The 56730-nt window shown below is 58.9% G+C and carries 54 protein-coding genes and 1 riboswitch (1 of these 55 only partly in view); of the genes, 34 read left to right on the top strand and 20 right to left on the bottom strand.

Annotation, left to right across the window (positions count from 1 at the left end):
* The 7 genes in view from cobJ to LC334_RS07215 are tightly spaced (at most 6 nt apart) and all read right to left on the bottom strand, a layout consistent with a single transcriptional unit that may run on beyond the window.
* A protein-coding gene (cobJ, locus tag LC334_RS07245) for a precorrin-3B C(17)-methyltransferase (RefSeq protein ID WP_085800001.1) crosses the window boundary here: on the bottom strand, positions 1-653 show its 5' portion. Its footprint begins 100 nt before the window's first position; 653 of the gene's 753 nt are visible here — the first part of the coding sequence; the start codon lies at positions 651-653; its stop codon lies off the left edge, out of view.
* The gene (gene cobI / locus LC334_RS07240) at positions 650-1375 is read right to left on the bottom strand and encodes a precorrin-2 C(20)-methyltransferase (protein ID WP_085800002.1); all 726 of its coding nucleotides are present in this window, start codon (positions 1373-1375) and stop codon (positions 650-652) included. The genes cobJ and cobI overlap by 4 nt, the downstream gene beginning before the upstream one ends.
* Positions 1372-2001 (bottom strand): precorrin-8X methylmutase, encoded by a 630-nt coding sequence (locus tag LC334_RS07235; protein ID WP_085800003.1) that lies wholly within the window; start codon positions 1999-2001, stop codon positions 1372-1374. The genes cobI and LC334_RS07235 overlap by 4 nt, the downstream gene beginning before the upstream one ends.
* Positions 2001-3140 (bottom strand): hypothetical protein, encoded by a 1140-nt coding sequence (locus tag LC334_RS07230; protein WP_085800004.1) that lies wholly within the window; start codon positions 3138-3140, stop codon positions 2001-2003. The genes LC334_RS07235 and LC334_RS07230 overlap by 1 nt, the downstream gene beginning before the upstream one ends.
* The gene (cobN, locus tag LC334_RS07225) at positions 3137-6418 is read right to left on the bottom strand and encodes a cobaltochelatase subunit CobN (RefSeq protein ID WP_085800005.1); all 3282 of its coding nucleotides are present in this window, start codon (positions 6416-6418) and stop codon (positions 3137-3139) included. Before cobN ends, LC334_RS07230 begins: the two co-directional genes overlap by 4 nt.
* A gap of 6 nt (positions 6419-6424) precedes the next feature.
* Entirely contained in the window at positions 6425-7480 is a 1056-nt protein-coding gene (gene cobW, locus LC334_RS07220; protein WP_085800006.1) for a cobalamin biosynthesis protein CobW, read from the bottom strand.
* The gene (locus LC334_RS07215; RefSeq protein ID WP_085800064.1) at positions 7473-7862 is read right to left on the bottom strand and encodes a DUF1636 family protein; all 390 of its coding nucleotides are present in this window, start codon (positions 7860-7862) and stop codon (positions 7473-7475) included. Before LC334_RS07215 ends, cobW begins: the two co-directional genes overlap by 8 nt.
* A 114-nt stretch (positions 7863-7976) precedes the next feature.
* Positions 7977-8182, bottom strand: a riboswitch (cobalamin riboswitch).
* 107 nt (positions 8183-8289) lie between these two features.
* Between LC334_RS07215 and cobO the strand changes: the two genes are divergently transcribed.
* The 5 genes from cobO to LC334_RS07190 all read left to right on the top strand — a co-directional run bounded on the left by cobO (position 8290) and on the right by LC334_RS07190 (position 14780).
* A complete protein-coding gene (cobO, locus tag LC334_RS07210) occupies positions 8290-8898 on the top strand; it encodes a cob(I)yrinic acid a,c-diamide adenosyltransferase (protein WP_085800007.1) in 609 nt (202 codons plus the stop codon).
* Positions 8899-9153: 255 nt separating this feature from the next.
* Positions 9154-9327 carry a hypothetical protein gene (locus tag LC334_RS07205; protein WP_223412909.1) on the top strand — a complete coding sequence of 58 codons (174 nt, stop codon included), beginning with the start codon at positions 9154-9156 and terminating at the stop codon, positions 9325-9327.
* An 89-nt stretch (positions 9328-9416) separates the two neighbouring features.
* Positions 9417-9998 (top strand): ImuA family protein, encoded by a 582-nt coding sequence (locus LC334_RS07200; RefSeq protein WP_085800065.1) that lies wholly within the window; start codon positions 9417-9419, stop codon positions 9996-9998.
* Positions 9913-11394 (top strand): Y-family DNA polymerase, encoded by a 1482-nt coding sequence (locus tag LC334_RS07195; RefSeq protein WP_085800008.1) that lies wholly within the window; start codon positions 9913-9915, stop codon positions 11392-11394. Before LC334_RS07200 ends, LC334_RS07195 begins: the two co-directional genes overlap by 86 nt.
* Complete coding sequence (locus tag LC334_RS07190) at positions 11391-14780, top strand: error-prone DNA polymerase (protein WP_085800009.1); 3390 nt, start codon at positions 11391-11393, stop codon at positions 14778-14780. Before LC334_RS07195 ends, LC334_RS07190 begins: the two co-directional genes overlap by 4 nt.
* A gap of 8 nt (positions 14781-14788) precedes the next feature.
* Here LC334_RS07190 and LC334_RS07185 read toward each other — a convergent pair whose 3' ends face one another.
* The 3 genes from LC334_RS07185 to LC334_RS07175 are packed head-to-tail and all read right to left on the bottom strand — an operon-like array spanning position 14789 to position 18364.
* Complete coding sequence (locus tag LC334_RS07185; RefSeq protein ID WP_085800010.1) at positions 14789-16273, bottom strand: heme biosynthesis protein HemY; 1485 nt, start codon at positions 16271-16273, stop codon at positions 14789-14791.
* A gap of 19 nt (positions 16274-16292) precedes the next feature.
* Positions 16293-17582 (bottom strand): COG4223 family protein, encoded by a 1290-nt coding sequence (locus LC334_RS07180; RefSeq protein WP_085800011.1) that lies wholly within the window; start codon positions 17580-17582, stop codon positions 16293-16295.
* A 50-nt stretch (positions 17583-17632) separates the two neighbouring features.
* On the bottom strand, positions 17633-18364 hold the full coding sequence (locus LC334_RS07175; RefSeq protein ID WP_176237665.1) for a uroporphyrinogen-III synthase: 732 nt from the start codon (positions 18362-18364) through the stop codon (positions 17633-17635).
* A gap of 72 nt (positions 18365-18436) precedes the next feature.
* On the opposite strand from LC334_RS07175, the gene tsaD reads away from it, so the two are divergent.
* The 5 genes from tsaD (at position 18437) to LC334_RS07150 (ending at position 21637) form a co-directional block, all read left to right on the top strand.
* A complete protein-coding gene (gene tsaD / locus LC334_RS07170; RefSeq protein ID WP_085800013.1) occupies positions 18437-19534 on the top strand; it encodes a tRNA (adenosine(37)-N6)-threonylcarbamoyltransferase complex transferase subunit TsaD in 1098 nt (365 codons plus the stop codon).
* Positions 19531-20490 carry an NAD(P)H-dependent glycerol-3-phosphate dehydrogenase gene (locus tag LC334_RS07165; protein WP_085800014.1) on the top strand — a complete coding sequence of 320 codons (960 nt, stop codon included), beginning with the start codon at positions 19531-19533 and terminating at the stop codon, positions 20488-20490. The genes tsaD and LC334_RS07165 overlap by 4 nt, the downstream gene beginning before the upstream one ends.
* The gene (locus tag LC334_RS07160) at positions 20490-20759 is read left to right on the top strand and encodes a YciI family protein (RefSeq protein WP_085800066.1); all 270 of its coding nucleotides are present in this window, start codon (positions 20490-20492) and stop codon (positions 20757-20759) included. Before LC334_RS07165 ends, LC334_RS07160 begins: the two co-directional genes overlap by 1 nt.
* Positions 20760-20762: 3 nt before the next feature.
* On the top strand, positions 20763-21182 hold the full coding sequence (locus LC334_RS07155; protein ID WP_085800015.1) for an EVE domain-containing protein: 420 nt from the start codon (positions 20763-20765) through the stop codon (positions 21180-21182).
* 62 nt (positions 21183-21244) lie between these two features.
* Positions 21245-21637, top strand: coding sequence for a DUF1761 domain-containing protein (locus LC334_RS07150; protein WP_085800016.1), 393 nt, complete (start codon positions 21245-21247; stop codon positions 21635-21637).
* Between the two features lie 241 nt (positions 21638-21878).
* On the opposite strand, the gene LC334_RS07145 is transcribed toward LC334_RS07150, so the two are convergent.
* From LC334_RS07145 to LC334_RS07130, 4 genes are all read right to left on the bottom strand, one after another.
* Positions 21879-22220, bottom strand: coding sequence for a DUF2853 family protein (locus tag LC334_RS07145; RefSeq protein WP_085800017.1), 342 nt, complete (start codon positions 22218-22220; stop codon positions 21879-21881).
* Between the two features lie 313 nt (positions 22221-22533).
* Positions 22534-23928, bottom strand: a complete 1395-nt coding sequence (ahcY, locus tag LC334_RS07140) for an adenosylhomocysteinase (RefSeq protein WP_085800018.1) — start codon at positions 23926-23928, stop codon at positions 22534-22536.
* Between the two features lie 69 nt (positions 23929-23997).
* Positions 23998-24306 carry a hypothetical protein gene (locus LC334_RS07135; RefSeq protein WP_085800019.1) on the bottom strand — a complete coding sequence of 103 codons (309 nt, stop codon included), beginning with the start codon at positions 24304-24306 and terminating at the stop codon, positions 23998-24000.
* A 175-nt stretch (positions 24307-24481) separates the two neighbouring features.
* Positions 24482-24796: a hypothetical protein gene (locus LC334_RS07130; protein WP_085800067.1), complete on the bottom strand. Its 315-nt coding sequence runs from the start codon at positions 24794-24796 to the stop codon at positions 24482-24484.
* A gap of 272 nt (positions 24797-25068) precedes the next feature.
* Here LC334_RS07130 and LC334_RS07125 point away from each other — a divergent pair, with 272 nt between their 5' ends.
* The 3 genes from LC334_RS07125 to LC334_RS07115 are packed head-to-tail and all read left to right on the top strand — an operon-like array spanning position 25069 to position 27085.
* Complete coding sequence (locus LC334_RS07125) at positions 25069-25977, top strand: FkbM family methyltransferase (RefSeq protein WP_085800020.1); 909 nt, start codon at positions 25069-25071, stop codon at positions 25975-25977.
* A gap of 56 nt (positions 25978-26033) precedes the next feature.
* Positions 26034-26600 carry an HD domain-containing protein gene (locus LC334_RS07120; protein WP_085800021.1) on the top strand — a complete coding sequence of 189 codons (567 nt, stop codon included), beginning with the start codon at positions 26034-26036 and terminating at the stop codon, positions 26598-26600.
* Complete coding sequence (locus tag LC334_RS07115; RefSeq protein ID WP_085800022.1) at positions 26597-27085, top strand: GNAT family N-acetyltransferase; 489 nt, start codon at positions 26597-26599, stop codon at positions 27083-27085. Before LC334_RS07120 ends, LC334_RS07115 begins: the two co-directional genes overlap by 4 nt.
* 32 nt (positions 27086-27117) lie before the next feature.
* Here the strand turns inward: LC334_RS07115 and LC334_RS07110 are convergent, their stop codons facing one another.
* Positions 27118-27669, bottom strand: coding sequence for an ActR/PrrA/RegA family redox response regulator transcription factor (locus LC334_RS07110; RefSeq protein ID WP_085800023.1), 552 nt, complete (start codon positions 27667-27669; stop codon positions 27118-27120).
* Between the two features lie 90 nt (positions 27670-27759).
* On the bottom strand, positions 27760-28389 hold the full coding sequence (locus tag LC334_RS07105; RefSeq protein ID WP_085800024.1) for an SCO family protein: 630 nt from the start codon (positions 28387-28389) through the stop codon (positions 27760-27762).
* Between the two features lie 85 nt (positions 28390-28474).
* Here LC334_RS07105 and regB point away from each other — a divergent pair, with 85 nt between their 5' ends.
* From regB to trxA, 8 genes are all read left to right on the top strand, one after another.
* Positions 28475-29866, top strand: coding sequence for a sensor histidine kinase RegB (gene regB, locus LC334_RS07100; RefSeq protein ID WP_085800025.1), 1392 nt, complete (start codon positions 28475-28477; stop codon positions 29864-29866).
* Positions 29867-29991: 125 nt separating this feature from the next.
* Positions 29992-31479 (top strand): PAS-domain containing protein, encoded by a 1488-nt coding sequence (locus tag LC334_RS07095; protein WP_223412908.1) that lies wholly within the window; start codon positions 29992-29994, stop codon positions 31477-31479.
* A gap of 40 nt (positions 31480-31519) precedes the next feature.
* A complete protein-coding gene (tsaE, locus tag LC334_RS07090) occupies positions 31520-31996 on the top strand; it encodes a tRNA (adenosine(37)-N6)-threonylcarbamoyltransferase complex ATPase subunit type 1 TsaE (protein WP_085800027.1) in 477 nt (158 codons plus the stop codon).
* Positions 31989-33014 (top strand): aminoglycoside phosphotransferase family protein, encoded by a 1026-nt coding sequence (locus tag LC334_RS07085; RefSeq protein ID WP_085800028.1) that lies wholly within the window; start codon positions 31989-31991, stop codon positions 33012-33014. Before tsaE ends, LC334_RS07085 begins: the two co-directional genes overlap by 8 nt.
* Positions 32990-33682, top strand: a complete 693-nt coding sequence (locus tag LC334_RS07080) for a nucleotidyltransferase family protein (protein ID WP_085800029.1) — start codon at positions 32990-32992, stop codon at positions 33680-33682. Before LC334_RS07085 ends, LC334_RS07080 begins: the two co-directional genes overlap by 25 nt.
* Positions 33675-36608, top strand: coding sequence for a double-strand break repair protein AddB (gene addB, locus LC334_RS07075; RefSeq protein ID WP_085800030.1), 2934 nt, complete (start codon positions 33675-33677; stop codon positions 36606-36608). Before LC334_RS07080 ends, addB begins: the two co-directional genes overlap by 8 nt.
* Positions 36608-39988: a double-strand break repair helicase AddA gene (addA, locus tag LC334_RS07070; protein WP_085800031.1), complete on the top strand. Its 3381-nt coding sequence runs from the start codon at positions 36608-36610 to the stop codon at positions 39986-39988. Before addB ends, addA begins: the two co-directional genes overlap by 1 nt.
* Positions 39989-40049: 61 nt before the next feature.
* Entirely contained in the window at positions 40050-40370 is a 321-nt protein-coding gene (gene trxA / locus LC334_RS07065; RefSeq protein WP_085800032.1) for a thioredoxin, read from the top strand.
* A gap of 60 nt (positions 40371-40430) precedes the next feature.
* On the opposite strand, the gene LC334_RS07060 is transcribed toward trxA, so the two are convergent.
* A complete protein-coding gene (locus LC334_RS07060; RefSeq protein WP_139836350.1) occupies positions 40431-41150 on the bottom strand; it encodes a metallophosphoesterase in 720 nt (239 codons plus the stop codon).
* 328 nt (positions 41151-41478) lie between these two features.
* On the opposite strand from LC334_RS07060, the gene LC334_RS07055 reads away from it, so the two are divergent.
* On the top strand, positions 41479-42861 hold the full coding sequence (locus tag LC334_RS07055) for an efflux transporter outer membrane subunit (protein ID WP_085800033.1): 1383 nt from the start codon (positions 41479-41481) through the stop codon (positions 42859-42861).
* Positions 42862-42891: 30 nt separating this feature from the next.
* On the opposite strand, the gene LC334_RS07050 is transcribed toward LC334_RS07055, so the two are convergent.
* Both LC334_RS07050 and LC334_RS07045 read right to left on the bottom strand, forming a co-directional pair.
* The gene (locus LC334_RS07050; protein WP_085800034.1) at positions 42892-43101 is read right to left on the bottom strand and encodes a hypothetical protein; all 210 of its coding nucleotides are present in this window, start codon (positions 43099-43101) and stop codon (positions 42892-42894) included.
* Between the two features lie 243 nt (positions 43102-43344).
* Entirely contained in the window at positions 43345-44037 is a 693-nt protein-coding gene (locus tag LC334_RS07045; RefSeq protein ID WP_085800035.1) for a sugar transferase, read from the bottom strand.
* 315 nt (positions 44038-44352) lie between these two features.
* Here LC334_RS07045 and LC334_RS23020 point away from each other — a divergent pair, with 315 nt between their 5' ends.
* The 4 genes from LC334_RS23020 to hslV all read left to right on the top strand — a co-directional run bounded on the left by LC334_RS23020 (position 44353) and on the right by hslV (position 48928).
* Complete coding sequence (locus tag LC334_RS23020; protein WP_263286379.1) at positions 44353-45744, top strand: ExeA family protein; 1392 nt, start codon at positions 44353-44355, stop codon at positions 45742-45744.
* A gap of 166 nt (positions 45745-45910) precedes the next feature.
* Positions 45911-46051, top strand: coding sequence for a hypothetical protein (locus LC334_RS07030; protein WP_223412907.1), 141 nt, complete (start codon positions 45911-45913; stop codon positions 46049-46051).
* A gap of 1118 nt (positions 46052-47169) precedes the next feature.
* Positions 47170-48318, top strand: coding sequence for an amidohydrolase (locus tag LC334_RS07025; protein ID WP_085800037.1), 1149 nt, complete (start codon positions 47170-47172; stop codon positions 48316-48318).
* 61 nt (positions 48319-48379) lie between these two features.
* The gene (hslV, locus tag LC334_RS07020; protein WP_085800038.1) at positions 48380-48928 is read left to right on the top strand and encodes an ATP-dependent protease subunit HslV; all 549 of its coding nucleotides are present in this window, start codon (positions 48380-48382) and stop codon (positions 48926-48928) included.
* Here the strand turns inward: hslV and LC334_RS07015 are convergent, their stop codons facing one another.
* The gene (locus LC334_RS07015; protein ID WP_085800039.1) at positions 48929-49828 is read right to left on the bottom strand and encodes a LysR family transcriptional regulator; all 900 of its coding nucleotides are present in this window, start codon (positions 49826-49828) and stop codon (positions 48929-48931) included.
* A 91-nt stretch (positions 49829-49919) separates the two neighbouring features.
* Here LC334_RS07015 and LC334_RS07010 point away from each other — a divergent pair, with 91 nt between their 5' ends.
* The 8 genes from LC334_RS07010 to LC334_RS06975 all read left to right on the top strand — a co-directional run bounded on the left by LC334_RS07010 (position 49920) and on the right by LC334_RS06975 (position 56489).
* Entirely contained in the window at positions 49920-50438 is a 519-nt protein-coding gene (locus LC334_RS07010; protein ID WP_176237668.1) for a flavin reductase family protein, read from the top strand.
* Positions 50439-50456: 18 nt separating this feature from the next.
* Entirely contained in the window at positions 50457-51917 is a 1461-nt protein-coding gene (locus LC334_RS07005) for a 4-hydroxyphenylacetate 3-hydroxylase family protein (protein WP_085800041.1), read from the top strand.
* An 80-nt stretch (positions 51918-51997) separates the two neighbouring features.
* Positions 51998-53140 (top strand): aromatic ring-hydroxylating oxygenase subunit alpha, encoded by a 1143-nt coding sequence (locus tag LC334_RS07000; RefSeq protein ID WP_085800070.1) that lies wholly within the window; start codon positions 51998-52000, stop codon positions 53138-53140.
* Positions 53141-53150: 10 nt separating this feature from the next.
* Positions 53151-53564: a RidA family protein gene (locus LC334_RS06995; protein WP_085800042.1), complete on the top strand. Its 414-nt coding sequence runs from the start codon at positions 53151-53153 to the stop codon at positions 53562-53564.
* Between the two features lie 11 nt (positions 53565-53575).
* Positions 53576-54733 carry an aromatic ring-hydroxylating oxygenase subunit alpha gene (locus LC334_RS06990; RefSeq protein WP_085800043.1) on the top strand — a complete coding sequence of 386 codons (1158 nt, stop codon included), beginning with the start codon at positions 53576-53578 and terminating at the stop codon, positions 54731-54733.
* Complete coding sequence (locus tag LC334_RS06985) at positions 54730-55407, top strand: DUF1028 domain-containing protein (RefSeq protein WP_085800044.1); 678 nt, start codon at positions 54730-54732, stop codon at positions 55405-55407. Before LC334_RS06990 ends, LC334_RS06985 begins: the two co-directional genes overlap by 4 nt.
* Before the next feature lie 82 nt (positions 55408-55489).
* Positions 55490-55987 carry a L,D-transpeptidase family protein gene (locus tag LC334_RS06980; protein WP_085800071.1) on the top strand — a complete coding sequence of 166 codons (498 nt, stop codon included), beginning with the start codon at positions 55490-55492 and terminating at the stop codon, positions 55985-55987.
* Positions 55988-56153: 166 nt separating this feature from the next.
* A complete protein-coding gene (locus tag LC334_RS06975) occupies positions 56154-56489 on the top strand; it encodes a hypothetical protein (RefSeq protein ID WP_085800045.1) in 336 nt (111 codons plus the stop codon).
* The last annotated feature ends 241 nt before the right edge of the window (positions 56490-56730 follow it).

Genomic DNA, 56730 nt, shown 5'->3' with positions numbered 1-56730 from the left:
GCCATCTCGGGCGTTGCCTCGGCCAATGGTACAACTCGCAGCGCCTCATCTGCTGTGGAAACGGCGCGGGCAAAGATGATCAGGCGACCGGGCTCGCATACCTCTTTCAGCACATCAAGGGCGCGGCCAAACCCCTCGGGTCGCGACTTTGAGCGGGGATTGTAAAACGCCATAGCGAAATCGGCCTCGGCGGCCAGTCGCAGGCGTTTTTCGATCAGCGCCCAGGGCTTGAGATTGTCGCTTAGGTTGATGGCGCAGAAATCATGGCCCAGGGGTGCACCCGCGCGGGCCGCGGCGGCCAGCATCGCGGTGATGCCCGGTAGCACGCGGATATCGAGGTTGCGCCACTCCGCCGGTCCCGCCTCAAGCGCTTCGAACACAGCTGCAGCCATGGCAAAAACGCCCGGATCGCCCGAGCTGACAACCACCACGCGGTGACCGTTCCGGGCCATTTCAAGCGCATGATTGGCGCGGTCAATCTCAACCCGGTTATCGCTTTCATGAAGGGTCAGCCCGTCGCGCGGGGCGATGCGGCGCACGTAAGGAATATAGCCGACGATATCGGTGGCGGCGTCGATGGCCGTGCGCGCCTCGGGCGTGACCAGTGCGTCATCGCCCGGCCCAAGGCCTGCAATCACAACCCAGCCGCTCATGGCCGCCGCCCCTGCCCGTGCACCACGATGATCGAGAAATAGGGCAGCGTTTCGCCATTCACCTCAGCCAGAGGCCGGATGGTCTGATCGCTCATGCTGGCATATTCCACCAGCACGGCGCGGTCTGCCTTGCCCGAGGCTGCGAGCGCACGGCGCACCTTGGGCAGGTTGCGGCCTATTTTCATCACAATGAGGGCATCGGCGGCTTTCATGGCGCTGGTCAGCGCCTCTTCTTCCAACGTGCCCATGACCGTTGACAGGATATCGTCGCCCCAGGTAATCGGCGCGCCTGTTGCCGTCCACGCCGCCGACATGCCGGTGATTGCGGGAATGACCGTCACCGGGACAACGCCGTGCAACCGAGAATAGAGATGCATGAACGAGCCGTAAAAGAATGGATCGCCCTCGCAGAGCACCACGATATCTTCGCCGGTACCAGCCAGGTCGCGCAGCTGTGTGGTGCAATCGGCATAGAAACCCGACAAGGCTTCGTTATAGCGCGGGTCCGAGACGGGGATTTCGGTGGTGACCGGGTATTCCATCGCGAACTCGGTCGCGGTTTCATGCAGCATCCCGTCGACAATCTTGCGCGCCCGGCCCGCCCGACCTTCCTTGCGGAAGAACGCCACATGGCGGGCGTTGCGCACAAGCCGGTCGGCCCGCACGCTCATCAGGTCCGGGTCACCCGGGCCAAGGCCCACGCCATAGATCGTGCCGCTCATTCCGCGCGGCTCGCGATGGCGTTGATGGCGGCGACGGTGATGGCGCTGCCGCCTAACCTGCCGTCGACGACCAGCGAGGGCACCGGCGCGGCCTGCCACAGCGCCTCTTTGCTTTCACGTGCGCCGACAAAGCCCACCGGGCAGCCGATGATGGCCGCAGGTCGCGGGCAATCGGGATCTTCAAGCATTTCAAGCAGGTGAAAAAGCGCGGTGGGCGCGTTGCCGATGGCGATCAGCGCGCCACCCAGCCGGTCACGCCACAGCTCAAGCGCGGCGGCGGAACGGGTAGTACCCAGCTTTGACGCCAGGTCTGGCACGCTCGGGTCGCGCAGGGTGCAGATCACATCATTGTCGGCGGGCAGGCGTTTACGCGTCACGCCTTCGCTGACCATATAGGCATCGCAAAAGATCGGCGCGCCGTTTTCCAACGCAGTGCGGGCGGCTGCAACCATGTCCGGTGCGACCTGCACATGGCGCTCCAGCCCTACCATCCCGGCGGCGTGGATCATCCGCACCACGACCTGGCTGTCGTCCGCGTCGAACCGGCCAAGATCGGCCTCGGCGCGGATCGTGGCGAAGGATTCCTTGTAGATGGCAGCGCCGTCTTTTTCATATTCGTAAGGCATTACAAGCGCTCGATTTGCTGGTGAATCATTTCCGGGGTCAGTCCCGATTGGCTGGGCTCATCCCACGGTGTGCCTTCGCTGACAAGGTTGAACCGGCCATTTGCGCCGACAAGTGTCAGATCAGCGGTGCGTGGCAAGGCGCACCCTTTGGCGCAGCCGGAAACATGCAGGCTGGTGCCGTCGGGCAACTTGCTGGCCAGCGCGCGCGCGATATCACGGGTCGGGGCCTCGGCCTGCGGGCAAAAGGGCGCCCCGGGGCAGGCATGCACGCTCAGTGTCGGGTCATCTGGCCGGGTCACAAAATCGGGCGAGGACGCGTCATTTCCGTCAAGCAACAGGAATAGCCGGTCTGGCATCGGACGCATGGCGGTGGCGTTGCTGTCATTCATAAGCTTTGACAAAGCACGGGGGTTCAACTGCCCGAAAGGTGCCCCGAACACAGGGCCCAGTGGCGTTGTGCCGGGTGTGGGTTTTGGTCCAGCGACGCGCGGTGCACAGCTCTGCCATTCCTGCGGCAACGCTGTATGCCGGATGTGGCGGGACATACGCCCGTTTAATTTCCCACCGCTCTCGACAAACCACGACATGAGTTTGGACAGCTCTTCCATCGCACTCTCGGAAGAGATGACCTTTCCGCATGGCGCACCGTCTGCGCGCAGGATCAGTGCGCCGTCGGCAGACAGCTCAAAGCGAAAATCGGCAGAGCATCCGGACAGCTGGCTGTGCAGGCCGGTGTCAATCGCAAAGCCCATTTTGGCGGGTAATTCAGGCAGATCCTTAAGGGTATTAAGTAGCGCTAACCCCAGCTGATGTGTCAGATCACCACCCTGCCTGTCCGAGGTGAGGATGATGTTGCGCCGGGCCTCAAGTTCCGGATCGGCTTCTAGCAGGTTCAGCCCCTGCAATGCGTCGATGAGTGCGGGGTGATCCGTTTCGCTCACTCCCCGGATTTGCAGATTGGCGCGAGAGGTCAGATCGATTGTGCCATTGCCAAACTGGTCTGAAAGTTCACACAGGCCGATGACCTGATCAGCGTTGAGCTGCCCCAGCCATGGCCGCACCCGCACCACCAGACCGTCACCCGACATCATCGGGCGGTAGGCGCCGGGGCACCAGCCTTTGACCAGCGGCGCGCTCATTCTGCGGCCTCGAGATCGGCGAGGATGGAATTACGCCTTGATTGCCACAGCCCCGCCGCATGCAGCGCCGCAAACCGGTCGCGCATCGCGGCCAGCGCTTGCGGATTGGCGTCCCCCAGAAAGGCAAGAGTTTCCGCATCACCCAGCGTGGCATCGTAATAAAGATCAAACAGATGCGCCGGCACGACCTGAGCCAGTTGCGCGAAAGCCGCCATATTTTCCAGCGTGGTGGCAATCTCGGCGGCGCCGCGGAACCCGTGGCGCTTCATACCTGCAATCCAGCCCGGATGCGCGGCACGGGCCTGCACGACGCGGGCGATCTCTTCGGTCAGGCCACGGGCCCGGGGGGTGGCCGGGTTGGTGGAATCCAGATGATAGAGCGCCGCCTGCCCGCCGGTCACGGATTGCGCGGCGGCAAACCCGGCCTCGTGGCTTGCGTAATCTTCGGCCAGCAACAGATCGGTTTCCGGCAGATCCTGAAGGTGCACGAAAGCATCCGCATTGGCCACGCGGGCGCGCAGCCCGTCAGCATCCCGGCGCGGGGCCTCGCCATCAAGTGCCCAGCTTGAGGCCGTCAGCCATGCCTCGCCCGCCGCGCGGCGGGCCTCGTCCGAGTAATCTCCGATATGCGATGCGATCCCGACACCGAAACTGCCCGGTGCGGGGCCGTAGACGCGCGCCGCTGCCTGACCAACATAGGGGTTCCAGTCCGCCGCTTCGTCCCGCTGCGCCAAGGCCCGGACCGCCTGTGAAAAAAGCGTTGAGAGCGAGGGAAATACGTCGCGGAAAAGCCCCGAAACCCTCAGGGTGACGTCAATGCGCGGGCGGTCGAGTTCAGCGATGGGCAGCACCTCGATGCCCGAGACCCGTTCGGACCCGGCGTCCCAGACCGGACGCACCCCCAACAGCGCCAGCGCCATGGCAAATTCCTCGCCCGCTGTGCGCATGGTGGCCGACCCCCAAAGATCGACGATCAGCCCCTTGGGCCAGTCGCCTTCATCCTGCAAGTGCCGCCGGATCAACTCTTCAGCCAGCTTTTCGCCCTGCGCATAAGCGGCCCGTGTCGGGACGGATCGCGGATCAGTGGTGTAGAGGTTCCGCCCGGTCGGCAGCACATCGCTGCGCCCGCGATAGGGCGATCCGGAAGGCCCAGCCGCGATGCGTTTGCCATTGAGCGCGTCGATCAGGGAGGCGCGCTCCGCCTCGGCAGAGGTTTTTAGGTCAAAGGCCCCCTGATCCTCTGTCATACGGCCCCAGATGTGCAACCCGTCACCAAATTGGCTGTCCTTTACGTCACAGACAAACCGGTCAATGCGGGTGATCGCCTCGGCTGAACAGATCGCGGTGCTGAGGCCCAGATCATCCTCGACCCCCAGCGCCTGCGCCTCAAGGCGGATATCGTCCTGAAGGCGGTCACGGCGGCGCGGGTCAAGGCCATCGGCGTTGGAAAACTCATCAAGCAACGCCTCAAGCCGTGACAGGCGGTCCGGTGTTTCCGAGCGTTTCAGCGGTGGCGGCACGTGGCCCAGGGTGATCGCGCCAATGCGCCGTTTGGCCTGTGCGGCTTCGCCGGGGTCGTTGACGATGAACGGATAGATCACCGGCAAGTCGCCGATCAGCGCCTCGGGCCAGCAGGTATCGGAAAGCGCCACGGCCTTGCCCGGCAGCCATTCCAGCGTGCCATGCGCACCGATATGAATGAGTGCATCGGCGTGTTGGCGCATCCACAGGTAAAACGCCACATAGCCGTGCCGGGGAACCCGCGACAGATCGTGATATTCCGCATCGCGCAACGCGGGCGTACCCCGCTCGGGCTGGAGTGCGACCAGTGTGTTGCCCCGTTGCAGAATCGGCAGGGTGATCCCGTCAGAGGTAGCGTCCGGATCGGCCTCGGGCGCGTCCCACGCGGCGGTCAGATCGTCTTGCAAATCCTGTGGTAGCGTTGCGAGCGCGGCTTTGTACTCGGCCATCGGCCAGATTAGCCGGGCCTGTCGCAGATCGTCGCCGGTTACGCCCATATTCGCGTCATGCCCCGCCGCTTGCAAGTCTTCCAGAATCGCCGAGGCTGACGCGATCGCGTCCAGCCCGACCGCATGGGCCAGGTTCCATTCGCGACCCGGATAGGTGGACAGCACCAAAGCCAGCCGCCGCTTGGATGCGGCCATTTGCGCCAGCCGATGCCACGCGGCGACCCGCGCCGCCACAGCCCCGATACGGGCCGGGTTCGGGGTGTGGACATGTCGGGCAAATTGCAGATGCGGATCGCGCGGTTGGGGTTCCTTGAAGGAAACAACACCGGCAAAGAGCCGTCCATCGACCTCGGGCAGAACCACATGCATCGCCAGATCAGCGGGCGACAACCCGCGTTCAACCTCGGCCCAGGTGTCGTGGTTTGATGTCGCAAGGGCCACCTGAAACACCGGCACATCGCCGAAATCTAGCGGCGATGTGCCATTGCTTCCGCGCCCCGAGAACGAGGTCGCATTCACAATCGCGGCGGGTTGTAGATACGCCACCTGCCGTCCAAGCCATTCTGCCGCATCCGGGGCCTTGAGCGACGGGGCAAAGAGGCCCATCACCGCAAAGCCTTGATCGCGCAGCGCCTTGAACAGCGCTTCGACCGGGGCAAGATCGGCGGCCACCAGAAAGGATCGGTAGAAAACCACCAGCACCAAGGGTTTTTCGTCACTGTTGGCAAGAACCGGGCAGGCCACGCCATCCTCGGGCGTCCAGCCGCCGACCATTGGCAGGGCTTTGTTGCCTCTGACGGGGCCTGCATACAAACCCGACGCCAAGGCCATCTGTGCCAAAGCTGCCTGCGCCGCCACCGCGCCGCCCGTGTCGCAGAGATGCTGTAACCGCCGCAGGGTGGAAACCGGCAGCGTCGACATTTCATCCAGTCGCGGATCGGGCCGCCCATCGGCTGGCAGCACGGCCAAAGCGATGCCTTTGTCGCGCGCCAGCGCTTCGATCTGCTGCACGCCATAGGGCCAGTAGGGTACGCCGCCGATCAGCCGGATCAGGATGCCTTTGGCGCCCGCAAGTGTCTGCTCGATATACGTATCGACCGAAAGCGGATGTTTCAGCGCCGCGATATTGGCCAGCCGCAGCGTCGGCATCCGCCCGTCAGGCCCGCCGCCGCGATGCCATCCTGCCGCGAAGGCGCCAAGATCGGAATCCGAGAGGCTGAGCACCACCAGATCTGCGGGCGCCTGCCCCAGATCCGTCGGTGTCTCGGTCTCCTCGAGCCCGTGGCTTTCGCGGAAGATGATATGCATCGGCGTTTACTCGGCGACAGCCGGCTCTGGGGTCAGAACGGCGCGGATCGCGTCGGCGCTGATATCGTCATGCTCGGCGATCACCACCAGCCTGCCCTTGCGCGGCTCATCGGCTTTCCAGGCGCGGTCATATTGGTGACGCACCCGCGCGCCCACCGCCTGAACCAGCAGGCGCATCGGCTTGCCGGTCACATTGGCGTAGCCTTTGACGCGCAGAATGTTCTGGCTGTTGGCAAGCTCCTCGATCCGGGCGACCAGCTCTTCCGGGTTAGCAACATCGGGTAGGTCGATCACCACGCTTTCGAAATCGTCATGATCGTGGTCATGCGGTGCGTCGTGATGCGACGGGCGTGCGTCCATATCATCCTCGGCGGCGGCTTCGAGGCCAAGGATCACCCGTGGATCGACCACACCTTCGGCAACCTCGACCACAGGCAGCGGGCGTGGCGCTTCGGCGGCGATGATTTCCTTGGCGGCGGCCACACCGTCCGGACCGGCCAGATCAGGCTTGGTCAGCAGAATGATGTCGGCGCAGGAGATCTGATCCTCGAACACTTCCGACAGCGGCGTTTCGTGGTCAATGCTGTCATCTGCCAGACGCTGCGCATCAACGGCTGCCACGTTCGGGGCAAACCGGCCAGCGGCCACAGCCTCGGCATCGGCCAGCGCGATCACCCCATCCACGGTGATTTTCGACCGGATATCCGGCCAGTCAAACGCCTTGAGCAAAGGCTTGGGCAGCGCCAGTCCGGAGGTTTCGATCAGGATATGCTCGGGGCGCGGATCAAGCGCCATCAGGGCTTCGATCGTGGGGATGAAATCATCGGCAACGGTGCAGCAGATGCAGCCATTGGCCAGTTCCATGATGTTTTCTGCCGGGCAGTCGGGAATAGCGCAGCCTTTCAGGATCTCACCATCGACGCCCACGTCACCGAATTCATTCACCACCACGGCCAGTCGCTTGCCGCCGGGGTTTTGCATCAGATGCGAAATCAAGGTTGTTTTCCCAGATCCCAGGAAACCGGTGACAACGGTCACGGGAAGTTTTTCAAGATCAGCCATTTTTGTCCTCCAGCGGCGGAATGCGCGCGATACAATTGCGTTTGAAATGTTCCGGGCGGGTGCGCCACGGGATCAGACCGTCTGCGGTGTCATGATAGAGCGCGGCCCCCTCCAGAAGAATGTCCGGATGCGACGCCTCATGCAGATTTCCGTATACATACGTCCAGCGATTGGGTCCGCCGCGCAGCGCGACCGAACAGCCCTGATCGCAGTTTTGCAGGCATTCGACGGCGCGCAGCGTCACACCTTCGGGCAAGGGGCGCGCTGACAGTTCCTCGAACAGGCGTTGCCCGGGACGTTCCCCATCCTCGGTGGCCTCGCTGCCACGCAGGCACTTTACGCAGACCAGAAGTTCGGTCGCGTGGCCAGGTTCTTGGGGCATGTCATTGGCCCCGGAACTATCGGCATCAGATGTGGGCGTCTGCCCGTCAGGCGCTGTGGCCGTGGTCATTTCTGACGTCATATCTTTCTCCTCCGGGGCACCCCGCCCGGGCTGGTGTTACGGTTTGGGATGGCAGGTCTCCTGGCTTGCGGGTCGGGGCGATCCCGCGCCTTCCCGACCAAAGGGCCAGTGGCGTGGGGCAGGATCGCTCGCCGCTTACAGTTGCGGGGGCAGCCACGGAATTGGTACTTTTGCACCTCACCGCGTTCCCTTTTTCAGCCCGGATTTGACCCCGGACAACCATCGAAGGCGACATTGCTCAGACGGGATCACACTTGTCAATTGTTCAGATCATGGCTTGCCCGCATTGACGCGGCCCTCTGCGGGTGCAAATCCTAGTCCAGACCCCAAGCCCAAAGGACACCCCATGGACGACACAACCGCCCGTCACAACGAAAAGATGCGCAAAATCAAGGCCGCGCGCGACAAGATGATGGAAACCAAGACAGAAGAGAAAGGTCTGATTCTCGTCCATACCGGGACCGGCAAGGGCAAATCCTCGTCCGCTTTTGGGATGATCATGCGATGCATTTCGCACGGGATGCCCTGCGCGGTGGTGCAATTCATCAAGGGAAATTGGGATACGGGCGAAAAAACGTTCCTGCGCGAACGATTCGCCGATGAATGCCGATTTTTTGTGTCGGGCGAAGGGTTCACCTGGGAAACCCAGGACCGCGAGCGCGACATTGCCGCGGCGGAAAATGGCTGGCGGATCGCCAAAGAGCAGATCCTTGACCCGGAAATCCAGTTTGTCCTTCTGGATGAGATAAATATCGCATTGCGCTATGATTATCTGGACATCGACGAGGTGGTTGATTTCCTGCTGACGCAGAAGCCGCAAATGACCCATGTGTGCCTGACCGGTCGTAATGCCAAGCCAGAATTGATTGAAGCGGCTGATCTGGTCACGGAAATGAACCTGATAAAGCACCCCTTCCGCGATGGCGTGAAAGCCCAGCAAGGCGTTGAATTCTAAAGACTCTATCTGATTATAGCCACTTGCCCTGAAGGTTTCCCCGGATTGGGATTCGGGGGCAGGGCTAGTAAATCTTCATTATCCTGTTTTTAGGATCGACATTGCCTAAATATGGTCGCAATTCACTTTTATAAGTATTCCTGTGTTAGGCGGTGTACCCCGTCATGTATGAGTAAAGTTTCTTAGTTAGTTGTGTGTGTTGTAATGAGTATCGCCTGTAACCATCTTGTCCCGTCTCCGAATCCCCTTCGGAACATGCCCGGTGAGCTGCCTCTCACCGGGCATGAGACGCTGGACCATTTCGTCCATATTATCAAAATGCAGGATGTAAGAATGGCCAAGCGCGAACGCTTGCCTGAACTTGCCCCTTGCGAAACTGACAAGCCATTATTGCCGCGTTTGAAACGGGTGGTGAAAGCGCTGTTCTGACAGGGCCGGTCACCTTGGGTTTCAAAACGGTGCAGACCGCGCATCCTGCCCCCTCGTCACAGGACCCTTTTTGGCGTAATGAACGGGGTGTGACAGACCGAGTATTCCCATATTTCCCCTTACGTGAAGGCCGGGCGCATGAAGTGTGTGGCGCGGGCAGTCTGGTCTTTGCCTGTGCAGTGGGCGCCTCTGTGAACGGACCGGTTCTGTGGGTCAATGAAAGCTGGGTGTCGCATCGGATAAATCCCGATGGGCTGCGCGAGTTTTTTGACCCTGGCAGGGTGCTTATGGCTCAGGCAAAGGATCAGGCCGAGGTGTTGGCGACGGCAGAAGAAGCGCTGCGGTCGGGCGCGGTTGCGCTGGTGGTGATGGAACTGACTAAACCGCTGGGCCTGACCGCCGGGCGACGCCTGCAATTGGCCGCCGAGGCTGGAAAAACGCTGGCTTTGTCCATTTTGCCCGAGGGCATGGGCAGCAATACGGCAGAAACCCGGTGGCAGTGCGTGCCGGTCTATGACGTGGATGACTCGACTCTGCAGCGTTGGGAAATTATAAAGAACAAATCAAGAACATACGGAGCCTGGCATGTTCGATGGGATGCAGCGTCGCGTCGTGTCATTATGGTTTCCCCGGCTCGCCAGCGACCGGGTTCTGCGGGCACGACCCGCTGATGCGCCTTTTGCCCTGACGTTGAAGCAGAATAATGCCAACCGGCTTTATTGTCTGAACATGGCAGCCGAAGAACAGGGGCTTTATCGCGGCATGTCCTATTCCGATGCGCGCGCCTTTTGTCCCGATCTGAAAAGCGTCCCGGCGGATTTACCGGCGGATGAACGCTTTCAGCAGATGCTGGCCCGCTGGGCTGGCCGCTATTGCCCCTGGGTGGGCCTTGAAGGGGCGGATGGTCTGGTGCTGGATGTCACCGGCTCAACCCATCTCTGGGGCGGCGAGGCGGCGATGATCGACGACATGCGTCTGAGGCTGGGGCGCGCCGGGCTGACAGTACGGCTAGGGCTGGCCGATACACGGGGGGCGGCCTGGGCGCTGGCGCATTTCGACGAGGGGATTGCCGGAGCCGGAGAGGCGCAGGACAGGATTGCCAATCTGCCCGTGGCGGCCCTGCGCCTACCCGAAAAAACCTGCATCACGCTTCAGCGTCTTGGTCTGCGTCGGATTGCCGATCTTGCCGAATTGCCTCGCGCCACGATCCCCCGTCGTTTCGGACGAGAGGTTTTGCTGCGGTTGGATCAGGCACTTGGCGCACAGCCTGAAGAGATTTCGCCCCTGCGTGATCCACCCCGCTACAGTGCCCGGATGACACTGCCCGACCCGATCGGACTGGCCACCGATGTGATGGCTGGAACCGCGCGGTTGCTGGAGCAGCTTTGTACAAAGCTCAAACATCACGAGATGGGCGCGCGAGTCATCTGTCTGACCTTGCGGCGGGTGGATCAGGCCAATCAGCAGGTCGAATTGCGGCTGGCCCGCCCGCTGCGCAGTCCGGCCCGCATACTGCCCCTGTTCGAGCGCGGCGTAAACAAGGTGGATGCGGGTTTCGGCATTGATCAGCTGCGGCTGGAAGCGGTTCAGATAGAGGCCCTCCCCGCCACGCAGATCAGCCATGCCGGAGCGAAATCACAGGACAAGCTGGATGACATGATCACCCGGCTGGGCAACCGGATCGGGCTGGACAACATCATCCGCTTTCTGCCCGCCGACAGCCATATTCCCGAGCGTAGCTATATCATCGCACCTGCGGCCTATTCCGACCCTGCTGGATCGTCATGGCCGGTTACACGGCCCCGGCCTCTCCGCCTGTTTCCGCCGGAACCTATAGCGGGCATGGGTCCCCGTCCGCCGCAACACTTCCGCTGGCGCCGAATGTCACTGACTGCTGCACGTGTAACCGGGCCGGAGCGTATCGCGCCTGAATGGTGGCTTGTGGATGAAAGCTGGCGCTCTGGCCTGCGTGATTACTGGAAGGTGAACACACGGCAGGGCCGGCGGCTTTGGCTTTATTATACGCCGCAAAACCCCGGCTGGTTCGTGCAGGGGGAATTCGCATGATCGAAATCAATCGCGACTATCGCCCGGTCGATGCCTTTGAATACGACCTGCGTCATATCCGAGAGTCTGAGGGTGGATATGCCGAGCTTTGTGTCACCTCGAACTTCACCTTTCTCACCGGCGCATCGCATCCGGAAGAGTTGATCACCCGGGCCGCAGAGCTTGGGATGAAAGCCATCGCGATCACCGACCGCAACTCGCTTGCCGGGGTCGTGCGGGCCTATTCGGCGTTGAAAGAATTGCGGCGCGAGGCGGAGGAGGCGATTAAAATCCGGTCGCAACACCGGACGGACAGCTGTTCGCGGCAGGAAATCGGTCACCCCGCCCCGATCGCACGCCCGGAAACTCCACGATTGCCGCAACTGATCATCGGTTGCCGGTTGGTGTTGCGTGACAGCCCGGTCGACTGGCTGGCCTTGCCTAAAAACCGCACCGCCTATGCAAGGCTGACACGACTTCTGACGCTGGGCAAAACCCGGGCTGAGAAAGGCCAGTGTCATCTGGATTTGTGTGACCTTGTGTCGGGGTGCGAGGGGATGATTCTGATTGCCCTGCCGCCAGCCAAACTGAATGCGCGTCCGGTCGTCGCGCATATCAGCAAGATGGCGCGGCGTTTTCCCGGTCATGTCTATCTGGGCGCGGCCCCGCAGTATGACGGCAGCGATCAGATCCGGCTGAGGGCCTGCGCAATCCTTGCCCAGAAAACCGCCGCGCCGATGGTGGCCGTGGGCGATGTGCTGATGCATCGGGGCAGCCGCCGCCAGCTAGCCGATGTGCTGACCTGTATGCGTGAACGCATCACCATTGACCAGATCGGCACCCGGGCGCTTCCGAATGCGGAGCGTCGGTTGAAGGGAACGGCGGACATGAAACGCATGTTCCGCGATCATCCGGCGGCGATCCGGCGAACACTGGATATTGCCGCGCGCTGCAGTTTCTGTCTGAGCGAATTGTCGTATGAATACCCCGACGAGATTGCCGATGGTGAAGCGCCGCAGGCAAGGTTGTCCCGACTGGCGCATGAGGGGTTGCAACAACGCTGCCCCGGCGGCGTGCCCAAGCGCTACAGGGAAATGGCTGCCAAGGAACTCGCGCTGGTCGAGCATATGGGCTATGCCGCCTATTTTCTGACCGTCCATGACATCATGCAATTTGCCCGCAGCAAGGGCATTCTGTGCCAGGGCCGCGGGTCGGCGGCCAATTCGATCCTGTGTTATGCGCTGGGCGTCACCGATGTGACCCCTGAACAGATCACCATGGTTTTTGAACGTTTCGTGTCAAAATATCGGGGCGAGCCGCCGGATATCGACGTGGATTTCGAGCACGAGCGGCGTGAGGAGGTCATCCAGCATATCTATAAGAAATATAAACGACACCGTGCCGGCCTCTGCGCCACCGTCATTCATTTCCGGTCCCGCGCCGCGATTCGCGAAGTGGGCAAGGTGATGGGCCTGTCTCAGGACGTCACCGCCAGCCTGTCGGGCCAGATCTGGGGCATGTCGAACGGCGGCGCGGACCCTGAGCGCATTCGCGAGTTGGGCCTTGATCCGACAGACCGGCGGCTGGCTCAGACCATCCGCCTGATCGGCGAAATCATCGGCTTTCCCCGGCATCTTTCCCAGCATGTAGGCGGATTCGTCATCACAAAGGGACGGCTGGACGAGCTCTGCCCGATTGAAAACGCCGCGATGGAAGATCGCACCGTCATCGAATGGGATAAGGACGATATCGACGCGCTGAACATTCTCAAGGTCGATGTGCTGGGGCTGGGCATGCTGAGCTGTATTCGGAAAGCTTTCGATCTGATGCGGCAACACGAAGGTAAAACACTCAGCATTGCCACGGTCGAACAGGAAGACAGGCCAACCTATAAGATGCTCCGCAACGCCGATGCGATTGGCGTCTTTCAGGTGGAAAGCCGGGCGCAGATGAATTTCCTGCCCCGGATGAAGCCGAAAACGTTTTATGATCTGGTGATCGAAGTTGCCATCGTACGGCCCGGTCCGATCCAGGGCGGCATGGTGCAACCCTATATCAAACGACGGCAGGGGCTTGAGCAAGTCTCGTACCCCTCGAAAGCGCTGAAAGAGGTTTTAAGCAAAACCCTGGGCGTGCCCCTGTTTCAGGAACAAGCCATGCAAATCGCCGTGGTGGCGGCGGGGTTCACCGCGGAAGAAGCGGACCATCTGCGCCGGTCGCTCGCCTCGTTCCGGCGCATGGGGACCATCGGTGGATTTCGTGAACGCTTTATCAACGGCATGCTTGAAAACGGGTACGATCCGGCATTTGCCGATAGCTGCTTTTCCCAGATCGAGGGGTTTGCCGATTACGGTTTCCCCGAAAGCCACGCGGCGGCGTTTGCCATGCTGGCCTATATCTCGGCCTGGCTGAAATGCCATCACCCGGCCGTTTTCGCCTGCGCCCTGCTGAATTCGCAGCCGATGGGGTTTTATGCCCCGGCACAAATCGTCCGCGATGCCCGTGAACATCAGGTCGAGGTCCGGCCCATTTGTGTCAATAACAGTGATTGGGACAATACGCTTGAACGCCGGGCCGACGGGGCGCTGGCCCTGCGCCTGGGGTTTCGTCAGATCAAGGGGTTTAAGGAGGAGGATGCCGGATGGATCACCGCCGCGCGCGGTAATGGCTATCGTGACGCCGAAAGCCTGTGGTTGCGCGCCGGTGTCGGACCGGCGGTGTTAGAACGCCTCGCCGAAGCCGACGCCTTTACCGATATGGGTCTGACCCGGCGCAACGCCTTGTGGCAGGTCAAGGCCATTCGCGGGCAGATGCCGCTGCCGCTTTTCAGCGACCAGATCGAGGGCGAAGGCATTCGTGAACCGGAAGTGCAGTTGCCCACCATGCATCTGGGCGAGGAAGTGGTTGAGGATTACGTCGCGATGCGGCTGTCGATGCGCGCCCATCCGATGGAGTTGCTGCGCCCCTCCCTGCCCGGCCTGACGCCCCATGCCGAGCTGATCACCGCGCCCTTGCAAAGAACCGGCGTCTGCGGCCTTGTGATCACCCGCCAGCGGCCCGGTACGGCCTCGGGCGTGATTTTCCTGACGCTGGAGGATGAAACCGGCGTTTCGAACGTGGTGGTCTGGCCCAAGATCTATGAACGGTTTCGACGTGAGGTCATGGGCGCACGCCTGCTGCGCGTGACCGGGTATTTACAGCGCGAAGGGATCGTGGTGCATCTGATCGCGCAGGATATTCAGGACATGTCGCATCATCTGACCGAACTGGGACATCCGATGGAGGGCGCCATCGGCATTACCCAGCCACAGGCGGATGATGCGCCACGACGCACACCTGTCAAAACAACAGCGCGCCATCCACGCGAGCAGGCCAAAAAACTGTTCCCCAGTCGGGATTTTCACTGATCGGCAGGCTACCTGCTGGCGGCTTCCGCTTCGGTATCATCGACGATTTCGGCATCCGGAATGTCTTCACCTGACGGATCCTCGACAGGCACCCCATCGCCGCCCGACTGGTCTTCGATGGCGCCGACAATCAATGGCAACATCTCGACCCCGGTCGAGCTGCTGACCGACGCGGCGGGCGGGGTCGTCCAGCTGAGCGTATCGAACGACTGGCAGTTTTCACAGGCGGGCACCCATTCGGCATGAATGTTGTGACAGTTGTCGCAGACCCATTGCGGACCACGCGGCGCCGAAAGGGCACGCGCCAGCCAACCTTTGACCACCGCGTCCGACGCGCCTTCGCCCCGTTCGACCGCCGCCATGATTGTCAGGGCGCGGGCATCCGGGTCGGCCTCGGCCAGATCGCCAAGGGCACGCCGCGCCGCCGGGAAATTTTCGGCAGCAATATGCAGCTCCGCCTCAAGCAATTTTGTCTCACGGTTCTCAGGATGCACCTTGAGCAGTTTGGCAAAGCGCTTCAGCCGGGCCTCAGGTGTCTCGTCAGGCTCGATCTCGGCAAAAACGGCGGCAAGATCAGGATGGGGCCGGGCATCCCAGGCCTTTTTCACAACACGCGCTGCGTAGCGATTAGAGCCTTTTTTGATATACCCTCGCGCGGCCAGTACCGCTGCAGGCACAAGGTCGGGCGACAGGCGGTTAGCCTCGATCGCGGCTTCGCGGGCTTCGATATCCTTGCCCTCATCCAGGATATCGCGCGCCTCGGACAAGGCCAGAACGGCGTCTCGGCGCTTGTGCACATCACGTGGTAACGTACCGTGTTTCAGCTTGGCATTCAGCGTCTGGCGCGCGCCCTTCCAGTCTTCGTTCTGGGCCTGCAATTTCAGCAGCGTATCCTGAATTTCGGAATGCTTGGGTTTGAGCGCAAAGGCGGTTTCCGCCAGTTTGAGCGCCGTATCGGTGTCACCTTCAGCCAGTTTCTGCTTCAGGATGCCGCGCACGCCGACAAACCGGGTCTTTTCATTCTTCAACAGACGCTTGTAGACCTCTTCCGCCTTGCCCCGGTTGCCCGACATTTCTGCGGCCTGCGCGGTGATCAGATTGGTCAGTTCAGGTTTGCGCAGATACCGTTCGGCGCGGCTTGCCTTGGCCATTGCCAACTCGCCTTCGCCCGAGGCCAGTGCCATCATCCCTTCGGACAGTGCCTGATACCCTTTTTGCTGGCGGCTGCGGTCAAAATAGCGCGAGATCGCGGTTTCATCGCCATTGATAAATTTAAGCACGGCGATCAACAGCGACAAAAGCTTGAGGAACACCCAGATCGCGACCACCAGCACCAAAAGCGCCACCACCGCCTTGAACGGCGTCAGGTTAAGCTCTTGCCCGGCCATGACAATCCGCACGCCGCCGTCCAGTTCCATCAGATACCCGGCGCCAATGGCGGCGGCCGCGACAAGGGCGATGAAAACAACAATCTTAGTAATTGACCACAGCATTACGCTTGCCCTTTCGGTATCAGTTCAGCTTCTCACCCAGCTCTTGTGCGGCGGCAACAGCATCCAGCCGCCGAGCCGCCTGGCCCGACCAGTCGGACAGTTCGGCGCGGCCTGCTTCGGGTAAGAGTTCAATCTCAGCCAGCGCGTCATTCAAGCGACCTTGCCGGGCCGCAGCCTCGGCGCGCGAAAGTATCGCGTCCGGGTCATTTCCCTCGCGCGGCTGCAAGGATCGGGCCCCAAGCTGCGAACGCAGAAATGAGGTCAGACCGCCCTGATCCTCGACTTCCGTTTCGGCACGCGACACCGCGAGCGCAGATCGTGCGGCATCGGGAAACCCTGCCTGAAGATCGCTTAGCGAAGCAACGCCACTCGCCGCTGACTGTTTCAGCGGTGACGGAATATCAGCGCCAAGGTTTTCCAGATCGGCCAGGGCCGTTTCAAACCCGACGCCTGCATCAAGTGCCGTCTGAATCCGGGTTAGGGCGGCCCGCTGCAAGGTTGCCTTTGCCGCGACCTGTGCGTTTTCTTCCATCTGCTGGGCATTGTCCGACATCGCGCTAACGGCGGCCTGCAATTCTTTCAACTGCCGCTCGTAAGCTACCAGCGCGGCCCCCTGATCGCCATCGTCCACCGGTTGGCTTGCGATATCCGTTAGCTGCGATTCGACAGCGAACAGCCGATCGGCCAACCCGGAGATTGCCGCCAGATTGTCTGACAGGGTGGATTCGATATCGCCCAGATCACCACCACTACCAGCAGTTTCAGCCACTTCGATGCGTTCGGTAAGCTCTGTTATCGTGGTAGCTTGTGTCGCCAGCTTGCGCTCAAACTCGGTCAGCACTACCGCGTCCACACCGGATTGCGGCATCAATAGCTGTGAGGCGCCGAACCCGATCACCGCCGCAACGATACCGCCCAGAACCATCGGCACAAAACCACCTTTTCGGATGATGACCGGTTCGGGCGGTGCGATGGGCGGGTGGTCGGGAACATCTGTCTGGTCAACAGTCTCAGCTTCGACCGTCTCTTCGTCAATGGCCAGCGTGTCGCTGGCGGTCTCTGCATCGCTTTGTTCCGTGACATCGGGTGCGGCGGGATCGTCTGACGGGCTCTCCGTCTCCGATGTCTCTGTGGTTTCAGAAAGCTCTTCGGCTGACGCTTCCACAGCCTCTTCTTCCACGGTCTCTTTAGATGTCGCTGTGTCGGTTTCAGCGTCGGTCAGGTCAGTCGCGACACTCTCATCGCTATCTGCCGATTTCTGATCAATGTCGGTTTCCGTATCCTTCGAAGATTTCTTCTTTCTGGCCAACGTCCACCACCCTTTTTCGAATCTTACTTATCAAAGCGCACCCGACGACCTTACTGCGCCAAATTTCCTCTCTCAAGCGCGTTCGCCGCCGCCACTCGTCTTTCGACCGCATCGAGCATGGCGGAAACCGTGGGTTTTTCAGCGATCTGAACCGTGCGAGGATCACCATCAGGCAGCTCGGCGGCGACATTTTCGCTTATGGCAACAACGTCGTAAGGGGCGGAAATTTCGCACGATGCGAACAAAAGTTGCGCCGTCCGGGGCGAGAACAATGGCAGGATCACGGGCTCGCTGCCTGCCAACAGTGCCAGCGCCTCGTCACTGAGGGGCTGTGACATCTGTTGGTAAAGAACGGTCTCATCTGTTGTGATCCCCCCGGCGCGCAGGCGTTCTGCCACATTGCCGGCCGCGTGTTTGCCTCTGACATGCAGACAGGGGCCGAGATCTTCCTCGGCCAGTATCAGAGTCACCAGATCATCTGAGGTGCCATCGCACGATGTGGTGGTCATCCCCTCGTCCCTAGCCGCCTGCGCGGTTGCGTCGCCCACGCAGTAACACGGGATATCCCGGCGGTCGGTCTTTGCGGCGAAGGCGGCAACGCCGTTGCGCGAGGTGAATATAAGCGTTTTCACGGCCGCAAGATCGGGCAACTGTCCAACTTTCTCGATCCTGATCAGAGGCGAGAGAACGACCCGAGGGCCACATCCCAGCCGCGACCGAAGTTTATCCGCGAATTCCGCATCAAACGGGCCGGGCCGGGTTATCAGGATTGTTGGTGACATCGCGGCTCTGCAGTTGTTTACACCTTGCTCCGGTGTTACCTGCCACAGAGGCAACACGCAACGGGCGGCCATATGGCGAAGGCGCTGACAATTCTAGGCTTGGAAAGCAGCTGCGACGATACTGCGGCGGCGATTGTGCAGGTCGAGCCGGGACAGCCCGCGCGGATATTATCCTCGGTCGTGCACGGGCAGGACATGTTGCACAGCAACTATGGCGGCGTTGTGCCCGAAATCGCAGCGCGCGCCCATGCCGAAAAACTCGATATTTGCGTGAAACAGAGCCTTTCTGAAGCGGAAAAAGACCTGTCACAGCTCGACGTGATTGCGGTGACCGCCGGGCCGGGTCTGATCGGCGGGGTCATGTCAGGGGTGATGTGTGCCAAGGGGATCGCCGCAGGGGCCGGTTTGCCGCTTGTAGGCGTGAACCATCTGGCCGGTCATGCCCTGACCCCAAGGCTGACTGACGCGGTGGATTATCCCTATCTTATGCTGCTGGTCTCGGGCGGTCACTGCCAGCTACTGGTCGTGCGCTCCTGCACGGATTTCACCCGGCTAGGTGGTACGATTGACGACGCCCCGGGCGAGGCGTTCGATAAGACCGCGCGTTTGCTGGGCTTGCCACAACCGGGCGGTCCCGCCGTCGAACAAGAGGCTGCGCAGGGCGATCCCGGTATTTTCAACTTCCCCCGACCTTTGCTGGATCGGGCCGGTTGCGATATGTCCTTTTCCGGTTTGAAGACCGCATTGCTGCGGGCCCGCGATCAGGTTGTCGCCGAAAAAGGTGGACTGTCGCGCGCCGACCGGTCGCATCTGTGCACCGGGTTTCAGGCAGCGGTCAGCGACGTTCTGACCGAAAAGACACGGCGCGCATTGGCGATCTACGCGGATGAGGGCGCGCAACACCCAACACTCGCCGTAGCAGGGGGCGTCGCGGCAAATGCGACCATTCGAGCCGGATTAGAGTCTCTTTGTGCCCAGACTGGTACTTCGTTCGTTGCACCGCCTCTATCGCTTTGCACCGATAATGCGGCCATGATCGCCTATGCCGGGGCCGAACTGTTCGCGGCAGGCCATCGGGATGATATGGGTCTGGCTGCAAGGTCGCGCTGGCCGCTTGACCAAACCAGCCCGGCGCTGTTGGGCAGCGGCAAGAAGGGAGCGAAAGCATGATCACGGTTCTGGGATCCGGGGCGTTTGGCACCGCTTTGGCCATCTCATTGGCGAGCAATGGCCCGGTAACCCTGTGGTCGCGCGACAAGGCGCAGGTTCAGCGCATGCAGGCCGAGGGCGCAAACACCCGCCGTCTGCCGGGTGTGTCGCTACCCGCGCAACTGAATGTCACCGCTGATCTGCCACCGATGTCACCGGGAAGCATCTGTCTGCTCTCTGTGCCGACGCAGAAATTGCGTGATCTGCTGATCGAACACGGTCGCGCGCTGGCGCATTGCCATCTGGTTGCCTGCTGCAAAGGTGTAGAGCGTGTTACCGGATACGGCCCCACCCGCATTATCGCCGAGCTGGTGCCAACGGCCACCGCAGCGATTCTGACCGGCCCCAGCTTTGCCCATGACATCGCGCGCGGACTGCCCACCGCGCTGACGCTGGCATGCAAAGACGCGGTGGTGGCTCAGTCGTTGCAGACGGCGCTGACGACGCCCAACCTTCGCATTTACCGCACCACCGACGCGACCGGCGCTGAACTGGGCGGCGCGCTGAAAAATGTTGTCGCCGTGGCCTGTGGCGTCGTGATCGGGGCGGGGCTGGGTGAAAGTGCCCGCGCCGCGCTGATGACCCGCGGATTTGCGGAACTGTCGCGCATGGCCGTGGCCCTGGGCGCCGAGCAGGAGACGCTTGCGGGCCTGTCAGGCTTTGGTGATCTGGTGCTGACCTGCACCTCTGAACAGTCGAGAAACTACGCCTTTGGCATGAGTTTGGGTCGAAACAAGTGCTTCGATACCTCGATCACCGTGGAAGGTGCTGCAACCGCACAGGCGGTAAGCGAGAAGGCCAGAAAAATGCAGATCGAGATGCCAATCACCGATGTCGTCGTCGCACTTATCGATGGTAAATTGCGCGTCTCCCAGGCTATGGATATGCTGTTGTCACGACCATTAAAGGAAGAATGATGCTGATTGCCCTGATTGCCCGCGACAAACCCGGCGCCCTGCAGACGCGCCTTGACAACCGGGACGCGCATGTCGCCTACCTCAAGGAAACCGGCGTTGTCAGCCAGGCCGGGCCGCTTCTAGACGCGGACGGGCAGATGTGCGGCTCGCTTGTTGTGCTTGATGTGCCAAATATGGCCACGGCGGAATCCTGGGCCAAGAATGATCCTTATGCCCATGCGGACCTGTTTGCCGACGTGCAACTGATCCAATGGAACAAGGTGATCTGACCGATGCAATACTGGCTTTTCAAATCCGAACCCGTGACCTGGAGCTGGGATGATCAGATGGCCAAGGGCGAAGCGGGCGAGGAATGGGATGGGGTGCGTAACTATCAGGCGCGTAACTTCATGCGGCAGATGGAAATTGGCGATCGCGGGTTTTTTTATCACAGCCAGACCGAGAAGGCAGTTGTCGGCATTGTCGAAGTGATGGCATTGGCACATCCCGACAGCACCACCGATGATGACCGTTGGGAATGCGTGGACATCAAGGCCGTTGGTCCGGTTGGCACGCCCGTCACGCTTGAGATGATAAAGAACGATCCGCGCCTGGCCGAAATGGTGCTGGTCAAGAACTCGCGCCTGTCGGTGCAACCCGTCAAGGAAGTAGAATGGCGGATTGTCTGCGAGATGGCGGGTGTTTCACCCTAGGCCCGCTTGCGGTGATCGGATAGCCTTGGCAATGCACAACGACTGAAAAAGGGAGGGGTAGAATGGAACTTCTCAACGTATTGGTTGCCGCTGTGGCGTCCTATGCCTTTGGGGCCGCCTGGTACATGACGCTGGCGAAACCCTGGATGGAAGCCGCCGGGGTGAAGGCTGGTCCTGATGGCAAGCCCGAGGGCAACAGCCCGACACCCTATATCATCGCCTTCATATCAGCCCTCGTTGTTGCAGGTATGATGCGCCATGTCTTTGCACTAAGCGGTATCGATACTATTGCAAAAGGTCTTGTGGCCGGTCTGGGGATCGGCCTCTTTCTGGCAAGCCCGTGGCTGGCGACCTGCTACAGTTTCGGTGGCCGCCCTTTCAGGCTAACGATGATCGACGCCGGATACGCGACTTTCGGCAGCGCCATCATGGGCACTGTCTTGATGCTGTTCTAGAGTGTCTGAAACGAACGGAGGGTGCTGGCACATATGCCGACACCCTCCGTTACCCCACGTGCTCCCTACACACCACACGCGTATTTCGAATAAGTATCGGCCATACTGGCCTGTCGATTTAACCTATCGCAATAAGCCCTGTTTCACAAACAGCAAGTATCTAGAATTTGCCTAAAATGCTGGATCACAAAAAAACGCCCGGCGTATCTGGCCGGGCGTTTTCTTTTCCGCGATGGAATGGTTAGCCGTAAATCGACTCTTTTCCGAAATGCTTGGTCAGCATGTAATAAACCACTGCGCGATATTTGTTCCGTTCGGAACGGCCGTAGGTCTCGATCACCTGATTGATTGCATCCATCAGTTGCGGCCCATCGGAGAGCCCCAGTTTCTTCACCAGAAAATTGTCTTTTACCGTTTCCAGTTCCTGATCCTGACCGGCGGCCACAGTCGACGCGTCGGCATTATAAATCGCCGGACCGCATCCGATGGTCACCTTCGTCAGTAAATCCATATCCGGTGTCATGCCGCACTTGTTGCGCAGGTCATCCGCATATTGTGCAATCAAATCATCACGTTTTCCCATAAATAGTCTCCCTCTCGCCCGGCAGTTCGCCGGCACATTTCATTGCTTTAGCCCCCCAAGCGGTGCTGGCGTCACGATAACCAGAGTTCTTGTGTGCTCAAAGGGAAAACTTAATGGGTTCTCCCCCCAAGGCATGACAGGGTGCGAAACCCGGCCAACACACTAAATCGATGGTTGCACAGTGGCTCATGCACTGGCGATTTGCCGATAGGTGGTGTCACATGAACAGCCAGATATCATCACCGCGCGACCGAAATGCAAAACCGCCCGGCACAGGACCGGGCGGAGTTCTTTTCAGCGTTAGCGTGTTGGCTCAGTAGCGATAATGTTCGGGCTTGAAGGGGCCTTCGGGCTTGACGCCGATATAAGACGCCTGTTCGCTGCTCAACTCGGTCAGTTTGACGCCGATCCGGTCCAGATGCAGGCGCGCAACCTTCTCATCCAGGTGTTTGGGCAGGATATAAACGTTGTTGTCATAGTCGCTCCCCTTGGTCCACAGCTCGATCTGAGCAAGCACCTGATTTGTAAAGCTCGCCGACATCACGAAACTGGGATGGCCCGTCGCATTGCCAAGGTTCAGCAGGCGGCCTTCGGATAGCAGGATCAAACGATTGCCATTCGGCATCTCGATCATGTCCACCTGTTCCTTGATGTTGGTCCATTTGTGGTTCTTCAGGTTCGCCACCTGAATCTCATTGTCGAAATGGCCGATATTGCCGACGATCGCCATGTCCTTCATCTCGCGCATATGCTCGATGCGGATCACGTCCTTGTTGCCGGTGGTGGTGATGAAGATGTCGGCATCGCTGACCACGTCTTCAAGCCGCACAACCTCGAACCCGTCCATCGCCGCCTGAAGCGCGCAAATCGGGTCTACTTCGGTGACTTTCACACGGGCACCGGCACCCCGCAGGGACGCGGCCGAGCCTTTGCCGACATCGCCATACCCCATCACAACGGCAACCTTTCCGGCCATCATCGTGTCGGTCGCGCGGCGAATACCGTCTACCAGTGATTCCTTGCAGCCATACTTGTTGTCGAATTTCGACTTAGTAACGCTGTCATTCACGTTGATCGCCGGGAAGGGCAACTGACCCTCCTCCACCATCTTGTAGAGGCGATGCACACCGGTGGTGGTCTCCTCGGACACGCCCTTGATCATGTCGCGCTGCTTGGTGAACCAGCCGGGGCTTTCCGCCAGGCGTTTCCTGATCTGCGCAAACAGGGCGACTTCTTCTTCTGATCCGGGCGTTTCGATCAGGCCGGTTTCGCCTGCCTCGACCCGCGCGCCGATCAAGATGTAGAGCGTCGCATCGCCGCCATCATCCAGGATCATGTTTGCGCCGCCTTCGGGAAATTGGAAAATCCGGTCGGCATAATCCCAGTATTCTTCCAGTGTCTCGCCCTTTACGGCAAATACCGGCGTCCCGCTTTCGGCGATTGCAGCCGCAGCGTGGTCCTGGGTCGAGAAGATATTGCATGACGCCCACCGGACATCTGCGCCCAAAGCCACCAGCGTTTCAATCAGCACGGCGGTCTGGATCGTCATGTGTAGGCTGCCCGCGATCCGTGCGCCTTTCAGGGGTTTAGCCTCGCCATATTCTGCGCGCAGGGCCATCAGGCCCGGCATTTCGGTTTCGGCGATGTCGAGTTCCTTCCGGCCAAAGGCGGCCAGAGTGATGTCTTTTACCAGAAAATCTTTGGCCATACGCATGGCTCCTTGCAAGCTTAATTTGCAAGGCAGATATCACTCGACCCGTCGATCGGCAATGATGGATTAACTGGCTATGCCGTCTTTGGTTGCGCTCACGATGCCCATCCAGTTCTGTCCCGTGGCTACCACGCAGCTTTGGCCGTTGGGACGTGTGATGAATACGGTAAAGCTGCCGGTGCGGTCCGAGCTCCAGACTTCAAGCAATTGCTGAGCGTTCTGCAACCCGCCGCCTTGCGGTTCTTCGTCAAACTTGTTCATGAGTTTCTGCACCAATGCATCGCGGGGCATGCAATTGGCTGACTGTGCAAACGCGGGCGGGGCCATTGCTGCCGCGCCAAAGATAAGTGCCACAGAGAATAGACGTTTAAACATGGTGTGTCTCCTGATGGGGGCACACGACGTAAGCGGGCGCCGTAGCCCGGTTTCTAGATACTATTAATATGGGGATTGCTGCGAGGGTTGCGATGCAAGACAGGACACAAACCCGTGTCTGCGCCGACAGCACGCCTGCATGACAGGTATCGCTGCTTCCGCTACAATCGGCGCTTCAGCTTTCGGTACCCTCAGGTTCATTCAGCAAATGCGCCTGATACCAATCTGTGCCCGTCGCCACAATGCAGGCCAGTCCTTCGGGGGTGGTCAGGATTACCGTGAATGTCCCGGTTTTTTCCGATGCCCACACCTCGACCACCGATTGTTTTGATCGCGAGACCTGCAGGCCACCGCCCGCAAAGCTCTCGGAATAATGGGATTTCAGCCGCTCGACGACCAAATCGCGCTTGGCGCAATTCGAGGCATGGGCCGGTAGCGAACCTGCGGCCATGCCAATGCTCAAACCAAACCCCAACAGACGCTTGTACATCGCAAGCTCCTTCTCGTTTTTGTAAACAAGGGGGATCACGCAAAGGGAGAATTACGCGCCCCCCCTGCAATAGTTACCGCGTGGTCGAGGTGCCTGGTTCACCCTCGATCACAAAATGGCAGCAGATCGTGAGGCGAGAGTGCGTCCGAATTGTGGCAGAAATGTGGCGGAGTGCTTATGTGCCACGTTCCGGTCTGGCAGTGAGACCTATTTGCACCTGCCATCAACACGGTCTAGGCAGGCATGCCGGAAGGGTTCGGAGTTCTAGCATTATGGCGCAGCGCAGCAGCATCAGTTTTTCAACACTGGCCTCCCGGCTTCAATACCTGTTGCTGATGGGCCTGTTTCGGGTGGCGGTCACCCGGGGACTCTATGGCGCCTTCGCCCGCGGTCTGGGAAGGCTGTTTAATGCGCGAAATGCCGTATATCTCAGCCGTGAAGGCGAGCCCCCGTTCAAGATTTATCTCAATGATGGCTATTGGACCCGGTTTGCGCTTTATCACCGGGATTACGAACCCGAGGTCGCGCGGGTTCTCAAGGCGGCTGCCGGGCATACGGAGGTGTTTTGTGATCTGGGTGCGAATAAGGGGTTCTGGTCGGTGCGCGCAGCGCCGAAATTTTCCCAGGTGATCGCGGTGGAAGCATCCGCGCAAACTTCCGAGGCGCTGCTTGAGAACACCAAGGATTTGCCAAACGTGACCCGGCATAGGCGGGCAATTCACGCGGAATCGGGTCTGAAACTGCAATTTCTTAACGTGCCGCTCAGCCACGCGTCGGCGCGGATTGCAGATGCGGCAGAAGGTGCGGATGAGAGCGTTGAGACCATTGCAATTGACGATTTGCTTGCCGACGACACCGCTGCTTTGATTAAGCTTGATGTTGAAGGGGCCGAGATCGCCGCATTCGAAGGTGGCAAGCGCGCTCTGAGCGACGGATCAGTGATGGTCTATGAGGATCACGGCAATGATCCCGAATGCCTGCCCAGTGAATATCTGCTGCGGGATCCCGATATCAGTATCTATGCCACTTTCGGTGAGCCAAAGAAACTGCGCACGGTGGCCGAAATCCGCGCCCTGAAAACCGATCCGTTCAAAGGGTACAATTTCATGGCGGCGCGGGATGATTCACCGCTTCTTCGTGACATCCTCGAAGGTTTTGCAACTTCTGGCGCTTCGAACTAGGAATAGTCCACACAGTGAACGGAGGCCCCGTGCCTAAACCACGCGCCTGGCAAAAAATGCTATCCGGCCGACGGCTTGACCTTCTGGACCCGACGCCGGTCGATATTGAAATCGAAGACATCGCGCATGGTCTTTCTTTCGTGGCGCGTTGGAACGGGCAGACACTTGGCGATTACGCCTATTCCGTCGCCGAACATTCGCTGCTGGTGGAAAATCTTTACTCACGGCTCAATCCGAAAGCGCCTGCTAAATGGCAACTCGCGGCCCTGCTGCATGACGCGCCGGAATACGTGATTGGCGATATGATCTCCCCTGTGAAAAGTGCTGTCGGCCCGGGTTATGATGAGCTTGATCAACGTTTGACAGCAGCGATTCACATCCGCTTTGGCCTGCCAGCCGCTATTCCGGCCACGGTTAAGAAACAGATCAAGAAGGCCGACAAGATCAGCGCCTGGATGGAGGCGACCCGGATCGCCGGCTTCAGCGAAAGCGAAGCAAACCGGTTCTTTGGCAAACCCGACCCCTCCCTGATCGATGGCCTAGACCTGCGTCTGCGCCCGCCGATGGAGGCACGCAACGACTATACCGCGCGGCACCATGCGTTGCTGGCAGCGATGACATGATCCATGTCCACCGCGCAGGTGCGCTGGACACAGGCGCGATGGCGCATCTTTTGAACGCGATCATCGCCGCAGGCGGAACTACCGCGAAAGTCAGGCCCGTGACCCGGGACATACTGATCAACTGGATGGGGTTTCACCCGAAAAAATCCGCATGGTACGTGGCTGAAGGTGAAGAAGGCGAGTTGCTGGGGTTTCAATATATCGAGCCGCATGCAGATTTGCCGCCCGACGCCTGTGACATCGCCACGTTTGTCCGCATTGGGCAGACGGGATTGGGGATCGGTTCCAGCCTTTTTGATGCGACAAGGGTTGCCGCTCAGAAACTTGGTTATCGCTGGATCAACGCCACCATACGCGCCGACAACGAGGGCGGGTTAGCGTATTATCAAAGCCGGGGTTTCGAGGATTACGCATACCAGCGTGGTGTCGCACTCGAAGACCGAACACTGACCGATAAGGTCAACAAACGCTTTGATCTGTCTTAGTCGCTGGACGGAAAATCCGCGAAAGAGACGATCTATCTGGGCGAGCGCTTTGCGAGGATTCGTTGCAATGTCCGGCGGTGCATATTCAGCCGTCGCGCGGTTTCACTGACATTCCGGTCACAAAGCTCGTAGACCCGTTGAATATGTTCCCATTTGACCCGGTCTGCGCTCATCGGGTTTTCCGGCGGTGGTGGCATCTCGTCACCGCTGGCCAGCAATGCGTTGGTGATATCCTTCGCATCGGCAGGTTTTGACAAATAGTCGGTGGCACCGATCTTGACAGCGGCAACCGCGGTGGCAATTGCGCCGTAACCCGTCAGAACCACCACGCGGCTATCGGGGCGGCGGTCACGGATCACTTCGACAACATCCAGCCCGTTGCCATCTTCAAGCCGCAGATCACAGACAGCATAGGCCGGCGGACGCGCCGTTGCGATGGCCTTTCCTGCGGCAACGGATTCAGCCGTTTCAACTGCAAACCCACGCTTTTCCATTGCTTTCGCGAGACGTCTCAGAAACGGCTCATCATCATCTACCAGCAGAAGGGACTTATCCTCGCCAATATCGTGCAGATCTTCTGCCATAAATCCCTCCTGTTCGGCGCATGTCCAAAAAATGTTAGCCTGCGGTGCGGGTTAGGTCAAACCAGTGGTGCATGATCGAGGGGGCGGAAGCTAACTGGCCTCAACAAAACACTGGATCCGATCGGCTATCTTCTCGGCGGTGTCACCCCGGTTGAAAAACTCCACAAAGCCAAGATCGGGAAACATCAGGTAGGTTTGGGTCGAGTGATCGACCAAATAGAAGTCTTCTGCGCCCTCCGCCGGCTTGTGACGCTTGAAATAGGCCCGATATGTCTTGACGGCTGCCCCGACCTGGTCTTCCGACCCGGTCAGCCCGACCATCCGGGGGTGCATATAGTCGGTAAACTCGGCGAGGACCTCGGCCGTGTCGCGCTTGGGGTCGACCGTGATAAAGACTGGTTTGACCATTGTGCCGCGCTCCTCAAGCAAGGCGACAGCTTCGGCATTTCTTGCGGCGTCAATCGGGCAGACATCGGGGCAAAAAGTATAGCCGAAATAGACCAGCGACGGCTTATCAATGATATCTTTTTCGGTGACGGTCTCGCCGGTTTCACTGATCAGGGTGAAAGGGCCACCAATTTCACCCGGACCTCCGGCAATGACCGAAGCCCGGCATTGTGCGAACTGGTCGTCAGGCGCAAAAAACCTTATGGCGGCATATAAACCACCCAACAGTGCCAACAGGAAAAAGCCGGATAGTATCGCGATGTTGCGTGTCATGACGTAATCCTTACTCTGAGGTGGTGCCGCTCTCAGGCATATCTAGCATCGGAATTTCAAACCTCAACGGGACGAAGGCGCGCAGATGACAGATACGACTACCGGGCCCCTCAAATCGCGTGATAGCGGCCACTGGATCAGGCTGCGTACCCTGGTGCTATTACGCTGGTGGGCGATCGCCGGGCAGGTGTCGGCGCTGATCATCGCCCAACGCGTCTATAATCTGAACCTTGAAACCGGTCTGTGCTACATGGTTGTCGGCGTGTCGGTGCTGAGCAATCTGGTTGCCTTTTTCGTCTATCCTGAAAACAAGCGGCTGCGCGAAACCGAAACCATGCTGTTCGTGCTGTTTGATATGTTGCAATTGGGCCTGATGCTGCATCTGACCGGCGGGTTGAACAATCCGTTTTCGATCCTGATCGTTGGACCCGTCACCGTGGCCGCCTCGGCGTTGTCGTCACGTTCGACACTCTTTCTTGGCCTCGCGGCCATCGCCATCGTGTCGCTGTTGATAGAAATTCATCTGCCGTTGCGAACCGAACAGGGTTTCATTCTGAAAGTGCCCGATATCTTCCGCTTTGGGAACTGGGTGGCAATTGTCATCGCGGTGATATTTCTGGGTGTCTATTCCCGTTGGATTGTCACCGAGATGCACGCCATGTCCGATGCGCTTGAGGCCACGCAAATGGCGCTGGCGCGGGAACAGAAACTGACCGATCTGGGCGGGGTCGTGGCGGCGGCGGCGCATGAGATGGGCACACCGCTCGCGACGATAAAGCTGACAAGTTCGGAATTGGCGGACGAACTCGAAAATGTGCCCGAACTTCAGGAAGATGCGCTGTTGATCCGGGAACAAGCCGACCGCTGCCGGGATATTCTCAGATCAATGGGGCGCGCTGGCAAGGACGATCTGCATCTGCGCAAGGCGCCCCTGATGTCGGTTGTCGAAGAAGCTGCCGAGCCGCATCTGGATCGTGGAAAGTCGGTGCATCTCGGGGTCGAACACGATGATGAAGAGCTGAAACACCAGCCGATTATTCTGCGGCAGCCCGAAATCATTCATGGGCTGCGCAATCTGGTGCAGAACGCGGTTGATTTTTCCAAGGCCAATGTCTGGGTCGAAAGCAGTTGGGACGAAGATACGATTACTCTGCGTATCATAGATGACGGCAATGGATTTCCGCCGCAGCTTCTGGGCCGGATAGGCGAGCCGTTCATGCGCCGCAGGACCGGTAGTGACACCCAAAGGCCGGGATATGAAGGCATGGGGCTGGGCCTGTTCATCGCCAAAACACTATTGGAACGGTCCGGCGCCGATATGAGCTTTGCCAATGGAACCGGGTCGCCGGGCGCCGGAAAAGGCCGGATACCGCAAAAAGGTGCGGTTGTTGAGCTTACCTGGCCCAGACATCTGATTGATGCGATGTCGGACGGAAACAGGCTGCCGGAAGGGACCAATCAGCCTTTTACCACCTGACAAACAACGCGCTTATTTACGTTGGTTAACCTCGCCTTAACCATCTGGGGTCACGCTTCGTGCAGCAGTTGGCTGAGGAATTGTCTTATATGGATGCAACGACGCTCTTGAATCTCGCTGGAGTGGTGTGCCTATCAGTTGTGGCATCTGTTGCCGTGCTCTGGATTTCGGGCCTGATTATGGGAACAAAGGAACGTCCACAGGCTGTGCCGGAGACCGATGAGACGCCTGAGACCACCATTCTGTTTCGGCATGGGTTGATCGCGGATCACGACTGCAAAACACCTGGCATTTTCTCGGACATTGCAGATTGGGCCGATCTGCGCACCTGGTTCGGTCAGCGGTTCGAAAGGTTACCGGATATTCTGCCGGATGATGCTGCGTCGCTGGAGGTTTACCACACGGTCGACAGAATGGAGGATCATGCAACCGTCACCATAAAAGCCAGTGGCGGGGTCGTGCGTGTCACTCTTGCCGACCCTAAATCGTCGCAACCGGCCGAACGGCACCATGCGCTTTGCCTGCGAGATGCTCTTGGCGAAGATCAGACGGCATTGCAAAGTGCGCCCTGCGCGATCTGGAAAACGGATAAAGACGGTATCGTGATCTGGCAGAACGATGCCTGCACCAAGCTTCTGGATGAGCAGGTCAGCAAGGTTCTTGACGGGATAGACTCGCCGGTTAACGGGCATGGCGGCACCCATTCGCGGGTTGCAATTGCACAGCCGCATAGCGACGCCCAGACCTGGTTTGATGTTCATGGCATCTCGACAGATCTCTATCAGATCTACTACGCTACCGATATCACCAACGCCGTCCACGCCGAGGCTGCCCAGCGGGAATTTGTTCAGACTCTGACCAAGACATTCGCCAATCTGACCACCGGGCTGGCCATATTCGACCGCAATCAACAGCTGGCGTTGTTCAACCCCGCGCTGGTAGATCTGACAGCGCTGCCCGCTGAATTCCTGAGCGGTAGACCCAGCCTCATGAGCTTTTTCGACAACCTGCGCGACCGGCAGGTTATGCCCGAGCCCAAAAGTTATTCCCTCTGGCGCGCGCAGATCAATTCGATGATCGCAACGGCCACGGACGGGCTTTATCAGGAAACCTGGTCACTGCCGTCGGGTGTGACCTACCGTATTACCGGCCGGCCGCACCCGGATGGCGCGGTTGCGTTTCTATTCGAGGATATCAGTGCAGAAATCTCGCTGACCCGCCGGTTTCGTGCGCAGAACGACCTGCGTCAGGCGGTGCTCGACAAGCTTGATCATGCGGTGGCGGTCATCGCCTCCAATAATGTTGTGATTTTCTGCAACGCGACCTGGACGGAGATGTTTGGTATCGACCCTGACACGAGTTTTGCCGAGCTTGGGATACGCGATCTGGTTGCAACATGCCGTCAGAAGTTTCCGCACCCGGAATTCTGGAAAACCGTCGAGACGCAGACCACCTGCAAGACGCTGTCGCATCCCATCGAAGAAACGATCGAGGTCGACGGGTCGGCACCCTTGCATTGCCGTCTTATTCCTGTCGCCGGTGGTGCGGCCCTGATCTGTCGCCCATGCGAAGCGGTGATCACACACGCGCCGGTCTCAAGCGCCGTGTCGTGATCCCTGTTGCAGCCGCGTACGGCGCGTGTAGTGTCGCGGCATGTCGAGACACTGTGCCAAAGTAACGCTTACGTCGCCGGAAAAGACCTGCCGTTTCGCCCAGGAGCTTGGGCAGCATCTTGTGGCTGGCGACACTATTCTGCTGGCGGGCGAGGTCGGCGCGGGAAAGTCGCATTTCGCACGGTGCCTCATCCGTTCGCGGCTGGCAGTGCCCGAGGATATCCCCTCACCCACCTATACGCTTGTCCAGACATATGACAGCGATGCCGCGCAAATCTGGCATGCCGATCTCTATCGGCTGGCCGATCTATCCGAGATTGAGGAACTAGGGCTGAACGAGGCTTTCACCGATGCCATCTGTCTGGTTGAATGGCCCGACCGTCTGGGCGATCAGGCGCCCCAAACCGCGCTGACAGTCAGATTGGATAGCCCCGGTGGCGATGATAGACGGGTGGCCACGCTATGCTGGGACGAACCCGCATGGGGATCAAAGCTGGAAGAGGTGCTGGATGACTGATCGCACAAGTCAGGCGCAGGCGTTTCTCAATCAAACCGATTGGGCCGGTGCAGAGGTAAAACTGCTGGCCGGGGATGCGTCGAATCGCAAATATCACCGGCTCACCCGCGCTGGGACTGGCCAGACCGCGGTTCTTATGGATGCCCCTCCCGACAAGGGTGAGGATATACGTCCCTTCATTCAGATTGCCACCTATCTCTCTGGTATTGGCCTGAGCGCGCCACGGATATTCGCCGCGGACGAGGTGCATGGTTTTCTTCTGATCGAAGATCTGGGTGATGCGCTTTATGCACGGGTTTTAGAGGGTGATCCGGCGCTGGAAAACAGTCTCTATACCGCCGCAACCGACACGCTTGTCGCGCTACATGATCGACCGCCGCCCTCTGACCTTGCATGCTACGATGCCGAGGTCATGGCCGACATGGCATGCCTTGCATTTGACTGGTACGCCTCTGGCGCAGGTGTCGCGAACACCTCCGCGCGGCAACGCTTCCGCGGAGAAATCCGGAACGCGCTTGCGCAGCATACCCAACCACACGACGTGCTGATCCAGCGCGACTACCATGCCGAGAACTTGCTATGGCTGCCGACGCGCAGCGGTGTTGCCCGCGTCGGTTTGCTGGATTTCCAGGATGCAATGACAGGTCACCGCGCCTATGATCTGGTATCGCTGCTGCAGGACGCGCGACGCGATGTTCCGCTCGGCATCGAAACCCGGATGATCGAGCACTACATCTCGGTAACTGGTGCTAATCCGGTCGCGTTTGAGGCTGCCTATCGCTGCCTCGGTGCGCAACGCAACCTGCGCATACTGGGTGTTTTTGCCCGGCTCTGCCTGCGCGACGGCAAAGCCGGGTATGTTGATCTGATCCCGCGTGTCTGGGGCCATCTGCAAAGCGATCTGACCCACCCGGCCCTCGCACCCGCCTCCGAAACCCTCAGTGCCGCACTACCTGAACCCACGCCCGAACTCCTGCGAAAGCTGAAAGAAAAATGCGCGACCACCCCCGCTCTGTGATGCTTTTCGCCGCCGGGTTCGGGACCCGCATGGGGGCGCTGACCAAGACCCGGCCCAAGCCGCTGATCGACGTATCTGGCAAGCCGCTGATTGATCACGCGCTTGAGATCGTTCGCGCCTATGGCCCTGAAACGATTGTCGCCAACCTGCACTACCTGCCGGATCAGATCGCGGCACATCTGGCAGGCAGCGACGTCGTTTTTTCCCGCGAAGCGCCGGATATCCTTGAGACCGGTGGCGGATTGCGCGCCGCCCTTCCCCTGCTGGGGCCGCAGCCGGTTTTCACCATGAATACCGATGCGATCTGGCGTGGGCCAAATCCTCTTGCACTGCTCGCTGAGCACTGGCAGCCTTCGCAGATGGATGCGCTCCTGTTGTGCATTCCCAGATCGCAGGCTCTGGGTCACACCGGCAAGGGCGATTTCATCCTTGACGATGCTGGGCGCGTCACAAGGGGCGCCGGTCTGATCTATTCGGGTGTTCAGATCATCAAAACCGATGCGTTAGAGGAAATTCCCGAGCGCCAATTCTCGCTCAACCTGCTGTGGGACAGGATGTTGGCCGACAACCGGCTTTTTGCCGTGCCCTATCCCGGTCGCTGGTGCGATGTGGGACAACTCGAAAGCATCGCGCTGGCAGAACGCTTGCTGGACGGTGCGGATGTTTGACCCGACCGATCAGCCACGGGTATTCGGCGTCCAACCGGGCGTCGACTTCCCCCAAGCACTGGTTGATGGGCTAATGACGCGTTGCGCCGGAGAGCCGCCGGAGGCACTTGCTGCGGTTCAGCTGATCGTCAACACCCGCCGGATGGCGCGACGCATCCGGGCGTTGTTTGATGCCGGTCCACCCCTGTTGCTGCCCCGTATCAATCTGGTAACCGATCTGGGTGAATATTGGGGGTTGGCGCAGATCCCGGATGCGGTGCCGCCACTTCGCCGCCGTCTTGAGTTGGTACAGCTTGTCTCGGCCCTGCTGGAGCACCACCCGGAACTTGCCCCACGCTCGTCACTGTATGATCTGGCCGATAGTCTTGCTGAATTGATGGATGAAATGCATGTCGAGGGCGTGTCACCTGACGCGATCAATGATCTCGATGTCACAGACCAATCCGGCCATTGGGAGCGTATAAAATCGTTTTTGGGCATCATTAGACACTATTTCGACGCGGGCACCGGTAAGCCCGATACCCAAACGCACCAGCGGCTGGTGGTCGAACACACCATTCGGCAGTGGCAGGAGGAGCCACCCGAACACCCGGTGATCGTCGCAGGATCTACCGGGTCGCGCGGTGCGACGCAGCTGTTAATGCAAGCGGTCGCGAAACTGCCGCAGGGGGCGGTTATTCTGCCAGGTTTTGATTTCGATATGCCGGATCACGCCTGGGCGGCAATGGAGGGCGCATTGCCCGCTGAGGATCATCCGCAATACCGATTTCACAGTTTCGCCCGCAATCTGGGCCTGAATCCTGCCGATATTCCCCGCTGGGCTGACATGGCCGCCACCGCGCCCGTCCGCAACCGCATAGTGTCGCTGGCTCTGCGGCCCGCACCGGTTACCGATCAATGGCTGGCCGAAGGCACGGCGCTCCAAGATATCGACACCGCGATGCAGGACGTCACTTTGGTCGAAGCGCCCACGCCACGGCACGAGGCACTGGCCATTGCCATGCGTTTGCGCGAGGCCGCCGAAACCGGCCAGACTGCCGCGCTGATCACACCGGACCGGACCCTGACCCGCCAGGTCACCGCTGCGCTCGATCGTTGGGATATTCTGCCTGATGACAGCGCCGGGATGCCGCTGCATCTTTCGCCGCCGGGCCGGTTCCTGCGTCATGTGGCGGAGCTTTTTCAGCAGCGCCTGAGTGTCGAACTGCTGCTGACCATTCTGAAACACCCGCTGACCCATCGTGGTGACAACCGTGGCCCACATCTGCTGCTGACGCGCGAGTTGGAACTACACCTACGCCGTCATGGCCCGCCATATCCGACGGCTGATGCTCTGAGTGCATGGGCTGAGAGCCGGAAAGAAACCTTTGCAAAGGACTGGGCTGGCTGGCTTTGCGCCTGTTTTACCGGCCATGAATATGCGGCCGAACGGGGGCTTCAACAGCGTGTACGCGACCATCTGCATTTGGCGGAACGTATTGCCCAAGGCAGCATCGGCGACGGTTCCGGCGTACTCTGGCAGGACGATGCCGGACGTCTTGCCCGCGCCACGAGCGACGAGCTAAGCCTTGAGGCCGCGCATGGCGGCGACTTTACGGCCAGTGACTATTCAAGCCTGTTCTATGCGTTACTGTCGCGGCAGGAGGTGCGTAACCCGGTTGACCCACATCCCGGTATTCTGATCTGGGGCACGCTGGAAGCGCGGGTGCAGGGGGCCGATCTGCTGATCCTCGCGGGGCTGAACGAAGGTAGCTGGCCCGAGGCGCCATCGCCCGATCCGTGGCTTAACCGGGCGCTTCGGCATCAGGCTGGGTTGCTGCTGCCCGAACGTCGCATTGGCCTTTCGGCGCATGATTTCCAGCAGGCAATTGCGGCACCCGAAGTATGGCTGACCCGCTCGATACGGTCCGATGATGCCGAAACCATTGCATCACGCTGGGTGAACCGGTTGCAGAATCTGTTGAACGGTCTGCCGGATCAGGGCGGCGTCATCGCGCTTGGCCAGATGAAGGCGCGTGGCAATCGGTGGCTAAGCCTTGTCCAGTTGCTGGAAGAACCGAGGCGTATCAATCCGGCGCCCCGCCCCGCCCCGTGCCCCCCGGTCGCCGCGCGTCCGCACCGTTTATCTGTGACCGAGATCAAGCGGCTTATCCGCGATCCCTATGCGATCTATTGCAAACATATCCTGGGCCTGCGTCCGCTTGATCCGCTGATGAAAGCGCCGGATGCCTTGCTGCGGGGTGTGGTACTGCACAAGGTGCTTGAACGGTTCATCCGCGAGACGCGTACCGAGGTCACGGCATGCACCAAGGAAAGATTGATCGACATAACAGTCTCTGTTCTGGCGGAAAACGTGCCCTGGGCCGAAGCGCGCGCCACCTGGCTAGCACGCCTTGAACGGGTCGCTCAGTGGTTTGTGGATAGTGAAATAGCGCGCCGGACGCTGGCCGATCCAATTGGTTTTGAGGTCAAGGGTCAAGCGCTGATCCCGGATCTTGACTTCACTCTTTCGGCGACCGCGGATCGGATTGATATTGATCGCAAGGGCAATCTGCATTTCTACGACTACAAAACCGGCGCCCCGCCCAGCAAGGACCAGCAGACCCATTTCGATAAGCAACTGCTGCTCGAAGCTGCGATGGCAGAGCGCGGCGGATTCGACGGGATTGACCCGGCCACGGTCGCGCGCGCGGTTTTCATCGGGCTGGGTTCAGGCGGTAAGGAGGTCGACGCGCCGCTGGAGGCGGAGCCACCAGATCAGGTCTGGGCTGAATTCACGACGTTGATTGCGGCCTACCTTGACGCGGGCACCGGTTTTCCGGCGCGGCGCGCGATGGAATCCAAGCGTGACCACGGCGACTATGACCAACTGGCGCGTTTCGGTGAATGGGACATCACTGATGACCCTGTGAAGGTGAAATTGTAATGCCGCGCGATGATGCCACCCAACGTCAGATCGACGCCGCCCGCCCCGACCGGTCGACCTGGCTTTCGGCGAATGCAGGGTCCGGCAAGACGCGCGTCCTGACAGACCGGGTGGCGCGGTTGCTGCTAGAAGGTGTCGACCCGCAGAACATCCTCTGTCTGACCTACACCAAGGCTGCCGCAGGAGAGATGCAGAACCGGCTGTTCAAGCGGTTGGGCGGTTGGGCGATGTTGCCTGATGACAAGCTTAAAATTGAACTGCGCGAGCTTGGGTCGGCAGAAGCAGTCTCGGACAAGAGACTAAGGGAGGCGCGTCGCCTGTTTGCCCGTGCGATCGAAACGCCCGGCGGGCTGAAAATTCAGACCATTCATTCCTTCTGCTCAGCGCTGTTGCGACGGTTCCCACTGGAAGCCAAGGTCACTCCGCAATTCTCCGAGATGGACGAACGCGCTGCTGCCTTGCTGCATAGCGAAATTATCGAGGAGATTGCCGATGGTTCGCAGGCCGATCTTCTCTACGCTGTAGCGCGTCACTACTCCGGCGAAAGCTTTGATGGTCTGACCGCTGAAATCGTTCGTCATCGAACGCACTTTACTGCGGCATTGGACGAAAAGGCGATGGGGCAACTTCTCGGGCATCCGTTCGTGTCAGGTCTGGATCAGGTGGCGAAAGGTGTTTTTCTTGGCGGCGAACAGGCGTTGCTTGATCGTCTGGTACCTGCACTTCTTGCCAGCGGGCCCAATGATCAGAAGGCAGGCCAGAAACTCGCGACTGTGACGGTATTGGATATCGCCGCGTTGCCTGCGCTCGAATCTGTTTTCCTGACCGGCTCTAGCGCAAAAATACCGTTTTCCGCCAAGATAGGCTCTTTTCCGACCAAGAAATGTCAGGCGGCGCTGGCCGATATCATGCCTGAGATTGAGGCGTGGATGCAGCGTGTCGAAGCGGCGCGGGATATGCGGTTGGCGGTTGAGACCGTTGAAAGAACCCGTGCTCTGCATGCCTTTGCCGAGGTATTTCTGCCAGCCTATGAGCGGGCCAAGCAATTACGCTGCTGGCTTGATTTTGATGATCTGATCCTTCGTGCCCGGGATCTGTTGACTGATCCGCGGGTTGCTGCCTGGGTGCTGTTTCGCCTTGATGGTGGGATCGACCATATTCTGGTAGACGAGGCGCAGGATACAAGCCCTGTGCAATGGCAGGTGATCGAGCGGCTGGCGCAGGAATTTACCAGCGGCAAAGGCGCCCGGGCCGATACGTTGCGTACCATCTTCGTGGTGGGTGACAAGAAGCAGTCAATCTATTCTTTCCAGGGTGCTGACGCGAAAGAATTCGATCGGATGCGGGCCGAGTTTTCTGACCGGCTTGAGGGCGCGGGCACTCCGCTGCAGCAACTGGAGATGGAATACTCCTTCCGGTCTTCGCAGGCCATCCTGTCGCTGGTCGACAAAACCTTTGAACAAGCCGATCAGTCGGGTTTTTCGCCGGAACAGGTTCATAAAGCGCATAAAACCAACTTACCCGGTCGTGTGGATCTTTGGCCCTATATCGAGCGGGTGGACAAGGAAGAAATGCCGCCCTGGCACATGCCCGTCGACGTAAAGGCTGCCAATGATCCGGCAATTCTTCTGGCGCGGCAGATTGCTACGACCATCGACCAGCTTATTAGCGACGAACATCCGATACCGATGAGTGATGCCGCTGGCGGCACGCATCTGTCGAGGCCGATTAAAGCTGGTGATTTCCTGATCCTCGTGCAGCGCCGCAGCGACCTATTTCACGAAATTATCCGCGAATGCAAAGCGCTGGATCTGCCAATCGCTGGCGCCGACAGGCTCAAGGTCGCCGCCGAACTGGCGGTGCGCGATCTGATTGCGCTGCTTTCCTTCCTCGCCACGCCCGAGGATAGCTATTCGCTCGCCGTTGCGCTCAAATCCCCGCTTCTTGGCTGGGATGAGGCCGACCTTTATGCAATCGCGCAGGGCCGTGCGCCGAAATACTTGTGGGAAGAGTTGCGACGCCGGTCCGCTGAGTACCCCGCGACGATGACCATTCTGGACGATCTGCGCCTGCAGGCTGATTATTTACGCCCTTACGATCTTATCGAACGGATTCTGACCCGGCATGGCGGGCGCAAGGCGTTGCTGGCGCGGCTCGGTTCAGAAGCAGAAGACGGTATCGACGCCCTGTTGGCACAGGCGATGGCCTATGAGCAGAAAGCGGTCGATAGCCTGACGGGTTTTCTGACCTGGGTGGAAACTGATGATCTGGAAATAAAGCGCCAGATGGACAGTGCGGGCAATCGTATCAGGGTCATGACGGTTCATGGCGCGAAGGGGCTGGAAGCGCCTGTCGTGATCCTGCCCGATACCGGCAAGCGTAATCTGGTGATCCGTGATCAGATTATCGTCTCGGATGACACTGCGTTCTGGCGCCCCGCCGCCGATGCGTCCCCGCGTCAGATCAAAGAGAGTGTCGATCAGGCCAGAGACGCCCAGATGGCTGAGCGGGACCGCCTGCTTTACGTCGCTATGACCCGCGCCGAAAAATGGCTGATCGTTGCCGCTGCCGGCGACAGGGGTTCAAAAGGTGAGACGTGGTATGAAAAGGTCGAAGCTGGAATGCAGGCCGCAGGCGCGCAACCTTTCGATTTTGAAAACGGGTCCGGACTACGGTTGGAGCATGGGACTTGGGCTGAAACAGTCAATGATTCTGCCGAAGAGGAAAGCACAAGTTTACCATTGTTGCCTTCGTATTTTGGTCATCGACCCGCGTTGGTAGCGCCACCCGCCATGACGCTTAGCCCGTCCGACCTTGGCGGTGCAAAGGCGCTGCCGGGGGAAAGGGGCCTGGATGAAGAGGCCGCCAAAAGACGTGGCCGCCAAATCCACCGCCTGCTGGAATTTCTGCCGCAATGTGCCCCCGACACCTGGTCCGACACGGCGGCAAACCTATTGTCCAGAGGTGCCGACGCAGCCGGACCTGAGGAGGTTGCACTACTGCTGGTCGAAGCGCAGAAAGTGCTGACCAAACCCGCGCTCTCGCATCTCTTTCTGCCCGATGCGCTGGCCGAAGTGCCGGTCACCGCGACCTTGGATGCTCTGGATGGTAGGCGCATTCACGGCACGATCGACCGGCTGATCATCAGCAACGACGAAATCCTTGCCGTCGATTTCAAAACCAACGCGATGGTGCCCGATGCGCTGACTGAGGTGCCCGACGGCATCTTGCGGCAGATGGGGGCATATGTTCACGCGTTACAACAGATCTACCCCGACCGCCCTGTCAGAGCCGCGATCTTGTGGACTCGTACAGCGACGCTCATGATGTTGCCACACGATCTTGTGACAGAAGCGCTTGTCGACACCCATATATCTTGACGCCGCGCGTCAGGCTACATAGGTTCGCCCCGTACCGCTGCCATCCTCAGGAGAACACACCATGGCCACCGTTGCCGTTACCGACGATACTTTCGACGCCGAAGTAAGGAATTCCGACATTCCCGTAGTGGTGGATTTCTGGGCTGAATGGTGTGGACCCTGCAAACAGATCGGCCCTGCGCTGGAAGAGCTGTCGGATGAGCTGGATGGAAAGGTGAAAATCGTCAAGGTAAATGTTGACGAAAACCCGGGCTCCCCCTCGCAACTGGGCGTTCGTGGCATCCCGGCACTGTTTCTTTTCAAGAATGGCGAGGTCGTGTCGAACAAGACAGGCGCGGCGCCCAAGGCAGCCCTGCAAGGCTGGATCGCGGAAAGCATCTGATCTGACAAAACCACGCGCGGAAGGGCCGTATCTGGCGGTCCCTCTGTTGTGTGATCGGTTTCAGGTGCTCAGGAAATCGACATTTCCGGGCCGGATGATCGCTGCACTTAGCATACCGGTTGAAAAAGCCCCGGTGTCTATCGCGATTCTGCCACCCGTCACTTCGGGTTGAGGGACAATAAAGTGCCCGTGGGTCATCCATAGCCCGTCGCCACGCTGTTTTCGCAGAAAATCCGGATGACCCCATAAAAGCCCGTGACCTCTTCTTGGTTCGAGCGGGCGGGATGGATCGCCACCTGCGTGGGTGACAGCGACATTACCATTTTGCCAAATCAACGGCAGGGCGCGGAGCCAGTACACAAGTTCGGGTTCGGCATTTTCAACCAGCGCATCACGGGCCGAGATCAATGCCGGGGCATCCCTGCGGTCGGACGGGGCCGAAATACCGAAACTCTCAAGCGTTTTGTCGCCACCATTTGCCAACCACACCGGGCCGCATTCGATCGGCATATCAATGAAGTCCAGCATCATGGCTTCATGGTTGCCCTTCAGACAGATCATGCTCTCGGGGTCATTCGCGGTCATAGTCATAAGCCTGCGCAGAACCGCCGCGCTGTCGGGTCCGCGATCAACATAGTCCCCGACGCAGACATACGGCAGATCCGGTACTCGCTTTGACAGTTGGTCGAGTAGCTGCACCAACAGATCATCGCATCCATGAACATCACCTATGACCACGAAAGAGCGATCCGGCGCGATCGGCGCGGTGAAATCCGCCATTGAACGTCCGAAGCCAGAAAGCAGATCATAAAAGCCAGCCATACCGGGCATATAAGAGATCGAGCCGAGAATTACACAATACCAAAATCAGTTTGTTCCGTGTCGTTGGGAATTGGCATCAGACACACTCTACTACCGGTTCGGCAAATACCGGCAGCTCCGTAGTGACTGACGCAACTTGGCAACATTTTTTTTGGAATCTGCGCAAATTGCATAGTTTCTGGCGCCAAATGATTAATTTTGCTACGTTTTGTTCAAAGGCCCGCAAAATGAGCACTTCAAAGTGCCGCAAATAAGGGTCGAACGAGGCAGAAGAAGAGCAGTATTCATGCGCATAGTCCTAACCATTGGGGCAGGGATATTTCTATCGGGCTGTACCGTTGGCCCGATGTATAAATCACCTGAAATAAGTTTACCCGACCGTTATTCGCTTGTTGCGCCGGTCACCAAGGCAAGCGCCCGCGATCTGCACTGGTGGACGGATTTCAACGATTCGGTGTTGAATGCATTGGTGCATCACGGCCTGCAGGGAAATCTGAATGTGGCCGAAGCGCGTGAACGGGTACGCGAGGCGCAGGCAATCGTCCGTCGGGATTCGCAGGTCTTGTCCGGCAATGGTCAGGCGGAAGTGACCGGCAACAGCAATGCCAATAATAATACAGAGTTCAGCACAACAGCCTCTTTTGGGCTGGGCGGTCAGACGCAATGGGCAGCGCGTGCCGCCAGTGAACGTCTTGAAGCGGCTGAGATTGGCGTGGGCGAAGCGCGCAGATTGCTGCTTTCCAGCCTGGGTACGGCCTATGTCGACATGCGTTTCCTGCAGCGCAATCTTGAAACACGGCAGCAGGACCTCCGTTCGCGCCAACGTACCCTTCGCGACCTGAACAAGCAATTTGACGCCGGTGCCGCGACCAAGCTCGACGTGCTGCGTGCCCAGGCACTGCTATCGGAAACCAAGGCGGAAATCCCACCGATTACCGCCGATATCATCCAGCAAAGAAACCGTATTTCAACGCTGCTTGGCGTGCCGGTCGGCGAGTTGGGCATTGATCTTGGATATAAGGGTAAGCAACCAGTGCCGCGCGGTGTGGATGACTTGGGCGTGCCCGCCGATCTGTTGCGGGCGCGGCCGGATATCCGCATTGCCGAACGTCAATATGCTGCGGCGGTATCGGATGTAGGTGTGGCAGAAGCAGCGCGATATCCCAGCCTGAGCCTTAGCGGTCTTGTCACCGCGCCGCTGAAACGCGGCTCATGGAACGAGAGCATCGTGGCAGGTTTGACGGTTCCGATATTCTCGCAGCCATCGCTGGCCGCGTCGGTTGATGCAGCAGAGGCGCGCGCGCAACAGGCATATCTCGCATGGCGCAGCACGGTTCTGGTCGCGGTTGAAGAGGTTGAGGGCGCATTGGCAGATTTGAGGGCGGCAAATCAGGCCGTTCGTGCCTCGCGTGAGGTTGTTCAGTTGAACCAGCGCTCTTTGGATCTAACGCGGCGTCTGCTGGTCGAGAGTGGTGATACGACTGTGCTGGATCTGATTGACAGGGAACGGTCAGTTTCGAGCGCGCGGGCGATATTGGCCGCCAATGTAAGAGATCTTGCCAACGCCTATATTGCCTTGCGGATCGCGCTTGGGATTGGACATGACGAGGTTGTTGATGTCGCCACACGGAATGCAGTGATGGCGGCTGAAGATATCGTCACGGAATAGCGAAACAGTGTCGCGAATGGGTTCGGGTTCTCAGTCTGCCTGAAGTTCCCACGGGTTGCCGTTGCCTTCAGGCAGGTTACCGCGCAGCGCGATAATAGCGCCAGTCAGAATGCAGGCCGTGAATGACACGCCGAAATAGGTGGCGCAGCCCTGCCAGAACGTCATGTCGAAGATGATCGACTCGACAGTTACGGCAACAAAACCGAGTAAACTACTGAATATACAAATCGCAATTGCCATCAGACACTCTGTTGCTTCGTGGGTTGTCCAAGGGTGGACAATTCAGAGCATGCGAACAGACTGTGGTTTTATCTGGAAATGAAGTTGATTTTTTTGGGGCACCCTGCGCCACAATCCGGTCGCATTTGGACAGCGAGGCGCACCGTATCACGGGTCTTGGCGAAGTCAGACAGATGGCGATTTCAAGAAAAAACGCCTGCCGGAAGAGGACTCGCCAGGTATTCTAATAATCCTTAGCGCCAATCAGCAGCCAGTACCGCGGAAAATAACGCCAACCGTCGACCACATGATCGATACGTCGGTTGAGAAGCTCAGGTCCTCGCAGTACCGATTGTCAAATTTTGCGCGCTCTGCAAAGGTCGAGTTGTTGCGGTCGGTAATCTGCCAGTAACCGGTCACACCGGGGCGCAGCGAGTAATAGGCTTTGCCAGGATAGAGGTCGCGTTGTTTGGGCAGCATCGGCCGCGGGCCGACAATGCTCATGTCACCGACCAGAACGTTCAGCAGCTGTGGCAACTCGTCCAGCGACGATTTGCGCAGGAATTGTCCAAAGGATGTGATGCGCGGGTCTTTCGCCAGCTTCTGCTTCTTATGCCACTCTTCTCGCGCGCCCTCATCGGTTTCCAGATGGTTTTCCAGACGCGCTTCGGCGTCGTGAATCATCGTGCGCAGCTTCCACATTGTGAAAATGCGGCCATTTTTGCCGATACGCGCTTGTCTGTAGAAGGGGCTGTGCCCGTCCCGCGCGATGATCAGCGAAAGGACCGCAACCACGGTCATAACGATTGGCGCGGAAATCAATACAAGGAACAGGTCGAATACACGTTTGAAAACGCGTCCGTAGTACCCTTCCTGCATGATGCCAAAGTCTGGTAATGGTGTGACTTTGTTTGCAAATGCAAATCTGTTTTCAAATTCATTGTCTTGGATGCTCATCGTACACAGCGTCCTTAATCACTAACTACGGTTCATACTCAAGACCCGCCAAGCGGGTGAAACTCACGACTGCCCTTCCCCTACGCAATCTTTTTATATTCAGCAAGATTGCTGAAACTTTTATTAGATATTTTTCTTATCATTAGTGTGACAGCAATCAAAGAAGATTCCTGTCAAAGACAAATATACTCCCTTTAAAGTTGCATATCACAACCTTAGAAGGCAATTCTTTTTCATATCTAACCCTCAAGAATATTTTTTGTGCGCCAGGCGAACGTTGCGCGCACCCGAACACGCCAAAGCCAACAAATATCAATGAGAGTCTCGAATCACCGTTTGTCGCCTTGTCGCCGCTTCGGGTTTTCCGGCCCACGAGAACATGAATTCGCCATCAGCCCGTCCCCATTTTGGACAAAGCAGTGCATTTTATTCAATTTTTATGCCTCTGTCGCGGTGAAGCCGTGTGGGAAAGGCGTTCTGAAAAATTTGGAGCTGGACATGAATGGCAGGCTTTCAGAGACATCCGACCATAGAGGTCCGCCCGATGTCCTGAACATTTTCAAGACGCAGGATATCTTTTCACCGAAAAAGGCGATCCCCCATTTCAACAAGCCCCACACATCGATGGTTTCCAATGAGGGGGTCAGGGACGAGGGCGAAGCTCCACCCGATATCGTGACCTTCATGAGCGTTCGGGCAACAGCAGAGAAAAACCCGACACTGCAAAGCAAACAATCACTGGCGTTGCATAAAAAGATGTCTAAAGCCTATATGCCGCGCAGCCAATCCGCTACACCGCTGACCAAATTAATGGAAGGTGTACCAAATACGAGTTACACGAAACCCATGAACAGTTCGGTTGAAATTTACACAAAGCACTTTGAGCTCAAAGAGCGGCCATTTACGCTGTTACCCGATCCGGATTTTCTGTTCTGGTCGCCCGCGCATCAGCGTGCGTTTACCATGCTTGAATATGGTACGTTGACGGGTGCGCCGATCACCCTGATCACCGGTGATGTTGGCGCGGGCAAGACGACCCTGCTGCAGCATTTCCTGAAGAACCTCGATGACGACGTGAAAGTGGGACTGATATCAAACGCCCACGGGTCGCGAGGCGAGTTGTTGAGATGGGTCCTGATGTCGCTGGGCCAGACCGCAGATGCCAATGCCACCTACGTGGATTTGTTCGATCAGTTTCAGGCCTACCTGATCAAAGAATATTCGGTCGGTAATCGTGTTGTTCTGATTTTCGACGAAGCCCAGAACCTCAGCATGGAATCGCTTGAAGAATTGCGGATGTTCACCAACATCAATGCGAACAAGGATGAGTTGCTGCAGCTTGTTCTGGTCGGTCAGCCCGAGCTGCGCGAGATTGTCAGAAAACCCGAGCTTCGTCAGTTTGCGCAACGCGTGGCATCAAGTTTTCATCTCAATGCGATGGATGAGCGCACAACGCTGAGCTACATAGGTCACCGACTGAAAAAAGCGGGCGCGCACCGCAACCTGTTCACGGAAAGTGCAGGAAAACTGATTTATCAGCATACCCACGGGGTGCCGCGCCTGGTTAATCAGCTGTGCGATTTGTCGATGGTCTACGCCTTTGCCAAAGGTCAGAAAACCGTGACCCTGGCTACAGTTGAGCAGGTGTTGGAGGATGGTGCATTTTTTGGTGCATCCGCACCCGACGCAAATGAAACATTCGAATAGGCGGCTGGTTCTGACAGCGTAAACGTGCTGGCGCCCGCAGAGCGAGGTAGACAGGCGCGACCGAATAGGTCTAAAGAAATCAGTGATCGCCCACCGGACCCGCGCGTTTTGCGCACTCGACAGTTAGCTGACGCAGTGAGAAAAGATGGAATCGATCAGATTAGCGATGAGCAAAGCCCGTAAATCGGCGCAGGGCCAGAGCGAAGACAGGCAAGCTGACGACGTCAGCAAGTTCAAGACCGCCAGGCTCGGCGCATTTGTCCTGCAAAAGGATATGTTGGTCACCGACCCCGACGAAAATCCCTAGGTAATCCGCGCGGCCTGCTGCAATTCGAATTCAGATTAGCTGGCCAGAGCATCTGTACGATCTGGCAGTTTTGGTGTGTTGAGCGGTGACTCGGTTGATTTTCGCCGATTGTCCAGGTGGCAGGAGATCTGGCTTGGTAATATGGGGCTTGCCAAGTTATAGTGTTGCGTGTGGAAACCCACGCAAGATGAAGTTTGCTCCGCGGAGGGAAACAGCCAAATAGCATATCGGCACCGCACAATTTGGCGATCGTGCTGTTCTGATGTGGTTCCTATCGCAGAGCCTTCCTTCCGTTGTCTAAGCTGCTCGGAATTTTAAGCAGCAATGACCGATAGATTAGTCAGCCCAGTAATTTTCAGTCAGCACCCGCTGCTCTTTTCAAACATAGCATGGGCCAAATTCGGGGCTCGGAAAGGGCAGTCGGTCGAGCATGTCGGCAAATATCACGAACGAAAGCGTTCCCGAACATCTGGCGGGAACGCGAGCGGGTTTGTTTCACATACTGCGCGGCAACTCGGTTGTCCCGCAGGAAGATCCAATGGCATCAGCCGAAGTGCCGCACATGACGACACATGGTGGCTTGGCAGGCGGGCGAAGCGCAATACAAGCTCCCCTTGGCCTCAGGGAATCTGATGCGAAGCAGCTTGCTGATTTTCTGCGGAAAGATGAGTTCTGTTTCTACCTCTGATACGCTTTCGTATCCCCGAAATGAAAAGGGACGCCCCTATAGGACGTCCCCGTATTCAAAACCCAGAAAACTCACTACACGGGCTATCATAACGCCCAACCCCAATAAGGTCTCATAGACCCGGCCTTAAACTTCAAAGAGCGCCCCGTAATGAACCGCCATTCTAAGCCAAGCCCAACCACTGCCTTCTTATCGGCGATTTTTCGCCATAATTCAAGACCTGTATAAAATTTCTTGCAATCTGGTTAACGGGTTTCGTCGATTATCCACTTCAGGTTGTTTTTATTCTCCTAAAGGGTGAATAATTCCTCGGGAACCGCTCATGATAACGCGAAGCCCTCACTGTTTACCGCGAATCACCCGGGTCATATTTTTCCGCGATTGTTTTGATGGATTGTCGAAGCCCGGAAGAGCGCAATAAGGTTCTGCGATGAGTCTCACGAATTCTGACATCGCCGAGCTGACCGCATTTCGCCGCGTGCTGCATCGCCATCCTGAGTTGTCGGGTGCAGAATGCGAAACCGCGCGTCGCGTTTGCGCTGAAATCACCAGTCTGAAACCTGATCAGATTGTCACGGATCTGGGGGGTCATGGTGTCGCTGCCGTCTTCGATGGCGGAGTGGACGGGCTCACATTGCTTTTCCGCTGCGAATTGGATGCGCTGCCCATACCTGAGATCAGCGATCAACCGCATCGCTCGACCATCGACGGTCACGGGCATCTTTGCGGCCATGACGGGCACATGACTATCCTCGCTGGTCTGGCCAGGCGCCTGTCGCGTCAACGCCCAAAACAGGGTCGCGTCATCTTGCTGTTTCAACCGGCAGAGGAAACTGGCGCGGGTGCCGCCGCCGTTCTGGATGATCCGAAATTTGCCCGGATCGCACCGGATTACTCGTTCTCCCTGCATAATGTGCCGGGCTTTGAGCGGGGTCATGTTGGGTTGAAATCGGGTCCGGTATGCTGCGCCTCGCGTGGCATTGAGCTCACTCTCACAGGCACGCCCGCTCATGCATCGCAACCCGAAACCGGTACCTCGCCCATGCCGGTGCTCAGCTGGGTGATGCCTAGGCTTGCCGCGCTCAGCAAGGGTGACACCAGCGACCCCGACTTTACGCTGGTCACGATTACACACGCCAGTATGGGCGAACCCACCTTCTGTATCGCGCCGGGTGAGGCGACGCTTTTTGCGACGTTACGCACGCTGACCGATGACCGGATGCAGGCGCTTTGCGACACCGCGCTTGAGATCGTTGATCAGGCCGTGTCAGATCATGGCCCGACCGCCATCCACCGTTATCACGACATCTTCCAGCATTGCGAAAACGATCCACTGGCGACCGGGATCATTGCCACCGCGCTGGATACCCTGCAGATTCCGCACGATCAAACCGGCCTGCCTTTCCGTCCGTCCGAGGATTTCGGCCGCTTCGGCGCCGTGTCGAAATCTGCAATGCTGTTTCTGGGCGCAGGTACTGACACGCCACCCTTGCATAACCCGCGCTATGACTTTCCTGACGACCTGATCCCCATTGGCACGCGTATTTTCGAACAAATCGCTCGCGATATGCTGGGGTGATCCTGCACTTGCGCCCGACGGCATCCCCTTCCATATAGTGCCCAGCAATATCGGAGGCCCCATGAGCAAAGAATTTCCCGGCTGGCATGGCACTACCATCATTGGTGTGAAAAAAGGTGGCGAGGTCGTGATCGCCGGTGACGGGCAGGTCAGTCTTGGCCAGACCGTGATCAAAGGCACCGCCCGCAAGGTCCGCAGGCTCAGCCCCGGCGGCACCGATATTGTCGCGGGTTTTGCCGGATCCACCGCTGATGCCTTCACCCTGCTCGAAAGGCTTGAAGCCAAGTTGGAGGCCACGCCGGGCCAATTGCAACGCGCCAGCGTCGAACTGGCCAAGGACTGGCGCACCGACAAGTACCTGCAAAAGCTTGAGGCGATGCTGATCGTCTCGGATGGGTCCGAGCTATACGTGATCACCGGCGCCGGTGACGTGCTGGAGCCGGAACATGACGTGACCGCCATCGGCTCGGGCGGCAACTACGCGCTGGCCGCCGCGCGCGGCATGATGGACGGTGACAAATCCGCTGAGGATATCGCCCGTGCTGCCATGGCCATTGCCGCCGACATTTGTGTTTATACCAACGGCAACCTGACGGTCGAAAAGATCTAGTCAGGCCTTGATGACCTCGGCCGCCACCTCTTCGAACCGCGTCATCAGGCGCGTTGGCCTGAGCGTGTCCAGACTGGCCAACACAATACGGCTGGGACGAATCGCATCGCGTATTGGTAACGCGACCAGGGGCTGCCCGTCATAGGTGCGATCGCCATCGGGACGTGTTACCAGTAGCGAATAACCCAGGCCGCAGCCCACCATGCCGCGGACAAGTTCGATCGAGGGCGAGGAGTGAGCCACACTGGGCTGCAGCCCGAGATCGTGAAACAGCCCCAGAAAATAGTCATGGCTGGGTGCGACTTCGAGCAGGATAAGCGGTTCGTTCACAAGGTCCGCCAGCGCCACGCTGTCTTGTCTGGCCAGCGGATGGCTAGCGGACAGAGCGGCGTAGGGGGTGCGTTCGGCCAGTTGGACCGCGCGGATGTCATCGGGCAGGTCAATATCGTAGAGCAACGCCATGTCTAGCTGCCCGTGATACAGCGCCTCGATGATCTGGTCCTGTGGCCCCTCGCGCAGGTGCAGCCGGATGCCCGGATGCTGCGTCTTCAACTCCTGGATCAATCCTGGCAGCACCGATGGCGCCAGCGTGCTGAAGCTGCCGAGCCGCAGATCGCCCGCAAGTGTCGCGCCGGTCTCAAGCGCCTGACGCTCCAGGTCGCTGGCATGGGCCAGCAGGCTGCGCGCCGATTGCAGCACCCGCTCCGCCGCTGCGGTCGCGGTCACGCCGCGTGATGGGTGACGCAGCAGCAATTGCACGCCCAACTGCTCCTCAAGCTTGGTCAGCGCAACTGAAACGGTGGGCTGTGACACGTTCAGGCGTTCGGCGGCCCCCGCAACTGACCGGCAGTCGACACAGGTCACGAGATATTCCAGCTGGCGCAGGGTGAAGCGATGCATATTATAGCTTTAAGCTATGGCAATATTATAAACAATGAATTTTGATAAACTGAGGCGGTCCGCTATCCTGCCTTCAGCGGAGGACAGGACAATGACAGCAGCGTTTCGTTTGCAGCCAACCCATCATGAAAATCCCGACCGGTTCATCGCCGCCATGGCAGGTGCCGCGACACAGGTCTCCGTTGTCACCACCGACGGGCGCGCAGGCCGCTTTGGCGTCACGGTCAGCGCGTTTTCTTCCGTCTCGGCGGAGCCACCGCTGGTGCTGGTGTGTATCAACCGCCGTAGCCCGGCAATTGCCGCGATCGAGGCCAATGATGCGTTTTGCGTCAACCTGCTGGGTGATGACCAGTCGGAGATTGCCAATTGCTTCGCCGGTCGTCCCGGTGGTCTCACCCCGTATGATTTCACCTGCGCCGATTGGCGCAGCGCCGCCACTGGTGCCCCGGTGCTAACCGGCGCCATCGCCAATTTCGACTGCACCGTCGAAGCCACCTACGACGCCGGCACCCATCGCATTTTCATTGGCCGCGTGCAGCAGGCTCTTAGCCGTGATGCCGCCCCGCTTGCCTTTTCCAAACGCGCCTATCAGGCGCTGCGCCCGCTTTAACCATCGAGGAACCCCAACATGATCCGTACCGGAGACGAATACCGCGAATCTCTCAATGATGGCCGCCAGATCTGGATCAACGGTGAGCGCGTCGATGATCCCTGCAACCATCCGCAGTTCAAACCCGTGATCGACATCCGTGCGCGCATCTATGACATGCAGCACGATCCAGAGACCCAAGGCGCGATGACCTACGAGGAGCAGGGCGAGCGCTTTGCCATCGGCCTGCGGCTGCCATACGAGCAGCAGGACTGGCAGGACAAGCGCGACGCAGTCGATCTGGTGATGAACGATATCGGTGGTGTGGTGACCCGCGTGGGTGACGAGACCATTGGCGAGATGTGGTCGCTCTGGGACGGCAAGGACATCCTCAACGAGATCGACCCGCGTTTCGCCACCAATATCGAGCGTCACATTCACCAATGTATCAAGGACGATCCGTTCCACGTATCGGCCAATACCGACCCCAAGGGCGACCGCTCAAAGGCGCCGCAGGATCAGGACCCGGATATGCTGGTGCATGTGGTGCGTGAAACCGATGCGGGTATCGTTATTCGCGGCGCCAAGTATGAAACCGCCGCTGCCTATTCAAATCAGGCCTTCCTGAAGCCAACGATCGCCAACTGGGGCAATGACAAGCTGAGCGATTATGCACTTGGCTGCATCGTGCACATGAACGCCCCCGGCGTGAAACACATCTGCCGCACCGGGTTCGCGGGCCGCGCGCCCGAGGCAGATTATCCGCTGTCGAACCGGGTCGATGAAATTGACACGCTGATGATCCTCGATGATGTTCTGGTCCCGTGGGAGGATGTCCTGTTTTATCAGCACACGCGGGCGGCAAGTTTCATCCGCACCACGCTGCACCGATATTCGGCCTTTCCCTTCGTGCAGCGCACGCTGTCATACGCTGATCTGATCATTGGCGCGGCACTTTGGAATGTGAAACAGACCGGCCTTGATAAACAGCAGGCGGTGCAGGAAAAGCTCAGCGAACTGGCGATCTGGCGCGAGGGGATCAACGCCTTCCTGACCGCATCCGTCGCCACCGCCGAGAAAAGCCCCAATGGCCTTCTGATGCCCAACCAGTCGCTGCTGATGTCGAGCCGGGTGCATGCGCTCACGAACCTGCCGCACATGATGCACCTTGCGCGCGAGCTGTGCGGCGGCCAGATCTGCGTCACCCCCGATGCCGCGACCTTCGCCGCGCCGGACACCAAGCCGTGGATGGACAAGTTCTATTCGATCAACGAGGAATGGGTCGCCGATGACCGCCGCAAATTGCTGGGTCTGGCGCGGGATCTGCTGAATTCGGACTATGCGGGTCACCGTCTGACCTTCCAACTTTTTGCGCAATCGCCACCCTTCGCCCAGCTGGCCGCCGTCTACCGCAATTTCGATTGGCAGGGCCCGCTGGAATTTTCCCATAAAGCGGCAGGGCTTTCTGATAATGTGTGGGGCAAGGGCACCCGGCACTAGGCGTCCCTGATCAACAGCTCCGGGGCCTTGGGCCCGGGGCCGGGCGCATGCGGGACCAGACCAAGGCAAGGGAGGCCGGAATGACACAGCATGACACCACGCTTTCGCCCATGGCGGAACTGTCGCAGAACGTCGCGCAGCCGTTCGAGCGGGCGCGCGCCATGCCGAAATCGGTCTATACCAGCGATGATTTCCTGCAGGCCGAACTGGATCACGTGTTCCGGCAGGACTGGTTCTGCGTCACCCGTGCCGATGCGCTGGCAAATCCGGGCGACTACACCACGCTGGACCTGGCGGGCCAGCCGATCATGGTGATCCGCGACCGGGACGGGCAGCTTCGGGCGCAATCCAACGTCTGCCTGCACCGGATGTCGACGCTGCTGGAAGGGTCGGGCAACACGCGCAGCATCGTCTGCCCCTATCACGCCTGGACCTACAACCTTGATGGCCGCCTGCGCGGCGCACCCGCGATGACGCTGAATGAAAGCTTCTGCAAGGATGCCTACGCGCTGCCGCAGGTGCGGTGCGAGGAATGGCTGGGCTGGGTCATGGTCACGCTCAACCCCGCCGCGCCGCCGGTGGCCGAGCAGCTTTCCGGCGTGCGCGATCTGATCGATGATTTCGGGATGGAGAATTACACCCAGACGTTTTTCGAGACCCATCGCTGGGACACCAACTGGAAGGTGCTGGCCGAGAATTTCATGGAAAGCTATCACCTGCCGGTCTGTCATGCGGGCACCATCGGCGGGCTCAGCAAGCTTGAGGAAATGGTCTGTCCGCCGGGGGAACCTGCGTTCAACTACCACTGGATCTACAAGGAACCGCATTTCACCCTGGCCAACGCGCATCCGTCGAATACCCGGCTCAAGGGTGACCGGCGACGCATGACCTTCCTGCTGGCGATCTATCCCAGCATGCTGATCACGCTGACGCCCGGCTATTTCTGGTATCTCAGCCTGCACCCGCACGGGGTAGGGCAGGTCGATATCCGTTTCGGCGGCGGCATGTCGCCCGACTTCGTCAATGACGCGCAGGCCCAGAGCCATTTCGAGGCGGTCAAGAAACTGCTCGATGACGTGAATGTCGAAGATCGCGGCTGCACCGAAAAGGTCTATCGCGGTCTTTGTTCCGATGTCGCCGCCCCGGGGCACCTGAGCCATCTGGAACGGCCCAATTACGATTTCGCCTGTTATCTCAACGACCGGATCAACCCGGCAGACTAGGACCATTAACATGATGCACAAACGCATTCGTCCCTTCAACACCAAGGAAACCTACCCCGAGCAGAAGCTGGATAACGATCTCAGCCAGGGCGTCGTCGCGCGGGGCACGATGGTGTTCCTGCGCGGTCAGGTTGCCCAGGATCTGGATACCCGCGAAAGCCTGCACACGGGCGATGCTGCGAAACAGACGGCCAAGACCATGGAAAACATCCAGATGCTGCTGGAAGAGGCCGGCACCACGATGGAGGCCGTCTGCCGCATCGTCGTTTACCTGACCGATATCCGCTACCGCGAGGCGGTCTATCAGGAGATGGGCAAATGGCTGAAAGGGGTGCACCCCTGTTCGACCGGGCTTGTTGTGCCTGCTTTGGCGCGCCCGGAATGGGTGGTTGAAATTGAGGTGACGGCTGTCATCCCCGACTGAAAGGCACGACCATGAACGCAGCCGATTTACTGGCGCAGCTCGCGGATACCGCCAATGGCCCGCTGGAACGGGCCCGCAGCGCCGAACCCGCGCTTTACTGGAACGAAGATATCGCCGCGCAGGAAGAAGACGCCATTTTCCGGCGTGACTGGGTGTGCCCCGGCCTAGCTGCAGAAATTCCCGACCCGGGCGATTACCTGACTTTCACCATCGCTGGTGATCCGATCTTCTGCATCCGCGACAAATCCGGTGAAATCAAGACGTTCTCGAATGTCTGCCGTCACCGGATGATGCAGCTGCTGGAAGGAACGGGCTGTACCAGCCGTGTCATTTGTCCCTATCACGCCTGGACTTATGATCTGTCTGGCAGGCTGGTGGGCGCGGGCCATATGGAACGCTCTGAAGGGTTTAACAAGAAAGAGATCTGCCTGCCGCAGATCCGCACGGAAATCTGGAATGGCTGGATCTATGTCACGCTGAACCCCGACGCGACCCCTGTGGCCGAGGCGCTCGCCCCGCTCAACGACGTTGTCTCGCGTTACGCGATGGCAAACTACGTGCCCGTGCTGCACGAGGAGCATGTCTGGAATACCAACTGGAAGCTTCTGACCGAAAACTTCATGGAAGGCTATCACCTGCCCGTGGCCCACAAGGCGACCGTCGGGGCATGGTTTCCGGTGGAAAAGACCGTATTTCCTGATGAGGTCTATGACGCCTTCACCTATCAAACCTTCATGAAACGCGGTGATGCCACCTACGGCAAGGCGCATCCCGACAACACCCGGCTGGAAGGGGATTGGCGCAATATTTCCGTGCTGCCAACGGTATTTCCGACCCATATGTATGTGCTGGCACCCGATCACCTGTGGTACCTCAGCCTGCGCCCCCGTGGCGTCGGTCAGGTCGACGTGCGTTTTGGCGTAGCGATTGCGCCCGAGGTCGACACGATGCTGGGCTTTGCCGACGAGCGCAGTGCCTGGATCGAAGAGCTGACGAAGTTCTTCGAGCATGTAAACACCGAGGATCGGCAGGTTGTCGAAGGTATCTATGCGGGGTCACGCTCGGCACAGGCCACGCCCGGCCCGTTGAGCTGGCTGGAGCGCGAAATCCACGACTTTCAGAAATACCTGTCGCGCCGAATGGGTGACGGGATGGGAGGTACGACATGACATTTTCCATCGCCGGGCGCTGCGTCCGTACCGGTCAGTTCGGGGTGGCAATCACCACCTCATCGATCTCTGTGGGTTCGCGGTGCCCGCATGCCCGTGCCGGAGTAGGGGCTGTGGCGACGCAGAACATCACCGATCCGCATCTGGCGACGTTGGTGCTTGATGCGATGGAAGGTGGTCAAAGCGCGACCGAGGCCATCGCGGTGGTGACATCCGGGCGTGACAATATCGACTACCGCCAGCTGACGGCGGTGGACGCCAAAGGCACGACAGCGCATTTCACCGGCGCGCATATCCTTGGCACCAATGCGATCAGCGAGGATATCGATTGTGTCGCCGCGGGCAACCTTTTGTCCTCAACCGCCGTGGCCAAGGGGATCAGTGACGGGTTCATGGCCGATCCTTCGGCGCATCTGGCCGAACGGCTGCTCAGCGGTCTGGAAGGCGGTCTGGCGGCTGGTGGCGAAGAAGGTCCTGTACATTCTGCGGCTCTGATCGTGGCGGATAAGATGCCATTCTATCTGGTCGATCTGCGGGTGGATTGGGAAGATGATTGCCCGATTCGGAAGCTGCGATCGCTTTGGCAGGCCTACGAGCCGCAGATGCAGGATTACCTGAACCGGGCGATCGACCCGTCAGTGGCCCCGAGCTACGGTGTGGCGGGCGATCCGTAGATACGGCCCCGACGTCTGCCAGGATCTACGACGTCGTGAATCGCGCTTTCTTATGCGGCACGGCTGGTGCAATCTGCGATCGATGACACCGAATGATCTTGTCCTGACCCCGACCGGCCTGCGATTCAGAGGGCAACGCTACCCCTGCGCGATCGGGCGGGGCGGGCTGCGCATGGACAAGCGCGAAGGTGACGGTGGTACGCCGGTTGGGACGCATCGCATCGTGGCGATGCTCTATCGTGCGGATCGCATGTCGCGGCCCGCACCGTGGGCACTGCCGATCCGGCTCGGCGATCTGTGGTCGGATGATGTCGGTGACGATTCTTATAACCTGATGGTACGTGCGCCTTACCGGCACAGTCATGAGGTGCTTCGCCGGACTGATCCGCTATACGATCTTGTTCTGGTAACCGACTGGAACTGGCCGCATCCTGAAAAGGGGCGCGGGTCGTGCATCTTTATCCACCAATGGCGCAGACCGGGATATCCGACAGAAGGGTGCGTGGCGTTCCGGAGAGATCACCTGCGCCGGATCGCTGGCTATCTGACACCCGGCAACCGTCTGATTATCAGGGCATAGAAGCTGCAGTTTCCCATGAGCAGAGCGTTTGCCGGTTTCCGCCCGGTTGATCTTTGGGAACCTAAAATATTCGGAAAATCCTTTTAATATTGTTTGATGTCCTAAAGCCCTTTGTAACCTGCCTTTCGGATAGTCTTATGCGCTGGTTGTCCGGGATGATGGCGTAATGAAAAACATGGTAAATTTTGAGGTGTGTGGCCTTTATTTCATTCTTGGTCGTTCGGCAACGGACGCCCAGGGTGGAGCGCAGTTTCAACTGAGTGACGAGGCATTGTCATCTCGGCCGATCAGCATTTTCGCCGAAAGCTTCGATGAACTGTTTCCTGAAATTGAAACCCAGATCGCACTGGAACTATCCGATTGCGAACGCGATGTTATCATGTCGGGACTAGGCACGTTCGCAACAGAAGATGGCAGTACCGAGAGCGCGCCGATGACGTTTGAGCCACCCATGCATGCAGGGATTGGACAAGCGCCATGCAGTATGCCCTGCGGGATTTGACGACTTACATTTGATGCGATCGCAACCGGATACGTTCTTGCCGCCAGTGAGATCCTGTTCCTGTGATTCTTAACAGATGCAAAAAACTGTTGGTACCTGTTAGCAAGCAGCCGTTCATAGTCCGATAGCTCCAGCAGCCGCTAAAAGGTATAAAGAATGTGAGGTATTTTGGTATTTTGGGTTTTATGTTTGTTAATTTTGGGTGTGTTTTAAGCTGCTTTGGGGGCGCCTGTTTTTTGGG

The sequence above is a fragment of the Roseovarius aestuarii genome, from assembly GCF_019966515.1.
Lineage (GTDB): Bacteria > Pseudomonadota > Alphaproteobacteria > Rhodobacterales > Rhodobacteraceae > Roseovarius > Roseovarius aestuarii.
The sequence above is the reverse complement of the archived record's forward strand: the minus strand, read 5'-3'. Positions and strand labels throughout refer to the sequence as shown.

What these genes read in the sequence shown, in the direction of transcription:
- tsaE (WP_085800027.1), top strand. Translation starts at nt 31,520, where the DNA reads ATGTCGAGACACTGTGCCAAAGTAACGCTTACGTCGCCGGAAAAGACC.
- LC334_RS23020 (WP_263286379.1), top strand. Translation starts at nt 44,353, where the DNA reads ATGAGAGTCTCGAATCACCGTTTGTCGCCTTGTCGCCGCTTCGGGTTT.
- cobW (WP_085800006.1), bottom strand. Translation starts at nt 7,480, where the DNA reads ATGGCTGATCTTGAAAAACTTCCCGTGACCGTTGTCACCGGTTTCCTG.
- LC334_RS07125 (WP_085800020.1), top strand. Translation starts at nt 25,069, where the DNA reads ATGGCGCAGCGCAGCAGCATCAGTTTTTCAACACTGGCCTCCCGGCTT.
- LC334_RS07085 (WP_085800028.1), top strand. Translation starts at nt 31,989, where the DNA reads ATGACTGATCGCACAAGTCAGGCGCAGGCGTTTCTCAATCAAACCGAT.
- LC334_RS07145 (WP_085800017.1), bottom strand. Translation starts at nt 22,220, where the DNA reads ATGGGAAAACGTGATGATTTGATTGCACAATATGCGGATGACCTGCGC.
- LC334_RS06990 (WP_085800043.1), top strand. Translation starts at nt 53,576, where the DNA reads ATGAACGCAGCCGATTTACTGGCGCAGCTCGCGGATACCGCCAATGGC.
- cobN (WP_085800005.1), bottom strand. Translation starts at nt 6,418, where the DNA reads ATGCATATCATCTTCCGCGAAAGCCACGGGCTCGAGGAGACCGAGACA.
- LC334_RS07010 (WP_176237668.1), top strand. Translation starts at nt 49,920, where the DNA reads ATGACAGCAGCGTTTCGTTTGCAGCCAACCCATCATGAAAATCCCGAC.
- LC334_RS07165 (WP_085800014.1), top strand. Translation starts at nt 19,531, where the DNA reads ATGATCACGGTTCTGGGATCCGGGGCGTTTGGCACCGCTTTGGCCATC.
- LC334_RS07150 (WP_085800016.1), top strand. Translation starts at nt 21,245, where the DNA reads ATGGAACTTCTCAACGTATTGGTTGCCGCTGTGGCGTCCTATGCCTTT.
- LC334_RS07195 (WP_085800008.1), top strand. Translation starts at nt 9,913, where the DNA reads ATGTTCGATGGGATGCAGCGTCGCGTCGTGTCATTATGGTTTCCCCGG.
- LC334_RS07115 (WP_085800022.1), top strand. Translation starts at nt 26,597, where the DNA reads ATGATCCATGTCCACCGCGCAGGTGCGCTGGACACAGGCGCGATGGCG.
- LC334_RS07080 (WP_085800029.1), top strand. Translation starts at nt 32,990, where the DNA reads ATGCGCGACCACCCCCGCTCTGTGATGCTTTTCGCCGCCGGGTTCGGG.
- LC334_RS06975 (WP_085800045.1), top strand. Translation starts at nt 56,154, where the DNA reads ATGAAAAACATGGTAAATTTTGAGGTGTGTGGCCTTTATTTCATTCTT.
- LC334_RS07005 (WP_085800041.1), top strand. Translation starts at nt 50,457, where the DNA reads ATGATCCGTACCGGAGACGAATACCGCGAATCTCTCAATGATGGCCGC.
- LC334_RS07160 (WP_085800066.1), top strand. Translation starts at nt 20,490, where the DNA reads ATGCTGATTGCCCTGATTGCCCGCGACAAACCCGGCGCCCTGCAGACG.
- LC334_RS07110 (WP_085800023.1), bottom strand. Translation starts at nt 27,669, where the DNA reads ATGGCAGAAGATCTGCACGATATTGGCGAGGATAAGTCCCTTCTGCTG.
- LC334_RS07015 (WP_085800039.1), bottom strand. Translation starts at nt 49,828, where the DNA reads ATGCATCGCTTCACCCTGCGCCAGCTGGAATATCTCGTGACCTGTGTC.
- addB (WP_085800030.1), top strand. Translation starts at nt 33,675, where the DNA reads ATGTTTGACCCGACCGATCAGCCACGGGTATTCGGCGTCCAACCGGGC.
- LC334_RS07185 (WP_085800010.1), bottom strand. Translation starts at nt 16,273, where the DNA reads ATGCTGTGGTCAATTACTAAGATTGTTGTTTTCATCGCCCTTGTCGCG.
- trxA (WP_085800032.1), top strand. Translation starts at nt 40,050, where the DNA reads ATGGCCACCGTTGCCGTTACCGACGATACTTTCGACGCCGAAGTAAGG.
- LC334_RS07055 (WP_085800033.1), top strand. Translation starts at nt 41,479, where the DNA reads ATGCGCATAGTCCTAACCATTGGGGCAGGGATATTTCTATCGGGCTGT.
- LC334_RS07050 (WP_085800034.1), bottom strand. Translation starts at nt 43,101, where the DNA reads ATGGCAATTGCGATTTGTATATTCAGTAGTTTACTCGGTTTTGTTGCC.
- LC334_RS07120 (WP_085800021.1), top strand. Translation starts at nt 26,034, where the DNA reads ATGCTATCCGGCCGACGGCTTGACCTTCTGGACCCGACGCCGGTCGAT.
- LC334_RS07130 (WP_085800067.1), bottom strand. Translation starts at nt 24,796, where the DNA reads ATGTACAAGCGTCTGTTGGGGTTTGGTTTGAGCATTGGCATGGCCGCA.
- LC334_RS07230 (WP_085800004.1), bottom strand. Translation starts at nt 3,140, where the DNA reads ATGAGCGCGCCGCTGGTCAAAGGCTGGTGCCCCGGCGCCTACCGCCCG.
- hslV (WP_085800038.1), top strand. Translation starts at nt 48,380, where the DNA reads ATGAGCAAAGAATTTCCCGGCTGGCATGGCACTACCATCATTGGTGTG.
- tsaD (WP_085800013.1), top strand. Translation starts at nt 18,437, where the DNA reads ATGGCGAAGGCGCTGACAATTCTAGGCTTGGAAAGCAGCTGCGACGAT.
- LC334_RS07190 (WP_085800009.1), top strand. Translation starts at nt 11,391, where the DNA reads ATGATCGAAATCAATCGCGACTATCGCCCGGTCGATGCCTTTGAATAC.
- LC334_RS07060 (WP_139836350.1), bottom strand. Translation starts at nt 41,150, where the DNA reads ATGGCGGATTTCACCGCGCCGATCGCGCCGGATCGCTCTTTCGTGGTC.
- LC334_RS06995 (WP_085800042.1), top strand. Translation starts at nt 53,151, where the DNA reads ATGATGCACAAACGCATTCGTCCCTTCAACACCAAGGAAACCTACCCC.
- LC334_RS07175 (WP_176237665.1), bottom strand. Translation starts at nt 18,364, where the DNA reads ATGTCACCAACAATCCTGATAACCCGGCCCGGCCCGTTTGATGCGGAA.
- LC334_RS06985 (WP_085800044.1), top strand. Translation starts at nt 54,730, where the DNA reads ATGACATTTTCCATCGCCGGGCGCTGCGTCCGTACCGGTCAGTTCGGG.
- addA (WP_085800031.1), top strand. Translation starts at nt 36,608, where the DNA reads ATGCCGCGCGATGATGCCACCCAACGTCAGATCGACGCCGCCCGCCCC.
- LC334_RS07045 (WP_085800035.1), bottom strand. Translation starts at nt 44,037, where the DNA reads ATGAGCATCCAAGACAATGAATTTGAAAACAGATTTGCATTTGCAAAC.
- LC334_RS06980 (WP_085800071.1), top strand. Translation starts at nt 55,490, where the DNA reads ATGACACCGAATGATCTTGTCCTGACCCCGACCGGCCTGCGATTCAGA.
- LC334_RS07135 (WP_085800019.1), bottom strand. Translation starts at nt 24,306, where the DNA reads ATGTTTAAACGTCTATTCTCTGTGGCACTTATCTTTGGCGCGGCAGCA.
- regB (WP_085800025.1), top strand. Translation starts at nt 28,475, where the DNA reads ATGACAGATACGACTACCGGGCCCCTCAAATCGCGTGATAGCGGCCAC.
- LC334_RS07025 (WP_085800037.1), top strand. Translation starts at nt 47,170, where the DNA reads ATGAGTCTCACGAATTCTGACATCGCCGAGCTGACCGCATTTCGCCGC.
- LC334_RS07155 (WP_085800015.1), top strand. Translation starts at nt 20,763, where the DNA reads ATGCAATACTGGCTTTTCAAATCCGAACCCGTGACCTGGAGCTGGGAT.
- LC334_RS07000 (WP_085800070.1), top strand. Translation starts at nt 51,998, where the DNA reads ATGACACAGCATGACACCACGCTTTCGCCCATGGCGGAACTGTCGCAG.
- cobI (WP_085800002.1), bottom strand. Translation starts at nt 1,375, where the DNA reads ATGAGCGGCACGATCTATGGCGTGGGCCTTGGCCCGGGTGACCCGGAC.
- LC334_RS07215 (WP_085800064.1), bottom strand. Translation starts at nt 7,862, where the DNA reads ATGCCCCAAGAACCTGGCCACGCGACCGAACTTCTGGTCTGCGTAAAG.
- ahcY (WP_085800018.1), bottom strand. Translation starts at nt 23,928, where the DNA reads ATGGCCAAAGATTTTCTGGTAAAAGACATCACTCTGGCCGCCTTTGGC.
- LC334_RS07030 (WP_223412907.1), top strand. Translation starts at nt 45,911, where the DNA reads ATGAGCAAAGCCCGTAAATCGGCGCAGGGCCAGAGCGAAGACAGGCAA.
- LC334_RS07205 (WP_223412909.1), top strand. Translation starts at nt 9,154, where the DNA reads ATGCCCGGTGAGCTGCCTCTCACCGGGCATGAGACGCTGGACCATTTC.
- cobO (WP_085800007.1), top strand. Translation starts at nt 8,290, where the DNA reads ATGGACGACACAACCGCCCGTCACAACGAAAAGATGCGCAAAATCAAG.
- LC334_RS07105 (WP_085800024.1), bottom strand. Translation starts at nt 28,389, where the DNA reads ATGACACGCAACATCGCGATACTATCCGGCTTTTTCCTGTTGGCACTG.
- LC334_RS07235 (WP_085800003.1), bottom strand. Translation starts at nt 2,001, where the DNA reads ATGCCTTACGAATATGAAAAAGACGGCGCTGCCATCTACAAGGAATCC.